General features: G+C 58.0%; 53 protein-coding genes and 1 pseudogene (2 of these 54 only partly in view). 20 read left to right on the plus strand and 34 right to left on the minus strand.

All coding sequences use genetic code 11. From position 1 onward, the window contains the following. The 6 genes in view from CFT65_RS15220 to CFT65_RS15245 are tightly spaced (at most 52 nt apart) and all read left to right on the plus strand, a layout consistent with a single transcriptional unit that may run on beyond the window. On the plus strand, positions 1-545 hold the 3' end of the coding sequence (locus tag CFT65_RS15220; protein ID WP_088828918.1) for a carboxyl transferase domain-containing protein. It extends 1063 nt beyond the left edge of the window; 545 of the gene's 1608 nt are visible here — the last part of the coding sequence; its start codon lies off the left edge, out of view; its stop codon occupies positions 543-545. 14 nt (positions 546-559) lie between these two features. After that, positions 560-1366 carry an enoyl-CoA hydratase-related protein gene (locus CFT65_RS15225; RefSeq protein WP_088828919.1) on the plus strand — a complete coding sequence of 269 codons (807 nt, stop codon included), beginning with the start codon at positions 560-562 and terminating at the stop codon, positions 1364-1366. A gap of 2 nt (positions 1367-1368) precedes the next feature. Further along, complete coding sequence (locus CFT65_RS15230) at positions 1369-3363, plus strand: acetyl/propionyl/methylcrotonyl-CoA carboxylase subunit alpha (RefSeq protein WP_088828920.1); 1995 nt, start codon at positions 1369-1371, stop codon at positions 3361-3363. Continuing rightward, positions 3363-4268, plus strand: a complete 906-nt coding sequence (locus CFT65_RS15235) for a hydroxymethylglutaryl-CoA lyase (protein WP_088828921.1) — start codon at positions 3363-3365, stop codon at positions 4266-4268. Before CFT65_RS15230 ends, CFT65_RS15235 begins: the two co-directional genes overlap by 1 nt. 14 nt (positions 4269-4282) lie before the next feature. After that, positions 4283-4858 (plus strand): peroxidase-related enzyme, encoded by a 576-nt coding sequence (locus CFT65_RS15240; protein ID WP_088828922.1) that lies wholly within the window; start codon positions 4283-4285, stop codon positions 4856-4858. Between the two features lie 52 nt (positions 4859-4910). Continuing rightward, positions 4911-6599 carry an AMP-binding protein gene (locus CFT65_RS15245; RefSeq protein WP_088828923.1) on the plus strand — a complete coding sequence of 563 codons (1689 nt, stop codon included), beginning with the start codon at positions 4911-4913 and terminating at the stop codon, positions 6597-6599. An 85-nt stretch (positions 6600-6684) separates the two neighbouring features. Here the strand turns inward: CFT65_RS15245 and CFT65_RS15250 are convergent, their stop codons facing one another. Then, complete coding sequence (locus CFT65_RS15250; RefSeq protein WP_088828924.1) at positions 6685-7926, minus strand: Glu/Leu/Phe/Val family dehydrogenase; 1242 nt, start codon at positions 7924-7926, stop codon at positions 6685-6687. Between the two features lie 339 nt (positions 7927-8265). Here CFT65_RS15250 and CFT65_RS15255 point away from each other — a divergent pair, with 339 nt between their 5' ends. Next, positions 8266-10260 (plus strand): hypothetical protein, encoded by a 1995-nt coding sequence (locus CFT65_RS15255; RefSeq protein WP_088828925.1) that lies wholly within the window; start codon positions 8266-8268, stop codon positions 10258-10260. 10 nt (positions 10261-10270) lie between these two features. Here CFT65_RS15255 and CFT65_RS15260 read toward each other — a convergent pair whose 3' ends face one another. The 5 genes from CFT65_RS15260 to CFT65_RS15280 all read right to left on the minus strand — a co-directional run bounded on the left by CFT65_RS15260 (position 10271) and on the right by CFT65_RS15280 (position 15398). Beyond that, positions 10271-11542, minus strand: coding sequence for an MFS transporter (locus tag CFT65_RS15260; RefSeq protein ID WP_088828926.1), 1272 nt, complete (start codon positions 11540-11542; stop codon positions 10271-10273). 87 nt (positions 11543-11629) lie between these two features. Then, positions 11630-12373 (minus strand): ABC transporter permease, encoded by a 744-nt coding sequence (locus CFT65_RS15265; RefSeq protein WP_088828927.1) that lies wholly within the window; start codon positions 12371-12373, stop codon positions 11630-11632. After that, positions 12373-13320 carry an ABC transporter ATP-binding protein gene (locus CFT65_RS15270; protein ID WP_088828928.1) on the minus strand — a complete coding sequence of 316 codons (948 nt, stop codon included), beginning with the start codon at positions 13318-13320 and terminating at the stop codon, positions 12373-12375. The genes CFT65_RS15265 and CFT65_RS15270 overlap by 1 nt, the downstream gene beginning before the upstream one ends. A 20-nt stretch (positions 13321-13340) precedes the next feature. After that, entirely contained in the window at positions 13341-14528 is a 1188-nt protein-coding gene (locus CFT65_RS15275) for an ABC transporter permease (protein WP_088828929.1), read from the minus strand. Positions 14529-14531: 3 nt separating this feature from the next. Continuing rightward, positions 14532-15398, minus strand: a complete 867-nt coding sequence (locus CFT65_RS15280; RefSeq protein ID WP_141103826.1) for an ABC transporter substrate-binding protein — start codon at positions 15396-15398, stop codon at positions 14532-14534. 247 nt (positions 15399-15645) lie between these two features. Between CFT65_RS15280 and CFT65_RS15285 the strand changes: the two genes are divergently transcribed. Then, positions 15646-16722 (plus strand): TauD/TfdA dioxygenase family protein, encoded by a 1077-nt coding sequence (locus CFT65_RS15285; protein ID WP_088828931.1) that lies wholly within the window; start codon positions 15646-15648, stop codon positions 16720-16722. 141 nt (positions 16723-16863) lie between these two features. Further along, entirely contained in the window at positions 16864-17673 is an 810-nt protein-coding gene (locus CFT65_RS15290) for a substrate-binding periplasmic protein (protein WP_088828932.1), read from the plus strand. On the opposite strand, the gene CFT65_RS15295 is transcribed toward CFT65_RS15290, so the two are convergent. The 3 genes from CFT65_RS15295 to CFT65_RS15305 all read right to left on the minus strand — a co-directional run bounded on the left by CFT65_RS15295 (position 17670) and on the right by CFT65_RS15305 (position 20280). After that, the gene (locus CFT65_RS15295) at positions 17670-18056 is read right to left on the minus strand and encodes a phosphate-starvation-inducible PsiE family protein (RefSeq protein ID WP_088828933.1); all 387 of its coding nucleotides are present in this window, start codon (positions 18054-18056) and stop codon (positions 17670-17672) included. The two genes, CFT65_RS15290 and CFT65_RS15295, sit on opposite strands and share 4 nt — an antisense overlap. Positions 18057-18133: 77 nt before the next feature. Continuing rightward, positions 18134-19069 (minus strand): M14 family metallopeptidase, encoded by a 936-nt coding sequence (locus CFT65_RS15300; protein WP_088828934.1) that lies wholly within the window; start codon positions 19067-19069, stop codon positions 18134-18136. Further along, entirely contained in the window at positions 19066-20280 is a 1215-nt protein-coding gene (locus tag CFT65_RS15305; RefSeq protein ID WP_088828935.1) for a serine hydrolase domain-containing protein, read from the minus strand. Before CFT65_RS15305 ends, CFT65_RS15300 begins: the two co-directional genes overlap by 4 nt. Positions 20281-20443: 163 nt before the next feature. Here CFT65_RS15305 and CFT65_RS15310 point away from each other — a divergent pair, with 163 nt between their 5' ends. Next, positions 20444-21649, plus strand: coding sequence for an MFS transporter (locus CFT65_RS15310; protein ID WP_088828936.1), 1206 nt, complete (start codon positions 20444-20446; stop codon positions 21647-21649). Here CFT65_RS15310 and CFT65_RS15315 read toward each other — a convergent pair. Next, on the minus strand, positions 21646-22515 hold the full coding sequence (locus CFT65_RS15315; RefSeq protein ID WP_088828937.1) for a LysR family transcriptional regulator: 870 nt from the start codon (positions 22513-22515) through the stop codon (positions 21646-21648). The two genes, CFT65_RS15310 and CFT65_RS15315, sit on opposite strands and share 4 nt — an antisense overlap. Positions 22516-22609: 94 nt before the next feature. Here CFT65_RS15315 and CFT65_RS19480 point away from each other — a divergent pair. Then, positions 22610-23113: pseudogene (locus tag CFT65_RS19480) on the plus strand (lactoylglutathione lyase family protein). 150 nt (positions 23114-23263) lie between these two features. Here CFT65_RS19480 and CFT65_RS15325 read toward each other — a convergent pair. From CFT65_RS15325 to CFT65_RS15340, 4 genes are all read right to left on the minus strand, one after another. After that, complete coding sequence (locus CFT65_RS15325) at positions 23264-24169, minus strand: homocysteine S-methyltransferase family protein (RefSeq protein WP_088828938.1); 906 nt, start codon at positions 24167-24169, stop codon at positions 23264-23266. A gap of 64 nt (positions 24170-24233) precedes the next feature. After that, positions 24234-24419: a hypothetical protein gene (locus CFT65_RS15330; protein ID WP_088828939.1), complete on the minus strand. Its 186-nt coding sequence runs from the start codon at positions 24417-24419 to the stop codon at positions 24234-24236. 251 nt (positions 24420-24670) lie between these two features. After that, positions 24671-25369 (minus strand): ZIP family metal transporter, encoded by a 699-nt coding sequence (locus CFT65_RS15335; RefSeq protein ID WP_228705866.1) that lies wholly within the window; start codon positions 25367-25369, stop codon positions 24671-24673. Between the two features lie 156 nt (positions 25370-25525). Then, the gene (locus CFT65_RS15340) at positions 25526-25804 is read right to left on the minus strand and encodes an Imm32 family immunity protein (RefSeq protein ID WP_088828941.1); all 279 of its coding nucleotides are present in this window, start codon (positions 25802-25804) and stop codon (positions 25526-25528) included. Between the two features lie 988 nt (positions 25805-26792). On the opposite strand from CFT65_RS15340, the gene CFT65_RS15350 reads away from it, so the two are divergent. The 3 genes from CFT65_RS15350 to CFT65_RS15360 all read left to right on the plus strand — a co-directional run bounded on the left by CFT65_RS15350 (position 26793) and on the right by CFT65_RS15360 (position 28998). Continuing rightward, positions 26793-27818, plus strand: a complete 1026-nt coding sequence (locus CFT65_RS15350) for a DUF2235 domain-containing protein (protein WP_088828943.1) — start codon at positions 26793-26795, stop codon at positions 27816-27818. A gap of 97 nt (positions 27819-27915) precedes the next feature. Next, positions 27916-28248: an SMR family transporter gene (locus CFT65_RS15355; protein ID WP_014576437.1), complete on the plus strand. Its 333-nt coding sequence runs from the start codon at positions 27916-27918 to the stop codon at positions 28246-28248. A gap of 24 nt (positions 28249-28272) precedes the next feature. Further along, complete coding sequence (locus tag CFT65_RS15360; protein WP_088828944.1) at positions 28273-28998, plus strand: SGNH/GDSL hydrolase family protein; 726 nt, start codon at positions 28273-28275, stop codon at positions 28996-28998. A gap of 15 nt (positions 28999-29013) precedes the next feature. Here the strand turns inward: CFT65_RS15360 and CFT65_RS15365 are convergent, their stop codons facing one another. After that, positions 29014-30672, minus strand: coding sequence for an acetolactate synthase large subunit (locus tag CFT65_RS15365; protein ID WP_088828945.1), 1659 nt, complete (start codon positions 30670-30672; stop codon positions 29014-29016). A 58-nt stretch (positions 30673-30730) separates the two neighbouring features. After that, positions 30731-32344: an FAD-dependent oxidoreductase gene (locus CFT65_RS15370; protein ID WP_088828946.1), complete on the minus strand. Its 1614-nt coding sequence runs from the start codon at positions 32342-32344 to the stop codon at positions 30731-30733. Between the two features lie 88 nt (positions 32345-32432). Here CFT65_RS15370 and CFT65_RS15375 point away from each other — a divergent pair, with 88 nt between their 5' ends. The 4 genes from CFT65_RS15375 (at position 32433) to CFT65_RS15390 (ending at position 35432) form a co-directional block, all read left to right on the plus strand. Continuing rightward, positions 32433-33449: an AraC family transcriptional regulator gene (locus tag CFT65_RS15375; protein ID WP_088828947.1), complete on the plus strand. Its 1017-nt coding sequence runs from the start codon at positions 32433-32435 to the stop codon at positions 33447-33449. Positions 33450-33550: 101 nt separating this feature from the next. Next, positions 33551-34159, plus strand: coding sequence for a sigma-70 family RNA polymerase sigma factor (locus CFT65_RS15380; protein ID WP_088828948.1), 609 nt, complete (start codon positions 33551-33553; stop codon positions 34157-34159). Continuing rightward, the gene (locus CFT65_RS15385) at positions 34156-34887 is read left to right on the plus strand and encodes an anti-sigma factor (protein ID WP_088828949.1); all 732 of its coding nucleotides are present in this window, start codon (positions 34156-34158) and stop codon (positions 34885-34887) included. Before CFT65_RS15380 ends, CFT65_RS15385 begins: the two co-directional genes overlap by 4 nt. Positions 34888-35003: 116 nt before the next feature. Beyond that, complete coding sequence (locus CFT65_RS15390; RefSeq protein WP_088828950.1) at positions 35004-35432, plus strand: DUF7282 domain-containing protein; 429 nt, start codon at positions 35004-35006, stop codon at positions 35430-35432. 9 nt (positions 35433-35441) lie between these two features. Here CFT65_RS15390 and CFT65_RS15395 read toward each other — a convergent pair whose 3' ends face one another. Both CFT65_RS15395 and CFT65_RS15400 read right to left on the minus strand, forming a co-directional pair. Further along, a complete protein-coding gene (locus CFT65_RS15395; protein ID WP_088828951.1) occupies positions 35442-35687 on the minus strand; it encodes a hypothetical protein in 246 nt (81 codons plus the stop codon). Between the two features lie 90 nt (positions 35688-35777). After that, positions 35778-37265 carry a fibronectin type III domain-containing protein gene (locus CFT65_RS15400; protein WP_228705867.1) on the minus strand — a complete coding sequence of 496 codons (1488 nt, stop codon included), beginning with the start codon at positions 37263-37265 and terminating at the stop codon, positions 35778-35780. Positions 37266-37633: 368 nt separating this feature from the next. Between CFT65_RS15400 and CFT65_RS15405 the strand changes: the two genes are divergently transcribed. Then, positions 37634-38137: a gamma-glutamylcyclotransferase family protein gene (locus CFT65_RS15405; RefSeq protein WP_088828953.1), complete on the plus strand. Its 504-nt coding sequence runs from the start codon at positions 37634-37636 to the stop codon at positions 38135-38137. Between the two features lie 3 nt (positions 38138-38140). On the opposite strand, the gene CFT65_RS19410 is transcribed toward CFT65_RS15405, so the two are convergent. Genes CFT65_RS19410 through CFT65_RS15415 form a run of 3 tightly spaced genes read right to left on the minus strand, consistent with a single transcriptional unit; the run spans position 38141 to position 42564 of the window. After that, positions 38141-38275, minus strand: a complete 135-nt coding sequence (locus tag CFT65_RS19410) for a hypothetical protein (RefSeq protein WP_267283782.1) — start codon at positions 38273-38275, stop codon at positions 38141-38143. 21 nt (positions 38276-38296) lie between these two features. Further along, the gene (locus CFT65_RS15410) at positions 38297-41398 is read right to left on the minus strand and encodes an efflux RND transporter permease subunit (RefSeq protein ID WP_088828954.1); all 3102 of its coding nucleotides are present in this window, start codon (positions 41396-41398) and stop codon (positions 38297-38299) included. Then, positions 41395-42564 carry an efflux RND transporter periplasmic adaptor subunit gene (locus CFT65_RS15415; RefSeq protein WP_088828955.1) on the minus strand — a complete coding sequence of 390 codons (1170 nt, stop codon included), beginning with the start codon at positions 42562-42564 and terminating at the stop codon, positions 41395-41397. The genes CFT65_RS15410 and CFT65_RS15415 overlap by 4 nt, the downstream gene beginning before the upstream one ends. 113 nt (positions 42565-42677) lie before the next feature. Here CFT65_RS15415 and CFT65_RS15420 point away from each other — a divergent pair, with 113 nt between their 5' ends. After that, positions 42678-43205, plus strand: a complete 528-nt coding sequence (locus tag CFT65_RS15420) for a hypothetical protein (RefSeq protein ID WP_088828956.1) — start codon at positions 42678-42680, stop codon at positions 43203-43205. Positions 43206-43285: 80 nt separating this feature from the next. Here CFT65_RS15420 and CFT65_RS15425 read toward each other — a convergent pair whose 3' ends face one another. From CFT65_RS15425 to CFT65_RS15485, 13 genes are all read right to left on the minus strand, one after another. After that, complete coding sequence (locus tag CFT65_RS15425; RefSeq protein ID WP_088828957.1) at positions 43286-44281, minus strand: branched-chain amino acid ABC transporter permease; 996 nt, start codon at positions 44279-44281, stop codon at positions 43286-43288. A 2-nt stretch (positions 44282-44283) separates the two neighbouring features. Then, entirely contained in the window at positions 44284-45171 is an 888-nt protein-coding gene (locus CFT65_RS15430) for a branched-chain amino acid ABC transporter permease (protein WP_041645051.1), read from the minus strand. 106 nt (positions 45172-45277) lie between these two features. Then, positions 45278-46489, minus strand: coding sequence for an ABC transporter substrate-binding protein (locus CFT65_RS15435; protein ID WP_088828958.1), 1212 nt, complete (start codon positions 46487-46489; stop codon positions 45278-45280). Positions 46490-46561: 72 nt separating this feature from the next. Further along, entirely contained in the window at positions 46562-47284 is a 723-nt protein-coding gene (locus tag CFT65_RS15440) for an ABC transporter ATP-binding protein (protein ID WP_008175916.1), read from the minus strand. After that, positions 47281-48084 (minus strand): ABC transporter ATP-binding protein, encoded by an 804-nt coding sequence (locus CFT65_RS15445; RefSeq protein ID WP_088828959.1) that lies wholly within the window; start codon positions 48082-48084, stop codon positions 47281-47283. Before CFT65_RS15445 ends, CFT65_RS15440 begins: the two co-directional genes overlap by 4 nt. Before the next feature lie 78 nt (positions 48085-48162). Beyond that, complete coding sequence (locus tag CFT65_RS15450; protein ID WP_088828960.1) at positions 48163-48966, minus strand: alpha/beta fold hydrolase; 804 nt, start codon at positions 48964-48966, stop codon at positions 48163-48165. Positions 48967-48970: 4 nt separating this feature from the next. After that, positions 48971-49387, minus strand: a complete 417-nt coding sequence (locus tag CFT65_RS15455) for a PaaI family thioesterase (protein ID WP_088828961.1) — start codon at positions 49385-49387, stop codon at positions 48971-48973. Further along, positions 49384-51033 (minus strand): AMP-binding protein, encoded by a 1650-nt coding sequence (locus CFT65_RS15460; RefSeq protein ID WP_088828962.1) that lies wholly within the window; start codon positions 51031-51033, stop codon positions 49384-49386. The genes CFT65_RS15455 and CFT65_RS15460 overlap by 4 nt, the downstream gene beginning before the upstream one ends. Positions 51034-51206: 173 nt before the next feature. Next, positions 51207-52268 (minus strand): proline racemase family protein, encoded by a 1062-nt coding sequence (locus tag CFT65_RS15465; protein WP_088828963.1) that lies wholly within the window; start codon positions 52266-52268, stop codon positions 51207-51209. Continuing rightward, positions 52268-53410: a zinc-binding dehydrogenase gene (locus tag CFT65_RS15470; protein WP_088828964.1), complete on the minus strand. Its 1143-nt coding sequence runs from the start codon at positions 53408-53410 to the stop codon at positions 52268-52270. Before CFT65_RS15470 ends, CFT65_RS15465 begins: the two co-directional genes overlap by 1 nt. A 100-nt stretch (positions 53411-53510) precedes the next feature. After that, the gene (locus tag CFT65_RS15475; protein WP_088828965.1) at positions 53511-54614 is read right to left on the minus strand and encodes an AI-2E family transporter; all 1104 of its coding nucleotides are present in this window, start codon (positions 54612-54614) and stop codon (positions 53511-53513) included. 128 nt (positions 54615-54742) lie between these two features. Next, positions 54743-55630 (minus strand): 3-hydroxyisobutyrate dehydrogenase, encoded by an 888-nt coding sequence (mmsB, locus tag CFT65_RS15480; RefSeq protein WP_088828966.1) that lies wholly within the window; start codon positions 55628-55630, stop codon positions 54743-54745. A gap of 126 nt (positions 55631-55756) precedes the next feature. Next, a protein-coding gene (locus tag CFT65_RS15485; RefSeq protein WP_088828967.1) for an enoyl-CoA hydratase/isomerase family protein crosses the window boundary here: on the minus strand, positions 55757-56793 show its 3' portion. It continues 34 nt past the right edge of the window; only the last 1037 of its 1071 coding nucleotides appear in the window; its start codon lies off the right edge, out of view — the gene reads right to left on this strand; the stop codon is at positions 55757-55759.

Consider the following 56793-nt stretch of genomic DNA (forward strand, 5'->3'; position numbering starts at 1 on the left):
AAGGCGCCCACTTCGTTGAATTGTGCTGCCAGCGCAACATCCCGTTGCTGTTCCTGCAGAATATCACCGGGTTCATGGTTGGCCAGAAATACGAATCCGAAGGCATCGCCAAGCACGGCGCCAAGATGGTCATGGCCGTGGCCTGTGCCAACGTGCCCAAGATCACCGTGCTGATTGGTGGCTCCTTCGGCGCGGGCAACTACGGCATGTGCGGCCGCGCCTACAGCCCGGATTTCCTCTGGATGTGGCCGAACGCCCGCATCTCGGTGATGGGTGGCGAGCAGGCCGCCGGCGTTATGGCCACCGTTCGCCGTGAAGGCATGGAGCGCAAGGGCCAGGAATGGAGCGCCGAAGAAGAGGCTGAATTCAAGAAGCCGATCATCGACACCTACGAACACCAGGGCCACCCGTACTACGCCAGTGCCCGCCTCTGGGACGACGGCGTCATCGACCCGGCCCAGACCCGGGAAGTGGTTGCCCTGAGCCTGTCTGCCACCCTTAACCGACCCGCCAAGCCAACACGCTTTGGCGTGTTCCGGATGTAATCGGGGAGACTGACATGACAGACAACGAATCCGCAGTTCTGCTCAAACGTCGCGACGAAGGCATTGCCGAGGTGGTTCTCAACCGCCCTGACAAACGCAACGCCTTTGACGACGTGATCATCCAGCAGCTGATCAGCACCCTCACCGAGGTGAATGCCGACAACAGCGTGAAGGTCGTCATCCTGCGCTCCGAAGGCAAGCACTTCTCCGCCGGGGCCGACCTTGGCTGGATGCGTCGTATGGCCGAGAACTCCCACCAGGAAAACCTGGACGATTCCCGGGAACTGGCGCGACTGATGAACGTGCTCAACCACCTGTCCAAGCCGGTGATCGGCCTGGTACAGGGCGCTGCCTTCGGTGGCGCGGTGGGCCTTGCCGCCTGCTGCGACATCGTCATCGCCACCGAGAAATCCAGCTTCTGCCTCAGCGAAGTGAAGCTGGGCCTGATTCCGGCCGTGATCAGTCCCTACGTGGTGCGCGCCATCGGCGAGCGCCAGGCCCGGCGGTACTTCATCTCCGCCGAAGTATTCACCGCCAAGCAGGCTCAGGAATACGGCCTCGTACACATCGTCTGTGACGATGTCGATGCCATGGAAGCCCGCTGCAACGAGATGCTCCAGCAACTGGCCATGAACGGGCCCGAGGCCATGAAAGCCGCCAAGGACCTGGTATTCGCCGTCAGCCACAAGCCCATCAACGACGACGTGATTGACGACACCGCACACCGCATCGCGGATATCCGGGTGGGTGAAGAAGGGCAGGAAGGGCTCAGCGCCTTCCTGAACAAGCGCAAGGCCAACTGGGTTCCGGAGGAAGAATAACAATGTTCAGCAAGATACTGATCGCCAACCGGGGCGAAATCGCCTGCCGGATCATACAAACCGCCCACCGCATGGGCATTCGCGTCGTCGCCGTCTATTCCGAGGCCGACGCCAATGCACGGCACGTGGCCATGGCTGACGAAGCCTTCCACATCGGCCCCGCACCCAGCTCCGAGAGCTACCTGCGGGCCGAAAAGATCATCGAGATTGCCAAAAAGAGCGGTGCCCAGGCCATCCACCCGGGTTACGGTTTCCTGTCGGAAAACACCGGGTTTGCCGAAGCCTGTGAAGCCAACAACATCGTATTTATTGGCCCGCCCTCCTCGGCCATCGCTGCCATGGGCTCCAAGTCCGCGGCCAAGGCCATCATGGAAAAGGCCGGCGTGCCGCTGGTGCCCGGTTACCACGGCGACGACCAGTCGGTAGAAACCCTGCGGGCCGAAGCCGAGAAATGCGGCTTCCCGCTGCTGCTCAAGGCTGTCGCCGGCGGCGGTGGCAAGGGCATGCGCGTCGTGAACAGCATGGACGAGTTTGACGACGCCCTGGCTGCCGCCAAGCGGGAGGCCCAGAACGCGTTCGGCAACCCGGACATGCTGATCGAACGTTACCTGACCCAGCCCCGGCACGTGGAGATTCAGGTCTTCTGCGACCAGGACGGCAAGGGCGTTTACCTGGCCGAGCGTGACTGTTCTGTGCAGCGCCGCCATCAGAAAGTCCTGGAAGAAGCCCCGGCCCCGGGCCTGAGCGAAGAAACCCGCAAGGCCATGGGTGAAGCGGCCGTGCGCGCCGCCCAGGCCATCAATTACGTGGGTGCCGGCACCGTTGAATTCCTGTACGACGTCGACGGTTCCTTCTTCTTCATGGAGATGAACACCCGCCTTCAGGTCGAGCATCCGGTTACCGAAATGGTCACCGGCCAGGATCTGGTGGAATGGCAGCTGAAAGTGGCCTGGGGTGATGCCCTGCCGCTGGAACAGTCCCAGGTGAAAACCCGGGGCCACGCTCTGGAAGCGCGGATCTACGCCGAAGACCCGGACCAGGACTTCCTGCCGGCCACCGGTAACCTGCGCTACCTGAGCACCCCGGATGAAAGCGCCCATGTGCGTGTCGACACCGGCGTGACCGAAGGCGACGACATCAGCATCCACTACGACCCCATGATCGCCAAACTGATCGTGTGGGACGAGACCCGCGACCAGGCCATCAACCGCATGGTTCAGGCCCTGGAGCACTACCGCATCGCAGGCGTGAAGACCAACATCCGGTTCCTGCACGCCCTGGCAGACGCCCAACCGTTCCGGGAAGCGGAACTGACCACCGGCTTTATCGACGATCACCGGGAACTGCTGTTCCCGAAATCCAGGCTGGATACCCACAAAGCCCTGGTACTTGCCGCCGGTTTTGTTCTGGAACAGCGCAAATCCCGGGAAGTGGTCAGCACCGACCCCTGGTCGCCGTTCGGCCGCCAGAACAGCTGGCGCATGAACTCGGAATTTGCCCAGCCGCTGCAACTGCAGGTGGGTGAAGAGATTCACGAACTCAAGGTGCTGGAGCGCGACGACCGCTATCAGGTGTATGTTGGCGACAGCGTCTACAACCTCACCGCCCGCCTGGACGACGATTACCTGCAGGCCGTCATCAACGGCCATCGCATCAGCATCCACGGCAACCTGCACAACGACCAGTTGGTGCTGTTCTACGAAGGCGACACCTTCAACTGCACGGTGTACAAGGAAAGCTACGGCTTCGAGGAAATGGCCGGCGAAGGCAGCCTTGCCGCGCCCATGAACGGCGCCATCGTCGCCGTGCAGGCCAAAGTCGGTGACAAGGTAACCGCTGGCCAGAGCCTGGTAATCATGGAAGCCATGAAAATGGAACACGCCATCAAGGCCCCGGCCGACGGCGTGGTCACCGAAATCTTCTTCGCCGAAGGCGACCAGGTTTCCGAAGGTGCCGAACTGATTGCCATTGAAGTAACTGAAGAGGAGGCAGGCTGATGGCCTTTCCCAAACAGGTTCGCCTGGTTGAGATGAGCCCCCGTGACGGACTCCAGAACGAGCCCGGCCCGGTGATCGCCACCGCCATCAAAACCGGGCTGATCGACCGCCTGGCAGACAGCGGCCTGAGCCACATCGAGGCCGCCAGCTTTGTGTCCCCGAAATGGGTGCCACAGATGGGCGACGCGGCCGAGGTGATGGCCGGCATCAACCGCAAGGCTGGCGTTCGCTACTCCGCCCTCACCCCGAACCTCAGAGGGTTTGAAGGAGCACTGGCGGCGAAGGCCGACGAAGTGGCGGTCTTTGGCGCGGCCTCTGAATCCTTCACCAAAAAGAACATTAACTGCACCATCGCCGAAAGCCTCGAGCGCTTCGCACCGGTAGTGGAAGAAGCCCGCAAACACGGCATTCCCGTGCGCGGCTACGTTTCCACGGTCATGGGCTGCCCGTACGAAGGTGACATCGCCCCGGAACAGGTGGCCACCGTGGCCAAGGCCCTGTATGACATGGGCTGCCACGAGATCTCCCTGGGTGACACCATCGGCGTGGGCACACCCATCAAAGCCAAGCGCATGCTTGAAGCCGTTGCCGCCCAAGTGCCCATGGAAAAACTGGCAGCACATTTCCATGACACCTACGGGCAGGCACTTGCCAATCTTTATGCAGTGCTGGAAGAAGGCGTCAGCGTCATCGACGCCTCAGTCGCCGGCCTCGGCGGCTGCCCCTACGCCAAGGGCGCCTCGGGCAACGTCGCTACCGAAGACGTGCTATATCTGCTTAACGGGCTGGGCATCAAAACCGGTGTCGATCTGGAAAAACTGGTCGTCACCGGCGACTGGATCTGCAATCAGCTGAACCGACACAACGGTTCCAAAGTCGGCCAGGCAATGGGCGGTAACTGTTAAAACCAGGAGTAATCATGAGCAATAAGAATGTGGTCGCACTGGATCTGCCAATTCCCGAGATCAGCGAGATACCAGAGGACACCCGGAAGTACTTCCAGATCTGCCAGGAAAAGCTCGGCATGATCCCGAACGTACTCACCGCCTACAGCCAGAACCTCAAACAGCTGGATGGTTTCACCCGCCTTTACAACGAGCTCATGCTCGGTGAGAGTGAACTCTCCAAACTGGAACGTGAAATGGTGGCCGTGGTGGTCTCCTCCGAGAACAAATGCTTCTATTGCCTCGTGGCCCACGGCGCCGCTGTGCGGGTCCTGAGCGGCGATCCCCAACTGGGTGAGCACATGGTGATGAACTACCGCAGCGCCAAACTCGACAAGCGCCAGCGGGCCATGCTGGATTTTGCGTCCCACCTTACCCGCTCACCGGCCACCGTCACCGAAGACGATATCCAGGCCCTGCGGGAGGCCGGCCTCAGCGACCGCGGCATCTGGGATCTCAGCAACCTGATCGGTTTTTACAACATGTCCAACCGCGTGGCGATTGCCAGCGATATGCAACCTAACCCCGAATATCACAGTCAGAGTCGCTAGCAGGCAAACCACCCTGCTCGCCCTCGAATACAAAAACAATGGAGGCAGAGATATGAGCAAGACTCTACCAAGCTATACCAGCGGAACCGCGGAAGTGCCGCTTCTGGGCATGACCATCGGCGATATGCTCGACCGCACCGCAGAGAAATTCCCGGACACAGAAGCCCTGGTGTGCCTGCACCAGGACATTCGCTGGACCTACAAGGAATTCGTTGAAAAGGTTGATGAAGCGGCTCGGGCATTCATGGCTATCGGCGTTAAACGCGGCGACCGGGTGGGCATCTGGTCTCCCAACCGCTACGAGTGGACCGTTACCCAGTTCGCAACCGCAAAAGTCGGCGCCATCCTGGTAAACATCAACCCGGCTTATGGTGTGCACGAACTGCAATACGCCCTTAACCTGGCCGGTATAACCACTCTGGTAACAGCCGACAGCTTCAAAGCCTCCAATTACCGCGAAATGATCTACGAGCTTGCCCCGGAACTCAAGCGCAGCGCCCCCGGCAAGCTCAAGGCCGACCACGTACCCGAGTTGCGTGCCGTAATCAACGTGCACGAAGACAAGCACGACGGCATGTGGACCTGGAAAGAGTTTGTGGGTTTCGCCAGCGAAGTGTCCGAAGCAGACCTGGAAAAGCGTCAGGGCGAGTTGCAGTTCGATGACCCTATCAACATCCAGTTCACCTCCGGCACCACCGGCAATCCGAAGGGCGCCACCCTGACTCACCACAACATCCTGAACAACGGCTATTTCGTGGCCGAGAGCCAGCTGTTCACCGAGAAGGATCGTCTTGTTATCCCGGTCCCGCTCTACCACTGCTTCGGTATGGTTATGGGCAACCTCGGCTGTATTACCCACGGCTCCACCATGATCTATCCGGATGAGGGCTTTGAGCCTAAATCCGTGCTGCAGGCCGTGCACCAGGAAAAGGCGACGGCCCTCTACGGTGTGCCGACCATGTTCATTGCCGAACTGGCCGATCCGGAGTTTGAAACCTACGACCTTTCCACCCTCCGTACTGGCATCATGGCGGGCTCCATCTGCCCCGCGGAGGTGATGAAGAAGGTCAACGGCAAGATGAACATGAAAGAGGTTCAGATTGCCTACGGCATGACCGAAACCAGTCCGGTGTCCACCCAGACCAGCTCCCTCGACCCGTTCGAGAAGCAGGTCACCACGGTGGGCCGCACCCAGCCACACCTGGAAACCAAGATTGTCGACCCCGGCACCGGCAACGTGGTTCCACGGGGCGAAATCGGCGAACTGTGCACCCGTGGCTATAGCGTGATGCTGAAGTACTGGAACAACGAGGAGAAAACCCGTGAAGCCATCGACAGCGCCGGCTGGATGCACACCGGCGACCTGGCCACCATGGACGAAGATGGCTACGTCCAGATTGTCGGCCGTATCAAGGATATGGTGATCCGCGGTGGCGAGAACATCTACCCGAAAGAAATCGAAGAGTTCCTCTACACCCACCCTGCCATCGAAGAAGTGCAGGTAACCGGCATTCCCGATGACAAATACGGTGAAGAACTGATTGCCTGGGTAAAGCTGGCTCCAGACGCGGCGCCAGTTACAGCCGAGGATCTGCAGGCCTTCTGCAAGGGCAAGATCGCCCACTTCAAGATCCCGAAGAACTACAAGTTCGTGGATGAATTCCCGATGACCGTCACCGGGAAGATCCAGAAGTTCAAAATGCGGGAGATTTCTATTGAGGAGATGGGACTGAAGAAGTAATCGCTTCCCTGCTTCTTCAAAACCCTCAAACCCCGGCTTTTGGCCGGGGTTTGTTTTTGTTGGGTGCTGACCCGGCGATGCCCGGCTAGCACCAGCCACGCAGGTGCATCGCCTCTTCAATCCGCTTGAGCCCATTAATCCACGCGCCCAGCCGGACCGATTTGAGCTGGTGTTCGGCTGCTGTGCTCGCGGCCTCCCGGTAGCCCCTCGCCAATCGCTCCTGTCGCAGGCGGTTGATGGTTTCGATATCCCAGTAATTATCGGAAAGACCCTGACTGCGCTCCATCTGGCATAGCTGCACGCTACCGGCATTGGCCAACACATCCGGAACAATTATCACGCCTTTATCCAGCAACATCGCATCGGCTTTTAACGTGATTGGTGCATTCGCGGCCTCCACCACCATTCGGGCCTGGATCCGGTCGGCGTTATCCGCGGTGATAACCCCCTGAACTGACGCCGGTACCAACACATCACAGTCACATTCCAGCATTGCTTCGCTGGTTATCGGTTCGCTGCCGGCAAAGTCCGAGACTTTTCCAGTGGATTTCTTGTGCGCCAACAGGGCCGGAATATCTAGCCCCTCGTTCAAATAGATGCCGCCCCGGCTATCGCACACCGCCACAACATCACAGCCGGCTTCGTAAAACATGGTCGCCGCCACCGACCCGACCTGGCCAAATCCCTGGATCGCCACACGGGCATTCCCGATGTCGAACTCCGCCTGTATGGCAGCTTCCCTGAACACATCGAAAACTCCGCTCCCGGTCGCCTCGAAGCCCCCGAGCGAACCACCGAGGATAGGCGGCTTGTCATTCACTGCCGCTGGTTCGTGGTAACCGGTAACAGACTCGTATTCGTCAAGCATCCAGCTCATGGTTTTGAGATCTGTGCCAATGTCCGCACCGGGTACGTCGTACGCCTGACCTCTCGGGCGCAGGTTTCGGATGTAGGCTCGGCAAAGCGACTCCAATTCCCGTTCACTTAACGTACGTGGGTCAGCGACGATTCCGCCCTTGCCGCCTCCGGCGGGAATTCGGCCAGCCGCGTGTTTGATCGACATGATCATCGCGAGGGATTTCACTTCATCCAGGTCGAGATCGGGGGAAATCCGGGTCCCATCCCGGCTCGGTCCGAGGGCATCGTTATAGCGGACACGGTGGGCATCAAATACCCGGAAACTGCCGTCGTCCATTTTCATCGGAATGCGGAAGCTCACCACGCGTCCCGGCGCGGCAAGAAATTCGATTACGTTAGGGTCAATCCTCCCGAGACGGCCTGCCTCGCGAAGAATCTGACCACTTTCATCCAGAAAATCATAATCCATGGCGCTCCCCTTCAAAGTTTGAGTCGGACATTGCTCACTGCCCGGCCACCAGGCCCGACAGAAAACCTTCTGACTATCAACATAGCAGGCGCGATGGAAGACGGTACCTGACTCAGAGCTTGCCAGCACCCCCTCACCATGCTTCACTTTCCAGATTCGTCCTCACGCATAACCGGAGTCCACTTTGTGCCCTATCCTGCGACTGTGAGTTCAATAGCACCCAAGGGCCGTCAGGATGTGGATTCCCTGATTCGCAATATGGAGCAATCAATCGCGGAGTCTGAAGCCTTTATCCAACGCTTCCGCTAAGGCGGGCAACATATCCAGGGAGCCAACGCTATGGAGCGCCAAGACACAGATCCTGCGCTCAAGCCGGCATTGATGCAGTTCGATATGGCGCTGGCAGAATTTGCCCGCGCCCGCAAAGCGGACCCAAAAGCCTCCAGCCTCAGTCTCCTGGAGCGTACAAGGATGCTGATGACGCTGCCGGGTGGCTTCGACGCCATATACCGGCGGGTGCGATCGCTAGAATCTGCCGGGATTTTCGGCACCAGCGACTGGGCCCGACCGGCCCTGCTACAACCGGCGCTTGCCAAGCACTCCCTGAGGGAGGCGGGCGCCGTTACCACCATTGTGGAAGCGATCAGCGAACTGCGCATGCTGGCCGTTACCCGTGGCAAATATTTCCATCCGGGGGTTTCAGCCGAGCAGGCACGCCACTTTCTCACCCAGGTGATGGCACTAAACCTGGATCTGCTGTCTGGCCAGCTTGCAGAAGCCGACCGGGAACGCCCGAAGCAGCTCGGCACCATCGTTCAGGAACTCTACCGGTATCTGATCTCCCACCTCGGCTATGAGAGCCTCCTGGACAGCCTGGTGGCGGAAGTCTGGCGATTGCTGGATCAGGGGCCGGTGCAGGTCGACAGTATGCGCGAAATGATCGGGCAGATCGCCAAGTGCCTCTACGATCCCGACATCAAAACCCGGCGCAACGCCGATGCGACCCGGCTGGTGAAGGCCCTATTCGCCCCCACACCCGCCAGCGCCGAGGACCCGGGCCTGGAGGTCTATGAGCAACGCCTGGAAACCATGGACGACGTAGCGCTCTCCTCCGAAGCCACCTACTTTGCCCGCAGCATGTTCGATACCGGCCTTGCCTCCCCCTACCACGCGGTGATGCTCCGGTACCTGCGCGCCAGCGGCCAGGACGATCTGATCCCCAACACACTGGGGCTGACCATGACCGGGCTGGACGATCTCTACTGCTACACCGAACTGGTGCATGCCCTTATAGACGAGGCCATCTACCCGGAAACCTGCCAGGCCGTGTATGGCCTGACAATGATGCTGGAGCGCGGATCGCTGTTTACCCCCTCGGTTGCCCAGGCCCTGTGGCGGCAAATCAAACTCAAGCCGTCTGCGGAAACCGATCAGGCCCTGAGAGAGGCGTTCGGCGATGCCCGGCCACCCCGGGTATTTTTGCTGGCCGGTGTTATCAACCTGCTGGGCCAGCCGCTGGGCGTTGGTCAGGGCAACAATCCCACCTGCCAGTCTGCCATTGGCCTTTCCATGTGGGCGTCGAACGAGGCCGATTATCTGCTTCAGGTGCTAACCTGGGCCGCAAGGGACAATGAAGTACTCAGCCGGTTCGAGGGCCAGGAGGTGTCTTCGAGGGATCTGGAGCCCGGCCTGGTGCAAGGCACACCGGTGGATGTGGACCCGGTGTCGCTGGTGCTCATCCCTCATCTGGACCGCATCTACGGCGAGATGTGGCGCCGCTGTGAAAACCGGGACGACGACGCCCATCGCTGGATCAACCCGGAATTCTACGGCTGGTGGGTCAGCCACGGCTTCTGCGTGGTCGCCGACGCAAAAACCGGTGAGGTGCAGGACTATGAGGGCTTCATCCGCCGCTTCTATGCCAGCTATCACCCCTTCTATAACGGCAACATCCCGGTGATTCACGCCCAGCCAGCGGGCATCGCCGTAACTGACAGCGCCGCCCGTTTCGTTGGCCGACACGCCATCAATATCCTGCGGGTCGCCTTGAGCCATAAAAACGAGATGCGGGTGTATTTCTTTAACCCCAACAACGACAGCGGCCAGAACTGGGGCCAGGGAATTACCTGCTCAACCCAAGGCAATGACGAACTTCGCGGCGAAGCCTCCCTGCCTGTAGCCGAGTTTGCCTCCAGATTGTACGCCTTCCATTACGACACCCTGGAGCTGGGCGACCTCTCTGCCATTCCCGATGAGGAAGTAGCCCGGGTAATGGATCTTGGCTACACCAGCTGGGCTGGGCCCCACCGCGGATGCACCGGAGCAACAACTTAAGCATCGAATCCTAGTAACTATCAGTCTTACCGGTGACCGGCGATAGCGGTTCACCTTCTTCATTCTGCAACTGATGGTCGTATGCCGCCTGCAGACCGGTATCCTCTTCCGCCTCTTCCTCAGGCTCGTACTCCAGATACCTTGGATAAAGCGGCGAGAGCATGGCCACTACAATTCCAATTGTGCAGAACATGGCAAACGCATCGGCATAACCAACCTCGCTCACCAGCACACCGACCACGGGGGAGCCCGCCGCCTGACCAAGAGACACCGCCATGAATGGCAGTACCGGCCCCATGGAGAGCCTCCCCGGAAGCAGGCGAATGCCGGTCATCAGGTACAGCCCGGTCAGACTCATATACGCCAGACCAAAAACCAGCGCCGAAAACGCCGAAATCAGCAGATTGTCCGGGCTGGCAGCCAGCAACGCCAGGCTGGCCGCGAGCATCATCAGCATCAGGGCCTGGGTGATCGGCGGATTGTTGCGATCGGCCAGATCGGCCACCACCGCGCCACCCAGACCGGCAACGCCAACCCCCAACCACAGCCAACCGGTGGCGTCGGATGGCATGGAACCCAGATTGACTACCAGGTCGGGCGCGAAGATCCAGTAGGCGGCCGAGACAAAACCCATCATGAAAGCGAACAGCGAGAGCCTGAGCAGGCGCCACCACTGATCGGCGCTGATTGGCTGCGCCGGTGCCGCATTGGCAGGCACAACACGGGAAACAGAGGGAATAAAGAACCAGGTGGCCATCACACCGATGACGGCCAGCACCGCAAAGGAAGCGTAGGCATAGCGCCAGGCCCCGGCCAGGAACAGAATTGTCGGCACAGCGATAACAACACCAATACTGGTGCCCGCATTCATCACAGAGCTGACCCGACCATGCAGGGACCGTCTCACCAATGCCTGCATCGCTGCCGTGAGTGCCGGCATCATCAGGCCCGTGCAGATACCACAGGCAACAACCCCAACCCCAAGCGAAACAGCACCGACCGCCTGACTGATCAACGCCAGGCCAACAGCACCAAAAACTCCCGAGGCCATAGCGGTGTTACGGGCACCCAGGCGATTCGCGGAGAGGGGCGCGACCATGGTCGCAAACACGAAGCTGATAAGCGGCAACGCACCAATGATACCGATCACATCAGCTCCCAAATCCAGATCGGCCCGGATCGGGGGCACAAACAAACCAAACGCAAAGCGCGCAAGCCCGTAACTGATCGCGATCAGTATTGCGCCGAGGAGTGCAAATGACGTGCTCGAAGGAAACTTCATTCCGTTTTGCTCATTGCGCTGTGCATCCTTACCAGCCTAGACATCAAAGCAAGGTATTTAAAGCACCGGGCAGCCGGGGCGTGGTTATCAGCCTGCAGCCTGGGGCAGAAACCGACGGTCCCACACCCGCTCAGTGGCTTCAAACAGGCTATCCACCGTGAGCGCCAAAAGGCCAATCAGAATCGCGCCCTGCAACACATAGGCCGTGTTGCCATTTACCAGCCCCGCAATCACCGGATCACCAAGGGTTCGGGCACCGATCGTTGAGCCGATGGCAGCGGTGGCAATATTGATCGTAACCGAGGTTCGAATGCCGGCCAGTATCACCCGGCCCGCCAGTGGCAGTTCCACCTGCAGCAGCACCTGGAAAGGCGACATGCCCATACCCAGCGCAGCCTGCCTGACGGTAACATCAACACCCTCAAGGCCCGCCAGGGTGTTGCGGAGAATGGGCAGCAAGCCATAAAGAATCAACGCCACAAGAATCGGAGCCTCACCGAATCCGAGAACCGGCACCGCCAGGGCCAGGACAGCAACCGGCGGAAAGGTCTGGCCAATGGACGCAATCTGACTCACCAGCGGCAGGAAGTCCCGGCCAGCAGGGCGGGTAGCGAAGATACCCCCGGCGACTGCAGCAACCGTTCCAACCAGGGCGGAAATCACCACCAGCATCAGATGGTTCTGTAACAGAAACAGGAAGCTCTCACGCTCATAGATGACATTCTGTTTATCCGGCTGGACCCACTGGAACAGCGGCTCCAGAGCCGGCATGCCGGCGCTCAGGGCGCACAGAAGCGCCGTCAGCAATACAGGCGGCAGCCAGCTCCGCATCAGGCACCTTCCTGGATAATGCGTTCGCGGGTGATGGTTCCGGTTTCCTGGCCATCGGCATTGAACACCGGCACCTGATTCCAGTTCTGCCAGAGCATGATAGAGAGCGCCACTCTCAGGCTGTCGTCTTCCTTCAGGCCGTCGGTTCCCGGTTCAGGCTGCCTTGGCTGCGGGTAACTCTGCATCAGGTCTCCCACGGTGCGCAGGCTCATCAGTTTCAGGCCCCGGTCCTGCTTGCCCACGAGATTCTCCACAAAATCGGAGGCCGGACGCCGGAGAATGTTCTCCGGCGTGTCATGCTGAATGATGCGGCCCCGGTCCATCACGGCAATGCGGGTCGCCAGCCTCAGGGCTTCATCAATATCGTGAGTCACAAACACGGTGGTTTTCCGCAGCTGACTCTGGATACGCAGCATCTCCAGCTGCAGGTTCTCCCGCGTGATGGCGTCCAGCGCGCCGAAGGGTTCGTCCATCAGAAGAATATTGGGGTTGGCCGCCAGCGCCCTGGCAACACCGACACGCTGGGCCTGACCGCCGGACAATTGTTGGGGATACTTGTTGGCGTGAATAGCCGGATCGAGATCCAGGAGCGTCAGCAGCTCATGAACGCGCTCGTCGATCTGCTCCTGCGGCCATTTCAGAAGCTGGGGCACCATGGCGATGTTGCGGGCCACCGTCCAGTGCGGAAACAGCCCGGTGCCCTGGATCACGTACCCCATATTCAGCCGCAACTGCTCCGGATTTATGGCGGTAACGTCCTCGCCATCCACCAGAATCTCGCCCTCGCTGTGGGGCAACAATTGATTGATCATCCTCAGGGTAGTCGATTTACCGCAGCCAGAGCTGCCCACCAGCACACACACTTCCCCGGTTTCGACCGTCAGGTTGATTCGGTCCACGGCCACGGCATCGCCAAAGCGACGGGTAACATTTTTCAGTTCAATCATCGGGACACGTCCTTTTCCTGTCAGGCCGTCGCCGGTGTCGGCCTGAGACTGGCCGCCAGCATGGTGAGCAGAGCATCCGCCAGCAGCGCGAGGGCAATCGTCGGCAAAGCGCCCAGCAATACCAGATCCATCGCCGCCTGACCCAGTCCCTGGAAGATAAAACTGCCGAAACCGCCAGCGCCGATCAGCGCGGCAACCGCGGTCAGGCCAATGGCCTGGATCGTGGTAATGCGCACGCCTTCCACAATCACGGGAAGTGCCATTGGCAACTTGAGTTTGAAAAACAGCTGTCGCTCGCTCATGCCCATGCCCCGCCCGGCATCCGCGAGGCTTTCGGGCACCTCGGTAAGCGCGACGAAAGAGTTGCGCACCATCGGCAGCAGGCTGTAAGCCACCAGCGCCAGCAAGGCCGGAGCCCAGCCAATGCCACGAATACCCATGGCCTGCAGCGCGGGAAAAGCAGCCGCCAACGCACTGAGCGGTGCGATCAGCAACCCGAACACCGCCAGGCTGGGAATGGTCTGAAGAAAACTGACGGCGCCGAGGATCGGCCGGCGCCAGGCCACACTGCGAATCATCTTCAGCGCCAGCAAAAAGGCCAGACAGGCGCTGATGCCAACCGCACCGAAAGCCAGCGCCATGTGAGTCCAGAATGCCTGCTCAAATTTATCCGGCCGGGCGTTGAACTCCCGAACCAGGGACAGACTTTCGAGGCCGTCACCCCGCAGGAACCATAGCCAGCTTCCACTGATAACCACCAGAATCAGCAACTGCAAACCTCGGCCACTTCCGAGGCGCCCGAGGATTTCGACCAGCATCAGGGACAGCAGGAATAACAGACACCAGAAACCGGCTCCGATAGATGATCGCGCATAGGGTGCATCTTCCGGCAGATGCCGGCCTGCAAAGACCTCAAGCAACAGAGGCAGCAGTGCCAGGGAGAGGCCCACCAGGGCCAGTAGAGGCAGGTATCGCCGACACGCTGGCAGAATAGACAACAAAACGCAGCCAACGAGAATCATTGAGACCAGACCAGCCCCTGCTCCACCAACTGCCGACAACAGGCCATGCCCGTTACCCGGCACGATTCGGTTGGGCTGTATAACGCCAAAATCCAGAAGCCAGACCAGCGCCAAGGCCAGCATCCCCAGCACAGGCAGGACTCGGTTTGGCGTGGAGTTCGGGGAAACGGAGTTGAAAATCGACAAACCTCAGTCCTGTGCCAGGGAATCCAGATAATTCCGGGCGACCGTGTCTGCCGGCACTCCGTTAACCGCCACCTGACCATTCAGGCGCTGCAGCGTTTCAAGATCCAGCGACTCGAAGATGGGCCGCAGCACCTGCCGGATCTCCGGGTAGCTCTCCAGCACCTCCTGACGTACGATGGGCGCAGGCTGATACACCGGCTGAACGCCTGCGGTATCTTCCATTACCTTCAGATCGAGCGCATCCAGCCCGCCATCGGTACCGTAGGTCATCGCACCGTTTACGTCGTTGTTATTCAGGGCCGCCGCGCGCAATGTCGCCGCCGTATTGCCACCGGAAAGGATCAACAACTGGTCGGATTCAAGCTTAAATCCATAGGCCTGCTGGAAAGCTGGTAAGGCACTGGCGGATTCCACAAACTCGGCACTGGCCGCAAACTTGAAGGCACCACCCTCATTAATGTAATCCGCGAGGTCTTCGAGTGTGGCCAGGTTATTTTCCTGCGCCAGATCGCCCCGCACGCTCATGGCCCAGGTGTTATTAGCTTCGGCGGGTTCCAGCCAGACAATGTTGTGTGCCTCTTTATCCAGGCGGGCAGCCTCCTGGTAGGCCTTATCCGCATCTTTCCAGATATCCCGATCCGCCTGATCGTGAAAGAACGCAGCATTGCCGGTGTACTCGGGGTAGATATCGATTTCGCCGGCCTTGATCGCATTGCGGACGATGCTGGTGCCACCCAACTGGAGCCTGTTTTCAACCGGTATACCGGCCCCCTCCAGGGACTGCAACACCATCTGCCCCAGTACCGAGCCTTCGGTGTCAATTTTGGAAGATACCACCACAGGATCAGCAGCCATTACCGATCCGGACATCACGAACGCTATCAATGCCGCTGTGCGGCGCAAAAGGGATTTGGGAGTCACGACCATTCCTCTCGGTTTTTAGTTACCACTATCAGTCTAGAGGCCGCATCTACGAAGGCAAACGCGAATTGGCCTTGCCCCTGCAGAGCCACCTCACGCCCAATTCAAAACATGTACATGGCGATATCAGGTTTGAATTCCCAAAACCCGCTGGGTTACGCTGGCTATAAAACGAGCAGCATGGTAGTGAACCGCTATGGCACAGCCCCTGGAAACACCCCGCGAACCAACCTCCACCGTAGCGCCCCTGAATCCGGAGAACGTGGCCCTGCTCGAACAGGAAGGCCTGTCGCTCAAGCCTCTGGAACCCATCGGCGTTGAAATATATGGCGCCGACGTACGCAATCAACTGCCAGAGCCGGCTATCAAGGCCCTGGAAGAGGAAATGGCCAACCGGGGTTTCATTGTGTTCAAGCACCAGGCCAGCCTCTCGCCCGACGAATTGATTGATGCCTGCAAATGGTGGGGCGGGCGCGAGATCCACTCCACCCACGGTGTTCATCCTGCAACGCCCGGTCGCAACCGGCACATCTTCCGCTGCTCCAACGATGGCCGCCAGGGCATTCTTGGCGTTGGTCCCCAATGGCACAACGACGGCAGTTTCGAGGCCGCCACCTTCTCCCACAGCGCCTACTACATGGCGCGGGCCCCCGAGCACGGCGGCGGTACCCACTTCGCGCACCAGGGTGCGGCCTTTGACGCACTCCCGCCGGAGAAACAGGACTTCTGGGAACGGCTGGTGTCGGTAAACTCCGCATCCAGCGTGACCCACCCCGTGGTTCACACCCATCCGATTTCCGGCCGGAAAAGCGTTTGGCTGCACTTGGGCATGACCGGCGCCATCATCGAACGCCTGGCGGAAGACGGGCTGACCCTCGACCAGCTGAAAACCCTGCCCGCCCCCGCCGACAGCTTCCGGTTGCTCGATGAAGCTGCCATGAAAGAGCTGTTCAACGATTACAATGACCTGTTGAACGACTCCTTCAAGGATGGCTACGGCATTCGTTACGAATACGATACCGGCGATCTGCTGTTTATCGACAACTGGGCCGTTGCGCACCGCGCTTCGCCAGAGGCTCACCTTCCAGCAGAGCAACAAGGCCTGCGCATCATGGACCGCGTAACCATCAAGGCACCGCGGAACCTCGCGCCCCATTTCGGCCTGCCCCAATACATCAACATGGCCGGCCCCCACCCGTTCAACAAAGACGGCGTATGGCAGGCCGGTGGCGTGGGCTTTCGCTGGAAAGACGACATCCGCATGCAGAACTGATTAACCCGTTTTGCATGTGGCCATGCGTCACTATACATTCCGTTCCGATGCCAGAACTGCTGGCCTTAATGGAAAGATGTATTGAAAATTCCTCGCCGCAAACTAAGCTAATCTTGTCTTTTCACTCTTTTGAGCAGGCCCATGAAAGCGTGTTGTCATGCATTTCTCGCCGTCGCGCTGTCAATCCTGCTTCTCTGGAGTCCTGCCCGAATTGGTCATGCGGAAACCGTGCTGCATGTCGCCTACGAAGATAAAACCCAATTCCCCTACTACATGGGCGACACTCAAAAGGTTCTGGACAGACCCGGCGCAGCGGTTGAACTGGTCAAACTGCTGGAAGAGCGGATACCCGGTTTACGGATCAAGTTCAGCCGCTACCCCTGGAAGCGGTGCTTGGCCATGCTCGAAACCGGCCAGGTGGATGGGATATTCAATGCCTCCTACAATGCTGCGCGTACCCGAATTGGCGAATACCCCTGGCGCGACGACCAGGTTGACCCCACCCGCCGACTAACCACCATCAGCTACAATCTTTATGCCCTGCCGGATACTGAGCTGGGTTGGAGTGGCAAGGCTTTCGAGGACACGGAACTCTCCGTGGGCGCCCCATTGGGTTACTCAATCGTCAACGATCTCGAAAACCTGGGCATCTCCGTAATAAAGGTTCGCAGTTCGAGGCAAAGCCTGCAGTTACTGACTGCCGGGCGAGTTCATGCCGTTGCGCTTCAATCAGTCACCGCAGACTTCCTGTTACGCCAGAACGCCAACCAGCTCCCGGGCATTGTCCGAATTGATCCCCCTCTGAAAACCAAGCCCTACTACCTGATGCTCTCGCGGGAATTCAAAGCTTCAAACCCAGAGCTTGCAGAACAAATATGGAATGCCATCGGCGAACTCAGAGAAGAAAAGCTTGAAGCCCTGGCGCAGCCCTATCTATCGGAGTCAGGTTAGTCATATTTACGAACCTGGTTGAGCCGGGTCATCACGAACGCCGCGATAGCGAGAATCAGAATGGCGATGGCCTCGAAAAGAATATTCTCGGGCGCCATATCCTTGCCCTGAAGAATAATCAGTCGGGCCAGAGCCGTGATGGCAATGAAAATCGGGAAGACAGAAGCGGATCGCCGATCCGAGTAGAACACCGCCACCATGCCGATAACCTCCAGATACAGGAACATCAACAGAATGTCTGCGAGATTGATGCTCTGGGCGACGTAAAGTGAGTGGAGCTCGAAGGCCACCCCGCCAAGCGTCATCAATACAACGAGGAACAGCAGAATGCGCTCGATTATCTGAAAGAGTCCGAGCGCCAACTTCTTTTCGGAAGTATCCATGGGGTTTACCTTGTTGTTTTAGGGCATGTCTCTTCGGAAAGTCTAGCCAAGTAATCAGCCGACGCCGATCACCTTGATTAAAGTGCGGTTCCGCGATGAGCCAACCCATAATCAATGGCGGCACACACCGCCGCAGCCTGCGCGGCATTGCATTGCTCGGGGGTTACACGGGGGCTGTCGGGATAAACCTCGGTGGTGGTCCGGTAAGGAGCGCGGGTCATACCAGCGCAAAGCCCCCAGTGCGAGAGCGGATACTCGATCACGCCCCGGGCCACCACTGGTGAGCCGAAAATCTCGCCTTTATCGTCGGCCGGTGCGATGTGCGTCACCTGCTCCACCGCCCTGATCAGTGCCTGCTGAAAATCCGGCTGCGGGTGTTCGCTATCGTCCACCACATAGAAGCCATCGGGAATGCCGGCAGGCTCAAATCGCTTGCCGTCGCGGGCAGCCAGTGCCGGGCGGAACTCCGATTCGTCGGTATCGGTAGTTTCGTGAAGGTCGATATGAATCAATACACGCTCGCGAACTGGCGCCACCAGCCGCATGAGCGCGGCCGCCTCCTCAGCCGGACTGCCCTCGTGGAATGAACGGTTGGGGTCGATCGCGTTCCGATTCCAGCGATGAATCCGCTCGTACGCCCAGGGACTGACGCACGGCGCAACCAGCAGATTCACTCGGCCCGCATAATCCGCTGCGTGCTTATCGAGGAACTGAAGCGCGCCATGAACACCGCTGGTCTCGTAACCGTGAACGCCGCCCGTGATCAGCACGACGGGCAGATCGTTATTCCAGTCGCGGCTGCGAATCGCCATCAGCGGATAATAGTCCGGACCGTAATCCAGCCCACCATATTCTTCCACATCAAAGCGCGAACGCAGGCCCTCGACAACACTCAACACCTCCGCTTCGTAACTGCGCTGACGGGTCTGCCGTGACAACCACTCGGCGCGCTCTGCCTGGCCCCAGGGAGTGCCGGAGGTGCCGATTGGATAGGGTGTTGCAGCTGTGTTCATAGCAGCGCTCCGTTAACGATCGCCCGCAGCTCCTGACGGATTGGGTAGGTGGACGACGGAATCAGTTGCGTCATGAAAATCATCACCAATTCCTCTACGGGATCGACAAAAAAGTTAGTGCTCGCAAGGCCACCCCAACCGTACTCACCAACCGATCCGTTGGTCTGGGATTTGGCGACGTCCGTTTTTACCGAAAAACCCAGACCAAAGCCAGTACCGGCAAAAGGTGTCTCGCTGAATGCACCGACAGACAGGCCCGGCAGGTCCTGATTGCCCGGCAGATGGTTACGACACATGAATTCCAGAGTTTTTCGACCAATAATCCGCCGCCCCCGGAACTCGCCACCCTGACACAGTGCCTGGGCGAAGTGGAAATAATCGTCGATGGTGGAAACCAGTCCGCCGCCCCCAGAAAAGAACTGAGGCTTGCGCCGGAAGGGAGACGTCTGGGGATCATCCTGTAGCGTGAACTGATCACCAGCCTGGTACTGATAGCAGGCAGCGAAGCGGTCAAGCTGATCATCCCGAACGTGGAAGCCAGTGTCAGGCATATCCAGAGGCTCAAAAATATGCTCTTGCAGATATTCATCAAACGGCTTACCAGACAGCAACTGCACCAGATACCCCAGCACATCCGTGCTGACCGAATAGTTCCAGGCTGTGCCCGGGGAAAACTCCAGCGGCAGCTCTGCAAGGTGATCGACGAGGGCTTCCAGCGTCATACTCCGGCTGCCATCCAGCTTAAGCTCGCGGTAGGCAGCGTCAACGTTGGTTCGTTGCATAAATCCGTACGTAAGGCCGGACATATGCGTTAACAGGTCGCGGATCGTCATGGTGCTGGATGCAGGCGTAGTCAGGAAGTTGGGATAAACCCCGCTTTTATAAATCCGCTGGGTTCTCCAGGCAGGAATATACTTGTGTACGGGATCATCCAGTAAAAACCGCCCCTGCTCATAAAGCTGCATCATGGCAATAGATGTGATCGGCTTGGTCATGGAATAGATGCGGAACACCGTATCCCGGCGGACCGGCTTGTTGCGTTCCACGTCCATCAGCCCCTGGGCTTTCAAATAGGCAACCTCCCCTCGCCGGGCGACCAGTGTCAGCGCGCCGGGTAACTTCCCGGGCTGGAGATAGCAACGGTCAAGGTGACGTTCAATGTTTGGAAGATGTTCCGTAGACAGGCCTGCAACCTGTGGGTGTTCCGTCATATGAGGGACGCCTATTTGCGTGTTTTCGGATTTATGCGACGTGCCGGAGCGCCAGCGTGTGTGCGTCCGCCAAACGCCCCATCCCAGTGAGGATGCTTCGATTCCGCCCAACGCATCTGATAGTGTAACCGACCTTTCAGTAACTGTTCATTGGAACTCCGGCATGGCCCCCTCCAAGCAGCACCCATGGCTTCCGCTACTCATATTCCTGGGCGCGGCCTTTACCTTCAGTGTGACAATGATCGGCACCACCATGCCGACGCCACTCTACCCCATCTACCAGGACAGGTTCGGCTTTTCCGATCTGATGATCACCATCATCTTTGCCGCCTATGCCGGGGGCGTGATTACCGCTCTGGTGCTTACAGGGCGCTGGTCCGATCAGGTAGGCCGCCGGCCAATGCTGTTCGCAGGCCTGGCTTGCTCCATCATCAGCGACCTGGTGTTCTGGCAGGCCAATGGGCTGGGAATGATACTCACCGGCCGGGTGCTGTCCGGACTGTCTGCGGGGATCTTTACCGGCACGGCCACGGTGGCCGTCCTGGAGCTGGCTCCGCCTCACTGGCGGGATAAAGCAACCTTCTTTGCCACGGCGGCGAACATGGGCGGGCTTGGGCTCGGGCCCATGCTTGCCGGTGCCCTCTCCGAGTATCTACCCTGGCCACTGCACCTGACTTTTCTGGTGCACTCCGCCATGGTCCTGCTGGCAATGTGCTGCATCTGGGCAGCGCCGGAGACCGTCTCAAAACCCGCTCGCCCAAAACTGACCATACAGCGCCTGAGCGTGCCACCGGAAGTTCGCGGTGTATTCATTCCCGCCGCCATTGCCGGTTTTGCAGGCTTCGCCATGTGCGGCTTCTTCACCTCCATCGCCCCGGCGATGATGGGCAAGGTCATGGGCTATGACAACCGGTTGCTGATCGGTGTTGTGGCCGGCAGCATTTTCATCGCCTCAACCCTGGGCCAGTTCCTGCAAGGCGCCCTGCCGCTCAGGCTGCGCCTTCCTCTGGGCTGTGTGTCTCTGACGCTCGGGGTGATTCCGATAGCACTGGGCATCTATTCCCAATCCCTCGCCCTGTTCGTAACCGGGGCCGTGATTGCCGGCATGGGCCAGGGTATTTCATTCCGGGCCGGGATGGGCGCGATCGCCTCGGCCAGCCCGGCTGCGGAAAAGGCCGCTGTAACATCCAGCTTCTTTGTTGTGGCCTATATCGCTATTTCAGTGCCGGTGATCGGCCTGGGCGTGATGGCAACCGTGACCAGCCTGACGACGACCGGAATCAGTTTCGCCGCTGTTATGGGGTCACTGGCGGCGCTGGCATTGGTACTGTTGATTCGGCGGGAACGGGCAGAGTCCAGGTCAGTTTAAAGCCACCGCTTGGCTTCAGCTATTACGGTCTCCATTCTCGCCTGAAGTGCCCGATGCCGAGGAACGCTGAGATAAAGCGTTTCGCTGACCGGGTTAGGGAGACGATGAGCTTTGATGTCCTCAGACTTCTCGAAGGCCTCAACGGCATGTGCTGGTAAAACGGTAAAGCCCAGCCCCAGGCTGACCGGCTCCAGGATCAAACCGATCTGGTTTGAGAACCCCTTTCTGGGGAACAGGATACTGTGTTGGAACTCGGGGTAATTGGCACCAAGAAGCAAGCCGGCATGATGACTTCCATCGGGGTGGTCGATAAACCCGAGGGTCATCAAAGTCTCCCAATCCGGTTCTTCGACGGTAGCAGGTGTTACCAACAGCAATGATTCCTGAGCGACGGGCGTACAACTCACTTCCGCCAGCGTCGATCTGGACGTCATGAAGCCGATATCAACAGTCGATTCGGCGATCGCCTTTTCCACATCCGGATTCGGCGCAAACCGGTAATCGATAATGAGCTTCGGATGCTTGCTCTGGAGCGCCAACAAATGCAGATACAGCTTCAGACCGACACTCCCCGGAGACATGAGCCGCACACTTCCTTCAAAGGGTGGATCCTCACCGACTTTCTGCTCAAGATTCGACAGCGCCAGGAGGATGCCCTGTGCCTCGGTATAAAGCTTTTCGCCGGCACCCGAAAGCGAGAATTGTTTTCCCTGCCTGACAAGCAATTCCGTACCGAGTTGCTCCTCAAGCTTACGCACATGCTGACTTACCCCCGACTGGGTCATGTGGAGACGTTCGGCCGTGCGGGTGAAATGACCCACCTCAACCAGCGTGCAAAACGAGCGTAACCAGGTGGTATTCATCATTACGATATGTAATCTTTTATAGAACAAATGATAATTTTAACTGATAGATAGCACCCTGTAACCTGTTCTCAGTCTTAAAAGAGGAGGACAGGCAATGAGCAACGTGTACCCAAGAAATTTTTCACACATTGGCATATCCGTGCCGGACCTTGAGCAAGCCGTGAAGTTCTACACAGAGGTTATGGGTTGGTATCTGATTATGGAACCAACCGAGATCGAAGAGGACGACAGCGCCATCGGGGATATGTGCACCGATGTTTTCGGCGCGGGCTGAGGAAGCTTCCGTATCGCTCACTTATCGACGGGCGACAGAATTGGTGTGGAGCTGTTTCAATTTAAAAACCAGACCAACCCGGAAGACAATTTCGAGTACTGGAAAACCGGCGTATTTCATTTTTGTGTGCAAGACCCAGACGTCGAGGAATTGGCTGACCGTATTGTGGCTGCTGGTGGGAAAAAGCGAATGGAGAAACCTCGCTACTATTATCCCGGCGAGAAGCCCTACCGGATGATCTATATGGAAGACCCGTTCGGGAACATTTTAGAGATCTACAGCCACAGCTACGAGTTGATATACAGTGAGGGCGCCTACTCATAAAGGCCAAACAGTTCGAGGGGGTTTTCTATGGCGGAGAGCCTCCTGAATTTAACGCCAAAGCGAAGTGACAGTGACGCATGGGGATCGGACGGGGCGAAAACTTACCACCACAGTTGGAGCATTCTCTCGCCCTTACATAACTATTATGCGTCAGGTGATATTCTCCGTCAGATACTCGAGATGCTTGCCATCGGTACCACAACAACCACCAAGAATTTTCAATCCGAAATCTCTGTTCAACTGCGTCATAAGCGCTCCCCACTCTTCAACAGATTCGGATCTTAGTTCTTCTGAACCTTCCAGCTCGTCATGGCTCAGGGAGGAGGCATTTGCCTGTATACCAATCAGCCGTTCAAATAATTTTTCAGAAAGCGTGTCTGGATCAAGAAATGACGGGTAGGAGCAGTTAACAAAATATCCAAGCGGTTTACTCGTGGTCTTGCCATCGACATAGTCAATTGCCTTCTGAAGCCCTGTTCCATCCAGGACGTTACCATCGGAACCGATCACAAAACTTATGATGTAAGGTAATCCCGTAGCTTCCATTGCAAGAGCAATTCCAGCGGCCTCCTCTACTGAAGGCAGAGTAACTGCAATGAGGAAATCCACACCCGAGTCTGCTAGTTGATCGACCTGCCATTTGTGGAACTCGCTCGCCTCATTCAGTGACAGGCCTTCCTCAGGCAGATAGCAATCGTTTTTACAGCCAATCAGACCACCAATTTTAACGGGCACTTTCCTGGATTCTTCGACAACTAATTCCTTCAGAAACTTTGTGGCGTCAACGTTAATGCTCTGTGGTTGATTTGAGGCTTGCACTCTCTCCCTGTTTGCCCGCCAAGTAGGCGTACAAAGCAATATTGGCCGGTTATTAACCTCAGCAATGCCCAGATATTCCCGGTACAGGCTCTTCAGCTCCGCTCTACCCTCATCGCTATAAATCAATGGGGCTTGAACCAAACTCTTGTCCAGTTCTACCTTTTCGCTACGACGGAGCCTTTCGATAATGGCAGCCTCGGCGAGGATAAAGTGATGGTTGTCTAGTAACTCTTTCATTTGAAATTCTCAGAGGACCTCGTTTATTAGCGTTTCCAACAGGGGCTTGAGGGGCCAATTATATTCACTGGGGTTGGCCATATCCCTCGAAGGACTGCTCAATGCCTAGATGAACTTTATATTCAACATACCGGGAAATCTGTAGTTCCTCATTTTCATATTTTTCCCGTTCCTTCACTGCCTCCATCGAGGGCCAGCTTTCTACACCGATATAATCCCATTCGTCATCGCTTTGGCTGCAATCGATCATAGAAATTGCCTTCATTCCCAAGGCATCAAGGTTAGCCCGATCCCTGACCATAAACTGTCTTCGTTCTTCCTCAGATAGCTAGAAAAACGCTGGTTTCATCTTGGCATAAAACATCCTGACGATAGGCGCTTCATTCTTCATTGCGGAAACGTCCGTTTAGTATGAATCTGGAACATAACGCTGCGCTCTGCGGCAAATTTGTAGCGCAGCGGAGAATTTGTCCGACAGCAGCGCCTTGTTAGCTGACTCGTTCATGTATTCCACATTGCGAGGAATAGCGTCAGTGCTATCCCGACTGAAAAGAAACCGAAATGCGTGGCTGCGGCGCGGAAGCTTTTATTTGCCTTGATCTCCGGTACCAAGTCGGAAGCGGCAATGTAAATGAAGTTGCCTGCGCCAAAAAGCACTAAACCGGACACTTCAAACTGTTGGGCTGCAAAATAAGCGACGAGGGCTCCAAGAGGAAAAGTCAGTGCCGAGAGGAAATTCCACAGCAAAGCATTTCGTCGAGGAAAGCCACCGCGCACCAGAATACCAAAGTCGCCCAACTCCTGTGGAACCTCGTGGGCTGCCGCCGCCACCCAAGCGGTAATGCCGGCAGCTGGATTGATCAGGAAGGTGCTAGCAATCCCCAGGCCGCCGAGAAAATTGTGAACAGCATCACCAACAAGGATCAGATAGGTTACTGGTTGGCGTCCTATACGTTGGGAACTGTGTGAGTGGTGCCAGTTAAGAAACAGCTCCAAACCCAGAAAGGTGACAAAACCAGCGGCGAGCCACATACTGGCGGCCAACGGGTCGAGGGCGGCAGAACCCTCCGGAATCATGTGAAACAAGGCACCACCAATCAGTGTTCCCGCTGCAAGGGAGACAAAGGGAAGAAGCAAACGATCAAGAGTAGCCGGCTTGAGCACTACCGTGACACTGCCCACCAAGGCGATGGCGCTCATGAGAAATCCACCGATGACAATCCAAGTCAAGTTATCGATATGCGCTTCCTACTTGGCAGCTAGCGCCAATATTCAGCGGCGGCTTTTACGTAGCGAAGCGGAGAAAAAGCCGTCCGGTGGAGACCCCAAAGGGCCGGAACGAACTGGAATGACTGGTTATGTTTTTGAATACGGTTTGCCACCTTTGACCGTGGGCCAGCCATACACCTTCACGTGATCTATAAGCCTGCCTTTTTCAGACTGCTGTTCAGATGACAACTCGCTGCCGCCCCATTCCTCGGTGAAGTAATGATCATGGGGAAACTCATCAGCTTTCGCTTTTGCAGCGATTTCGAGGAGCTGCTTTGCAAAATACTCTAGCCCCGCCGGATCGCAATGAACGAAAACCTGTTCACCTTCCTCGTCAGTTTCGAACGTTAGGAGATAATCTTCCATACTTCCTCAGAAAACATAACGCCAAGCGAAGCGCGGCTACGAAATGGAGGCGAAGCCGCAATGTAGTAGCCGTGGCTGGCCTTGCTAGGCACGCTTCCCTTAAGTTACGGATTCCCATAGTCCCAGAGATATAAATACTAGCCCAACTAAAAAGGCCCATATTGGCAACGACCTTATGAAAAAGATTTGGGCTCTGACCTTTCCAGGACTATTCGGCCTACCTAGCCCGAACGCTTGAACGTATAACCCTCTAAAATTCCAGAATTTCTTATCTAAGTCGCCTTCAACCACGGCGGTCAGCCTCCACATCACAAAAAAGTAGACGTGGGCAAGGCCGAGAAGCCACCACATGACATTTTCCGGGACCTTAATACCCAGGACTTCGGGATCTAGTGAAGATGAAAGCAGCAAAACAACGGAAATAGATGTGCTGAACAGCAAGTTCCGTCAGTACTCACTGCCTCCCTCATTAAAATCAGGAGGGCTCGGAACATATTGCTGCCGCTCTCTATTTTCTCTGCCTTCCATGAACTCTCCGAAATAATCCTGCCTAACAGCTAATTATACGAACGCGTTCGTATATCACCCGTTCGTAAAACTCCTTTCAAACGCGCTCAAGAAAAAACGAGTTTTTCAAATAAAAACAGCATCTTGAGCACCAATTGCCACGGCTACCGCCGGAGTTATACGCCCTCTTTTGAACAACTCCTGCTCCTACCGTGGGCGTATAACTCCACCCAGCCTTTTCAATCTTTCCAACCCTATCAGATAGTTACCGACATTTCCCATGTGGTTTCTGGAGTTTTGCGAACGCTTTCGCCTAGCTCCCTGCGCCTCGGCACTACCCTCCCACCCACATACCTGAGATACTCATCTATACTCACCAAACAGGATGTACCGGTCGTCTTCATGCGCCGGAGGGTGGGCAAGATTGCTCCCCACTCGACAGGCGGAGCACAGGGAAACAAAACGACAGGAGGTCACTCCCATGAAACGCATTGCTGTCTGCTTCGATGGCACCTGGAACCGCCCTGAAGAGATTCTGGGTGAGGACTTTCCCACCAACGTTCTGCAATTTGCCCGCGCCATCCGGCCTACCGACGGTAACGGGGTGGAGCAGGTGGTGTTCTACGACTGGGGCATTGGCTCCTACCACGATTCTCTTCGGGCCGGCGCCACCGGGTACGGGCTGGAGAAGAACGTGATGGACGGCTACCGGTTTCTGGTGCACAACTACGAGCCCGGCGACGAGATTTTCCTGTTCGGGTTCAGTCGCGGTGCCTACACGGCCCGCAGCCTGTGCGGGATGATCAATAACTGCAGCATTCTGCGAAAAGAACACGGCAGCCGGATCGAGGAGGCGTTCAAGCTCTACAAAACCAAGAAGCACAAAGCCAACGGCGACCACTCCATGGCCTGGAAGGCGAAATATTCGCTGGAGAAGCGCACGCCCATCCGGTTTGTCGGGGTGTGGGATACCGTGGGCGCCCTGGGCCTGCCGTTTACTTTTTTCGGCCTGATCAAGGATCGGGACCTATTCTACGATTGTAAGATCGGCAGCAACATTCGAGTCGCCCGCCACGCGCTTTCGCTGGACGAGCAGCGGGAGGATTTCGAACCCACGCTCTGGGAGCCGCGAGACGGCACCGATCTGGCTCAGGTCTGGTTTGCCGGGGTGCATTCGGACGTCGGCGGAGGTTACGAGCCAGACAAACAAGGTCGCACCCTGGCGGATATCCCCCTGCTGTGGTTAAAAGAGGAAGCGCAAAAAAACGCCCTGCTGTTCAACGATTCCCTGCCCGCCGAAACCCACGCCAACGCCGATCAGCACAATGAGTACAAGGGCAAGTACAAGTTGCTGGGCAAGCTGGTGCGGGAGATACCACCGCCCGAGATCAACCGCACCTGGGTGCATCCCAGCGTTAAAGAGCGTTATGCCGGCGGGTACCGCAGCGAACCGATCGAGCAGTACAACAAGCTCCACGGCCAATGGCCACCGCTCTGGCCGGGATGAGCCCGCGCGTTATCGGCCTGGTTTTTGATAGACTCCGCAGCCATAGAGTGCCGTTCGATCTTGCCGGGCGGCTGTTCAGCAATGGGGGCTGTAAGTTGTGAAGAGCTGGATTTTTCTGGGCGTTGCCATCGTAGCGGAAGTGATTGCCACCACCGGCCTGAAAGCCAGTGAAGGGTTTACCAGACTCTGGCCCAGCCTGCTGGTGATTGCCGGCTATACAATTGCCTTTTACTTCCTCTCGCTGACCCTGAAGGAAATTCCCGTGGGCGTGGCTTATGCCATCTGGGCGGGGATGGGCGTTGTGCTGGTGGCACTTATCGGCTGGCTGATTTACGGGCAGGCTCTGGATGCCGCCACTGTGATTGGTATGGCGCTGATCATCACCGGTGTTGCAGTGATCAATCTGTTTTCCAAGTCAGTCGCTCACTAACCTGACGGTAAATTCGGAGCCCCCATGCATCTCCCCTTCTGGCTGACCACTACCCTGCTCTTCCCAGTACTGCTCTACCAGGGCAAACAGGCGCGCCGCACAACGCCGAGGTTGCCGGAGGCCGGGGGCGCTCCGTGCGGTCAATATGGTGAAGGCACTCCCGCCAGGCGAGTCCTGGTGATTGGCGAATCCACGGCGGCAGGCGTGGGTGTTGAAACCCACGATCAGGGCCTGGCCAGCCAGTTGGCAAGGGAGATTCACGAGCGCACGGGCCAGACCATTGCCTGGCATACCTCCGGGGTCAACGGCATCCGGCTTGGGGCGTTGATTCACAAGCTGGAAACCGCCGAGTTGCCAGAGGCGGATGTGGTGCTCTTGAGCATGGGGGTAAACGACACCACGGGCTTCACGCCCCGCTTTCGTTTCCGCCGGCAGTTGCGGGCATTGCGTGAATTGCTGGCGCCACGATATTCAGGGCCCATTCTGCTTCTGAGCGTGCCACCGATGCATCTGTTCACGGCACTGCCCTCGCCGCTCCGGCACGTGATGGGGTGGCGGGCCCGGCAGCTGGATAACCTCTACATCCGTCTGGCACGCCAGTTTCCTGAAGACTTCCGTTACGTGAACTACCCGGTGGTCACCGATCCTGAGCTTCTGGCCAGGGATGGCTATCACCCCGGCCAGAAGGGTTACCGCTATATTGCCGAGGCACTGGCAGACAGGGTCAGCCCCACCAATCAGCCAGACTAACCCTTCCTTCCCGCCTCAGGGCGCCAGCTTGCGCTTCAACGCCTTGGAAACCGACAGCGGCAGACTGGGCAGTGAGCGCAGCATCCACGGCAGTATCCGGCGTTTTACCCCGCTCAGGGATTCCGGGATCACGGCTTCAATAAGGTGGGGCCCGGGCATTCTCTGAGCGTATTCCAGGGCTTTTGCCATTTCCTCAGCGGTGTGTACGCGCACGGCGTGAACGCCCATGCCGTTGGCCATTTCCGCGAAGTTGATCACCGGGCCGCGCAGGTCCAGCTGGGATTTGGCTTTCTCTCCTGCCTCTTCCGCGCCTACCCGCTCCAGTTCGATGTTGAGCACGGAGTAGGAGGAGTTGTTGCAGATGATGAAGGTAACGTTCAGCTGTTCCCGGGCCATGGTCCACAGGGCCTGGATGGTGTACATGGCGGTGCCATCGCCGATCAGGGCGATAACCGGCCGGTCCGGGCAGGCCACGGCGGCACCCACGGCATTGGGCAGGCCTTGGCCGATGGCGCCACCGGTGAGGGTGAGCATGTCGTGACGGGGCGCGCCGGCGGTCATGACCGAGAGCATCAGGCTGGAAGTGATGCCCTCGTCCACGATGATGGCGTTCTCGGGCATCAACTCACCTACCGCCTTGCAGACTTTCTCGGCGGTCAGCTTGCCCCGTGGCCGGCCCGGTCGTTTCGCCGGTTGCAGCTTCGGCTGCGCCTGGCTGGCGCCAACGGCGTCATTGAGTTTGTTGAGGCTGGCCAGAATATCCTGGTCCGGGGCGGCAAGGGTGTGTACCTGGCAGGTATCCGGCACCAGGTAGCTCTGCTTTCCGGGATAGGCGAAGAAGGAAACCGGCGCTTTCGAATCCACCAGGATCAGCTGTTCTATATCGGTAAGCTGCACCGTGGCGAGTTCCGCCAGGTAGGCGATTCGTTCGATGTAAGGCAGGCCTGCACCCCGTTCCATGCGGGTGGGGAAGGTTTCCGCCAATAGTGTAACGCCGCTGTGGGCGGCCAGTTTGGCGGCCGCCAGCATGCTGGGCTCTCGCAGGGAATGGCCGCCCATCAGCAGGGCGGTTTTCTTGCCGGAGCGGATCGCCTTGGCAATGGCTTCCACGGTGGCATCGTCTGCCGGCTCCGGTGTTGGCGGTGCCATGGGCGCGCTGGGCACACCGCCCTCCCCCCAGGACACATCGGCAGGCAATATCAATGTGGCTACCTGCCCGGGCGCTGTGCGGGCAGCCGCGATGGCTTCGGCGGCGTCCTGGCAGAGGGTTTCCGTGCTCTTGGCGGTGCGCACAAACCCCGGGGACACATTGCGGGCCACGGTCTCGATATCAGATTGCAGCTGGGCATCGTATTTCACGTGGTAGGTGGCGTGGTCGCCCACAATGTTCAGCACCGGCACCTTGCCCTTGCGGGCGTTGTGCAGGTTGGCCAGGCCATTGCCCAGTCCGCACCCCAGGTGCAACAGGGTGGCGGCGGGTTTGTCGGCCATGCGGGCGTAGCCGTCAGCGGCGCCGGTGGCGACCCCCTCGAACAGGGCAAGCACCGCCCGCATTTTGGGCTCGTCATCCAGGGCGGCCACAAAGTGCATCTCGCTGGTGCCGGGGTTGCTGAAGCAGACCTCAACGCCGGCATCCACCAGGGTTTTCATCAGGGCTTGAGCGCCGTTTGTCATTGTTGTTCTCCAAGCTTTCCGGGTTCGGGGTTTGGGTTATGTGTTTTGCCCACAGGATTCAGCCTCCGGCCACGATGGCGCGCACCGCTGCCCGGGCTGTCATGATGCAGCCAGGCAGGAAGGTGCCTTCCAGGGAACGTTTGCCGTTCGCACCGCCGCCACCAAAGCCTGCCGCCTCGCCGACACAATAGAGGCCTTCAACCGGCTGCCCGTGGGCGCCCAGGACTCGGCTCTGCAGATCGGTTTGCAGGCCACCCAGGCTCTTGCGAGTAATCAGCTGCATGCGGATGGCGATAAAGGGGCCGGCGCCGGATTTCTGCAGCGGCGCTGGTTTGCAGGTGCGCAGGCGGTCCGGCTTCCATTCCCGGGCATGCTGGATCATCCGGATCTGGGGGTCGTCATGGAGGCTGGTGCCTGCCGCGAAGTTGGCATCAAAGGCATCGGCGGTGGCCTTGAGTGTTGCCGGGTTGATGTCGTTGGAGCAGGTCAGCGCGTTCATCTTGCCGGCCAGATCCGTCAGGCTGTCCGCCACCAGGAAATCCCGGCTTTCATGCTGCATCTGCCGAATCAGGGCGTGGTTGCCCAGCAACAGCTCTTTCACAAACTGGGGGAACTGTTTATCCCGGATGCGGGCGTTGTGCTCGGCGCCCGAGATGGCAAACTCCTTGGCGGCGATGCGCCAGTTAAGCAGGTGCCAGGTCCAGGGCTTTTCCTGTTCGGCCACGCGCTGGCACAACCAGTGGGTATCGAAGCCGGTCACCAGCGGTTCCGGGCCAATCCGCTCGCCACGGTGGTTCAGCCACAGGGCCGATTTGCACGGGATGGTGGAAAGACCGTGGCCGGGAAAGTGGGGGTACGGATGCGGGAACCCGGCCGCGTAATTCCACATTTCGCCAGCGTGGGTAATCCGGCCTCCGAGGGTGTCGGCCACCCAGTGATGCATGCGGCCATCGGCATAAGGGTGGGCACCATTCAACATGCGGGTGGGCTGCTGGCGATCCACCGGCCAGTTCGCACGGCATTCCTTGTGGCTGCCGTTTATGCCGCCAGTGGCCAGAACCACGGCAGACGCGGCGAAGCGAACTTCCTCACCCGTGGCCTCGTTAATGGCCAGGGCGCCGCTGACTCTTCCCGCTTCGTGGTCCAGTTCGGTAATGCGATGCTGGTGCAGCAGCGTGAGCTTGCCGCTGGTGTTCTCCCGGTGCAGCGAGGTCATCAGGCAGCGGACCAGTTCCCGGGCGGTGCCCCACACTACATGGTACCGGGGCAAACGATTACCATCACCGAAACGGCCGCGCTCAACCCAGTTCACGGCGGGCAGGAACTTGATGCCTTCGTTGCTGAGCCAGTCGTAGACCTCGGAGCGTGAATGCTCAACGTAGTAACGGGCCCATTGCAGGGGCAATTCATCGTCGGGGGCCAGCTCGCCAAAGCTGAGCCAGTCTTCCAGGGCAATCTCCGGTGTGTCGGCAATCTTCATGCGCTTCTGCAGCGGCGTACCCACCAGCATCATGCCACCAAAGGCCCACAGCGCCAGGCCACCCATCCGCTCTTCGGTGTCCCGGTCTGCCAGGGTTACGGACTTGCCGGCGCGCAATCCTTCCAGAGCCGCGACAATACCGGCCAGCCCGCCGCCGACCACCAGAATGTCTGAGGAAATCACCTTGGCCATATCGCATCCGACCCGATTGCAATGAGTTGTCAGCTTTAAAGATATACCGGTACCATGGCTTAAAAATTGACTTTAAAGGCCAACAAAATTGACCTTAGAGGCCACGGTTTCCATTGGCTGGGTGAATACTGTTATCGCGGCGGCGCAAAGGCTGTCCGTAGATGAACGCACTTTGCTGGCGACGGCGGGTATCCCGGAGGCTGCCAGCGCTCAGGAACGCTGGGCCATTGATGATATTACACGGCTCTGGCATGCCGCCGAGCGTTGCACCGGAGACCCCGGTTTTGGCCTGAAGGTAGGCGCCGAGTTCACCCCCATGAGCATCAGTGGTGTGGGCTTTGCGCTGCAGTCTGCGGCAACCCTGCGTGAGGCCATTGTGATGGTGCAGCGGTTCCAGCGGCTGATCTCCGATGGTGGCCGCTTCCAGGTCCTGACAGGCCATGCCGCGACCTGGCTGGTCTACCATCCCCGGCAGGGAAAACTGGCCTTCAGCCCACACCAGATAGAAGCCGTTCTGGCAGCGGTAGTCGGGTTTGCCAGCTGGGTTACAGGCACCCGGATGCAACCCTCGCGGGTGCAGTTCAGCCAACCTCGCCTCGGTCCCTTGGCGGGATACCAGACGGTCTTCAATTGCCCGGTGGAATTCGAGCAGGCGTTCAGCGGCGTCCAGATCGACAATGCCGTTCTGGACCAGCCCCTGCCCCAGGCGGACCCCCACCTTGCCCAGGTGCACGAGCGCTACACCAATGCCCGCCTTGCCGCGCTCTCCATCAACAGTGCCTCCGTGCCGGAAATACGCAGATGGCTCATTGCCCGTTTGGGACCGGTGCTGCCCCGCCGGGCCGACGCGGCCGAAGCGCTCGGCATCAGCGAACGCAGCCTGGCCCGGCGGCTCCGTGAACAGGGCCAGACCTTCGATGGGCTTGTAGACGACGTACGCCGTGAAAAGGCTTTGCAGGGGGTTGCGGAATCCACCTCTTCCCTGCCGGAAATCGCCGAGGCGTTGGGGTTTGCCGAGGTAAGCACGTTTTACCGGGCATTCCGACGCTGGACGGGCATGCCGCCAGTGCGGTGGCGCAAGCAGCAGTATTTGGTGCAACGATAGTGCGAAACGCCGCAACAGTTGACTGACCGTGAGCAAATTCCTGTTGAGCAGCAACGGACCAACAAGTAACCTGCTGATCAGACACCATTGCCCGAGGCCCCATGAAGCCTGACTCCCATCAGCTCCCAGACAATGCCAGCGCAGGAATCGGCCCGCAGTCGCCCTCCGACAGCACTGAGCGTGTTGCCAAGCTGATTCAACGCGTCGCTCAAAAAGACCGCCAGGCCTTCGCCCTGCTCTACGAGGCTACTGCCCCGAAACTTCTGGGCACGGTGTTGCGTATCCTCAGAGACAGAGGATGGGCAGATGATGTTATTCAGGACAGTTACCTCAAGATCTGGCAGAAAGCCGAGCAGTTTAGTCCTGGCCAATCCTCGCCGATTACCTGGCTGGTTTCCATTGCCCGCAACAGTGCAATTGATGAGCTGCGCAAACACCCTGCCGGACGCACCACGAACAGCGATGAGCTGGACGAGATGCCGGGCAGACAGTCAACGGCTCAGGAGCAGCTGGAAGACCAGCGGGCGGCAAATCAACTGAATCACTGCATCGACCAATTGGAAAAAGACCGACAGGACATGGTACGCCTGGCCTACCTTAACGGATGGTCCCGGGAGGACCTGGCAAGCCAGTTTGAACAGCCGATCAATACTGTAAAGACCTGGCTGCACCGCGCCCTGAAACAGCTGAAAAGGTGCCTGGAATCATGACTGAACGCGACGACCTGGACATTCTGGTTGCAGAGTTCGTTCTGGGCACTCTGCCGGCCTCGGAGCGGGAGTATATTGAAACCCGGCGCCGCGAGGAACCGGAGGTGGATGACCTGATACTGCAATGGGAAGAGCGGTTAGGCAGGCTGGCTGAAGAAACCGAACCCGTGCAGCCCTCGCCCGCGCTGTTCGCAAAAATCGAAAAGGCTCTGGACCGCATCGAATCGGCGCCTCGCCAGGCGACCGAAACCTCCAACGTAGTGGCTCTGCGCAGTCAACTCAAGCGCTGGCGTTGGAGCACCGCGATTGCCTCGGCGGCCGCCCTGGTTCTCGTGGCCGTTCTGGCGTTCCAGCCACAGCCCGAGCCACAAGCCCAGTCGTTTGTTGCGGTTTTCCAGAACAACGATGAACAGCCAGCCTTCCTGCTTACCGTGGACCTGAAGGAACAGCGGCTCAATATCCGACCGGTGACCGCCGAGCCAAGGCCGGGAAAATCCTATCAGTTGTGGATCAAGGCAGACGAACTGGGACCAAACCCACAGTCCGTGGGCGTTCTGGGCAACGATTTCAACCTTGATGAGGGGGCCTTGAGGAATTATGACCCGGCGCTTCTCAAGGAAGCCACGTTTGGCATCAGTGTCGAGCCCGAAGGCGGCTCACCCACTGGCCAGCCGACCGGCCCGGCGATTCACGGCTACCTCTACCCCACCGACGGAAACAATCCATAGGCAGGGGCAAAAAAAATTTTCGTGCCTGAAACTTTGCGCATCCGCTCCCGTAGCTGCAGTTAACCCGCCCAATAACAACCCAGCGGGCGGGAAACACTGACACTCAGGAGAACGCAATGACCAAGCATGCAAAAACATCCGTACTTTTGGCCGCCCTGGTTTCGGGCGCTTTCGCAACCGGCTCGGCACTGGCCGCTGAGCACAAGGCCGGTATCTGGACCAACGACCAGTCCGTTGCCAACGGCGTTGTATCCGCCAGAAAGGTGGTTGCCGAACAGAATGGCTGGCTGGTGGTTCATCGCACCGACGAATCCATGAAGCCGGGACCTGTTGTTGCCCATGCGCCATTACGCAAAGGCATGAACATGGATGTCGCCGCCATCCTGATCGAGGAAGTGCAATCCGGTGACATGCTGATGTTGATGGTTCACAGCGAAGACGGCGGGATGAAAGCCGGTATTTTCGAATACACCCTGGGCGCCAGGGAAGACGGCCCGATCAAAAAAGAGGGCAAGCTGGTGATGTCGACCATCACAGCGAAATAACCGCTGTCGTTATGACCGGCTCCTGCCATCCCCCTTCACACCCAGCCTGTCGAGATACAGGTGGAGCTCCGCCTCGCTCATATCGACATATTCGAGCACCCTGCCGTAGAGCATGGCGGTCGGGACATTACGACCGTTCAGCTCGCGTTGGGTTTCATGCAGTACGTAAAGAATGATTCGTTCGGTGCGGGTAAGGCCGTCTCTGGCATCGGGGATAACCTCAAGAAGAGCGCGATCGTAGTCTGAACCGGCCATGATGTACCTGGAATGGAGCAATGGACCAGCACATAGTAGCAGGCAGGCAGCGAAGCCCACAGTGGGCAACGCTGCCTTTTTCACGTCAGATCAGATCTGCTTGTAGACGACCTCGGACAGGCTGCTGCGGTTGCCATCGGTATCCAGGGTACGAATAGCGAAGTACCAGGTGCCCTCGGTGAGCTCGTCGACCAGCAGCTGGTCGACAGAAGCGTCTCCAATTGCCAGGCTCTGGTCCAGAGTTTCGGCGCTGGTTCCATAGACTACCTCGAAGCCTGCGATTTCACCCATAGCAAGGCTCTCGCCATTTTCACGGGTCAGCGGCGCAGTCCAGCTCAGCAGTGCGGAGTTTGCCGGAAGGGTTTCCTCGGGCGTAGTTTCAGTGACTGGCTCGCTGGTTTCAGTGTCTGTTCCTGTGTCCGCTACGGTCTCGTCGGTAGTGGTATCACTTGATGTATCACCGCCTGAAGTAACATCACCTGAAGTGTCGGGCTCAGTCGTACCGGCAACCTGCTCGTCTGTTGAACCCGTAGAGGTATCAGTGCTGGTATCGGTTGAGGTGTCAGTGGTGCTGCCGGAATCAGTTCCGGCGGTTTCATCGCCGCCAGTCGTTCCGTCGGTGGTTTCACCGGAGTCGGTAACACTGGTATCACTCTCTTCGTTTACATCGGCAATGGTTTTGAAACGCTGCACGTTTCGGTACTCGACAACCACCAGTTTCTGGCTGATGACGCTCGAATCCACGACATTCTGCAGCTCGGAGGATTGCAGCGCAGCGGCGCTGACCAGATCCGCCAACGCTACGTTGGTGCCATCACCCGTAATGCTAATCTGTCCGGTGGCGCTGACCTGTGTGGTGACATCGGCCAGCACAGCTGAGATCGAATCCCACGGGGCGTTGTCATTTACCAGTGCCAGGAATGCCGCATTGGCAATCGCCACCTGAATGGCATCCGCGGTTACGCCGGTCATTCCATTCAGATTGGTCAGGTCCGGGGGAGTCAGGCGCAAAGCACCGGCCGGAAGACCGAACCAGTTTTCGACTGTGGTGTAAGCACTGGAAATCGCTGTCGGTGAAAGACCGTCCGCACTGCGCTCTGCCAGTGTGACGGCCAGGTGGGTCAGCGGCGTAAGGTTGACCGTTTCCTTGCGTAGATCGCCAGCACCCAACAGACTGAAGTTGCTGTCCAGGGGCATGACCTGACCAAACGGCACTGGCTCGGCACCGGCCTGATCGCACTGGGGAACAACATCGCAGATCATGCGGGTGCCGCCGTCAGCAGAAAGTTCAACCAGGGCCCAGCCTTCGGCCTTACCCCGTAGCTGCCACGTGTAGCTGCCGTCGTCTGCGGTTAATACCGGTTTTGCTGCCTGGCGCTGGGGCGCGTAATAGCCATCCTTATCGGCAATCAGGCGATTGGCAACAACCAGGCCTTGTTGAATGATTCCTTTGACTGCTGCGCCAGCGATCTGGACGGTAGGCTCAGGCGTCGCGGGAGCAGCCTGCGCCGCCGTGGTGCTTTCTTCACTTGAAATGTCCAGACCGCAGCCCGAAAGCAAAACGACCGCAGGTAACATCAGCAGTCCTTGCTTCGTTAATTTTGTGCCGCAATTTGACATCAATTCACACCATTTACTTGACGAATTTGAGCGAATCTTACAGCGGCGATTTTCGGTTATATGCGGCGCAGTTCCGGATTTATCGGGGCGATTCCGTCAGAAAATTGGCGTTTACGGAGAGATACACGTTGTGATGGGAGGTTACAGCCTGGAACACGGATTGCGGAGCATAAGACCCTGTTTTACTGTGTTTTTGAGCACAACGCTCAAATTCCGGCTTTACGACCGGGATGATAAGCGCGGTGCCTGATTACAAATTTAAACGTTGGTCAAATGGGAGCGGTTTCACAGTTTTCCGGAGGCCGCTCCCGGATAACGGAGATTCAATGGCCCCCATGCTTTGCTTCAGCTACGGCTCCAACATGTCACATCGACGCATCCAGGCCCGGGTGCCATCGGCCCGGTTTGTAGCTGTGGCAGAGTTACCCGCCCATCGGCTTAGCTTTCACAAATCCGCTGGCGACGGCTCTGCCAAATGCGATGCGGAAGAAACCGGCAATCCGGACGATCGGGTGATTGGTGTGGTTTACGAGATTGCCATTGCTGAAAAACCTGACCTTGATCAGCACGAGGCCCTGGGGTTTGGCTACGAAGAGAAGCAGGTAGAGTTGGCAGCAGGCGGCGACAGGCTTCGGGCCTGGATGTACTACGCAACGCGCATCAACAATGCGTTAAAGCCCTTCCATTGGTACAAAGACCACGTCCTTATCGGCGCCAGGGAGAACGGGCTGCCCGCCGAGTATATCGCTCAGATCGAAGCCGTTGAGTCCATTGACGACCCCAAACCCGAACGGCATGGGCGCGAGCTGTCTATCTATGGTAAGTCCTGAGCCTCACAGGGCATCGGGAAACACAGAGACAAGGTAATCAACCAGCGCACGGACTTTGGGCGTAACGAACTTGCGGATGGGATAGACGGCGGCATCGAGCATGGTGTTCTGGCCATGGATGCCTTTGTTCTTCAGCACCCGGCCTGAACCGGTAAGGAACTACGCCGACTGGCGGCGGTCCCGGACAGACTGGATCCACTTGTAGAACACCGGGACCAGCAACGTGCCAAGGACGGTTGCGGCAACCATGCCACTGAGAACCGTGATACCCAGGCTTACCCGGCTTGCCGCTCCTGCACCGCTGGCAAAGACGAGCGGTAAGACGCCAAGCACAAAAGACAGCGCAGTCATCAATACCGCCCGGAAGCGCAGAACAGCGGCTTTCTGGGCGGCCTCGGCCGCAGACATCCCGGACTGGCGCAACTGCATGGCGAACTCCACGATCAGGATGGCGGTTTTAGTGGAGAGCCCGATCAGCAGCACCAAACCCACCTGGGCGTAGATGTTGTTCGCCAGCCCCACCAGCCAGAGTCCCGCCATGGCGCCGGCAAGGGCCAACGGCACGGCACCGAGCACCGCCACCGGGAGAGTCCAGCTTTCGTATTGGGCCACCAGGAACAGGTAAACAAACACCAGGGCCAGCAGGAAGATCACCGCCGCCAGATTACCCGCCTGAATTTCCTGCAGGCTCTGACCGGCCCAACTGAATTCATACCCCTGCGGCAGGCTCTGTGAGAGCTCTTCCATGGTCGCGATCGCATCGCCACTGGCAAAGCCTGCTGCCGCCTCCCCGGAGATGGTTACCGAGCGCTTCAAATTGAAATGCTGGATGCTTGAGGGCCCGAGCACAGGCTGGAGCGAGGCCAGCGTGGTCAGCGGCACCATGTCGCCATCCCGGTTGCGGACAAAGTAATGGGACAGATCTTCGGGGCGCTGCCGGAAGTCGCCTTCGGCTTGCAGAAGCACACGGTAATTTTTCCCGAACCGGGTGAAGTCATTCACGTAAAGCGAGCCGAGCTGGGTCTGCAGGGTAGAGAAGATATCCGAGAGCTCAATGCCCAGGGCCTTCGCCTTGTTCCTTTCGACCTCCAGCAGATATTGCGGAATGTTCGCCCGGTAGGTGCTGTATACCCGGGATAGCTCCTCACGCTGGTTAGCCTCGTAAATAAGGCCATTCATCACCTGCGCCAGCTCCGAGACGTCCCTGCCCTGATTATCCTGCAGGCGGAAGTCGAAGCCGGATGAAGTGCCCAGCCCGGGGATCGGAGGAGGATTGAAGACCATCACCTGTGCCTCGGGGATTGTCCAGAGCCTGGAATACAGCCTTGGAATCACTGCGCCCAGACCAAGACTGGCGTCTTCCCGTGCCTCCCAGTCTTTGAGCATGACAATCCCTAGACCGTTGTTCGTGGAAGCCCCACCCAGTAGCGAGAAGCCGGATACCGTAATGAAATCAGTTACTGCCGGATCTTCCAGAACCATGTCCGTTACTTTGGTGAGCACTGCTTCCGTCCGCTCCAGGGAAGCAGCATCGGGCAACTGCACATCCACGAAAAGGAAGCCCTGATCTTCCGGCGGGACGAACGCCGAGGGCACTGACTTGAACAGGCCGGCACCGGCAACCAGGATCACCACCAGGGTAACGCCAACGAGAGCCCCTTTGCGCAGGAGCTGCACAATCAGCTTCGAGTAACCACTGGTTGTGCGCGTAATCAGTACCTCGAAAGGCCGGAGCCAGCCAATGGCCTTGTCCCCGCTCCTGCCAAGCAGCGCCACGCACAAGGCCGGGCTCAGGGTAAGCGCATTGATTGAGGAAATAATCACGGCCACTGAAATGGTGACCGAGAACTGTTGGTAGAGCTTGCCGGTTATCCCCGGCATGAAAGCCACGGGCACAAATACCGCGAGCAACACCAGCGTGGTGGCAATCACAGGGCCCGTAACTTCCGCCATCGCCTTGGTGACTGCCTCGCGGATCGGCACCCTCTCTTCAGCAAGAATGCGTTCCACGTTCTCAATAACCACAATGGCGTCGTCCACCACAATGCCGATCGCCAGAACCAGCCCAAACAGCGTGATGGTGTTGATGGAATAACCAAGCACCGACATGACGGCAAAGGTGCCGATCAGGGAAACCGGGATTGCAATACTCGGAATCAACGTGGCACGCCAGTTCTGCAGGAACAGGAACACCACCAGGATCACCAGGCCGACGGCCTGGAACAGCGTAACGATGACTTCACTGATGGAACGGCTTATAAATTCCGTGGTGTCGTAAAGTACGGTGTAATTCACACCTTCCGGAAAACTTGCTGAAGACTCCTCAACCAGTGCTTTGACCCGTTCAGCAACTTCCAGCGCATTGGCATCGGGAAGCTGGTAGATCACAAGGAATGCCGTGTCCTGATTGTTCAGCTTCGCGGTGGACGTATAGGAGCGCGAACCCAGCTCGATACGCCCGACGTCCCTCAGGCGCACAAAGCCGCCATCGGGCCTGGAGCGGAGAATGGTCTGGGCGAACTCGTCGGGATCTGACAGGCGTTCCCGGGTCTGGATACTGTAGACAAACTGCTGGCCCGCAGGCACGGGCGGCTGGCCGAGTTTGCCCGCCGCGACAATCTGGTTCTGCTCCCGGAGCGCGGCGGCAACCTCTGCAACGGTCACATCCAGTGAGGCCATCCGGCGAGGATCCAGCCAGACTCGCATGCTGTAGTCTTTCGCACCCATCACTTCTGCCGAACCCACCCCTGGCACCCGACCAAGGGCTTCGACCAGGTTGTTCGAGGCGTAGTTGCTGAGAAACACGCCATCCAGATCCGGTCTCTCGGACGTCAGGTTGATACCTATCAGCATATTGCCGGCCTGCTTGCTGACTACCACACCCTGCCGGCGGACCTCATCGGGCAGCAACGGTTCCGCCAGGGCAACACGGTTCTGGACGTTCACCTGGGCGATGTCGGTATCGGTGCCACTTTCGAAGGTAAGAGTGATCTTGGCCAAGCCATCGCTGGAGGCGGTGGACTCGATATAGATCATGCCCTCCACCCCGTTCAGCTGTTGCTCTACCGGCCGGATAACCGCCTCCTCCACCACCTGGGAGCTGGCCCCGGGAAGCGAGGCGGTTACCTGGATCTGGGGCGGGGCCATGTCCGGATACATGTTGACCGGCAGAATGCGTAACGCCAGGAGCCCGGCCAGGGTAATCAATATGGAAATAACAAACGCGAACTTCGGTCGATGGATAAAAACCCGGCTGATCATTGGCTCGCCTCACCCGTCTGGATGAGTGCCCCGGTTTGCGGGTCAATCTGTTTTCGAACAGCACTGACGGTAACTCCGGGCCGAACTTTCTGCAGGCCCTCGACGATCACCCGGTCACCGGCTTCGAGCCCTGAATTAACTACCAGCAGCGCACCTTCCCGGGAGCCGGTCTGGATAAAATGCTGGGTAACCTGGTCCTGGTCATCAACCACCAGCACAAACTTACCTTCAATGGTTTCCTGAACCGCCACTTGAGGAACGAGCACCTGCGGCTCTCCCGACTGCCCCTCAACCCGGAGCGTTACGTAGAGGCCCGGCACCAGCACCGCGTCGGGATTGGGAAAGACCGCTCGCATCGCAACGGTGCCAGTGCTGGCGTCCGTCTGCACGTCGGCGAAATCCAGCACACCAGCCTGCTCATAGCGTTCGCCGTCTGGCAGGGTAAGATAGAGCCCCAGGGATCTGGATAACTCTTGAGCAGATTCTGCTCCCCTGCGGCGGAAGTTGATGAAGTCAGCCTCGTTGATCTGGAATTCGACGTAGACAGGGTCGGTAACCTGGACAGACGTTATGGCCCCGGAAGAGGGACTGACCACTGCTCCCACGTCATAGTTCAGGCGGCCGATCCAGCCATCAAAGGGTGCTCGTATTTCAGCGTACTCGAGGTTACTTCCTGCCTTCTGAACGGCCGCCTGGGCAGCCTGCAGGCGGCTTTCAGCTGCGCTGAAGCGGTCTTTTAGCTTGTCCAGGTCCGCAGCGGACAGAAAGCCTTTCTCCGACACCTCTTCTCCTCGTTTGAGATTTCGGCTCGCAGAATCCACTTCGGCGCGGGCCGCAGCCAGTTCAGCATCAGCCTGCTGGAGATCAGCGCTTGCGCGAGTGTCCTCAAGCCGGATCAGGAGCTCTCCCTGGCTGACTTTCGCGCCCTCGGTAAAAAGAACTTCCTGGATTTCAGCTTCTATGCGCGGCGTGATATCCGCTTTGGCGGAAGCGGCCGTTCTGGCAACAAAATCCCGGGAAGGCCGGATTTCACTGGCCTCAAGCACCACTACAGAAACGGCAACAGGATTGGTTTGCTTTGGCTCCTGAGGCTCAGAACAGCCTGTCAACAACAAACCTGCAAACACTGAAAACACGGCAATGCGGAATTTCTTATAGCCTTCCATCGTCTGTCTTCCCTGAAATGGCAGTCTCTTGGCGGGGTTCAATCAAGTCGAAAATAAGATTAGTCGAATCTTTGCTATATTTCCCTGAATCTTTCGTTTCAGAGATCCACTAAATGACAATCCCCAAGACCGCAAAATTCGCTGCCGCCATACTCGGGCTTTCCCTGGCGGGATGCTCGATTCAGGACACCCTCTCGCTGGGCGTCGACGATCCATGTACGTCATTGAAAGGAATCGTTGCCGACTATCCCTCCGGCTTTGAACAGTACCGGGGCAGCTCCAATGGTTTCAGCTCGGTTACCGTCTACACAACGAAGGAACAGATTGTAAAAGGACACTGTGAAGTCTGGAGCTGGGCGAATGACGACAGCGCCTACGTCTGTTCCGGCAACACCCCCAACAACGAGGTGGCGACCACCAGGTACAACACGGCCGTAAACTGGATGGGACAATGCCTGGGTAATGGCTGGACAAGCACGGAAGGCGAAAGAACGCGGGATGGAGAAAACGCTGGAACGGTGACCCGGTTTCGCTCGAACGAGGCTGGACAACCGAATGTGTCGGTTCACCGGGTAGCGTTCCGCGGCGATTCCGCGGTTTATGTTTATGTGGGAACGCCCAGCCGTTTAGCGGAGTTCTAACCAGAGAAACCCTGCCATTCGAACAACAAAAAGGGCCACCATGAGAGGTGACCCTGTTATTTTCCTGGGTAAAGCAGGCTTTAGCCCAGGTTCTTTTTCACAAACTTCTGGATCTCTCCCACGATACCGCTACGGAATGCCAGTACGGTCAGGACGAAGATCCCGCCGAGGATTGGGTCCACCCAGTCACGCAGGGCACCCTGAGACAACTGGTACTCGATGTTCACCACGAAGGTGGCACCAACCACAGGTCCTAACAGTGTTCCCATACCCCCAACCAGAGTCATCAGGATGACCTCGCCCGACATATGCCAGTGGGCATCGTTCAGGGAGGCAAGCTGGAACACCACGGATTTCATAGAACCGGCCAGACCGGCCAGGGCAGCCGAGATTACGAACGCGAGCACCTTGTAGCGGTCCACGTTGTAACCCAGGGAGACGGCACGGGGTTCGTTCTGCTTGATCGCCTTCAGCACCTGGCCGAACGGACTACCGACGATACGCTGCACCAACAGGTAGCAGGCGATGAACACCACCAGAACGAAGTAATACATGTTCAGGTTGTCTTCGAGATTGATGAAGCCCAACAACTCGCCACGGGGAATGCCGTGCATGCCGTCTTCACCGCCCGTGAACTCGGACTGGACGAAGAAGAAGAACACAAGCTGGGCAAGCGCAAGGGTTACCATCGCGAAATAGATACCCTGGCGACGAATCGACAGCAAAGCAAAGCCAGTACCAAGCACTGTGGCCGCGAGCGTGCCGGCGATGATGCCCATCTCCGTGCTGAGCCCGCTGTAATTACTGAGCAGGTAACCGGTGGTGTAACCCCCTGTGGCCAGGAAGGCTGCGTGGCCAAATGACAACAGGCCGGTGAAGCCGAACAGAAGGTTGAACGCCACCGCAAACAGCGCGAAGCACAGGATCTTCATCAGGAAGACCGGATAGATCATGAACGGTGCCGCCAGCAGGATGAGCAGCAGCACACCGTTCAGCATCATCTTTTTGCGATCCTGAGCGGCCTGTTCCTGAACGATAGCCTTGTGAATGTCGGCGGAATTGACTGGCTGATTCATGGTTATGCCTCCTTACCGAACAAGCCACTGGGCCGGAACATAAGAACCAGAACCATGACCAGGAAGATGATCGCCGAGGATGCCGGCGGGTAGAAGGTTTTGGTGAGCCCTTCAATAACGCCCATCAGAATACCGGTGATGATGGCGCCGCCGATGGAGCCCATACCGCCGATAACCACCACGGCGAAGACCGTAATCAGCGTGGCCGACCCCATGACCGGCGTCACCGAGTAGATGGGCGCGGCCAGAACACCGGCAAAGGCTGCCAGCGCAACACCAAACCCGTAGGTGAGGCTGATCAGAAGCGGCACGTTAATGCCAAAACCCTGCATCAATTGAGAGTCTTCCGTACCGGCCCGGAGGTAGGCGCCCAGCTTGGTTTTCTCAATCACGAACCAGGTTGCAAAGCAAACGACCAGTGCCGCTACGATGACCCATGCCCGGTAGTACGGCATGAACATGAAGCCGAGGTTTACGCCACCCTTGAACATGTCCGGCATGGTATAGCGAAGCCCGGAAACCCCGAACCAGTTCACCAGTACACCCGAGATGATCAGCGCAACGCCGAACGTCAGCAGCAGACTGTAGATGTGATCCTGCCCCGCGATGCGACGCAGCAGAAAATATTCAATGGCGACACCGAAGGCACCAACCAGAAGTGGCGCCAGCAATAAGGCGACCCAGTAATTCACGCCCAGATAGTCGAACATCAGGACGGTGGTCATGGCGCCGAGCATATACATGGCGCCATGGGCAAAATTGATGATCTTCAGCAGACCGAAGATGACCGCGAGCCCAAGGCTCAGAAGGGCGTAAAAGGCGCCGTTGATTATTCCGATCAGGAGCTGGCCGGATAGCACAGCTAAAGGGACGCCGAAAATCATGGACATTGGGCTAACTCCAGAAGCAGCACAGGGATTGTTTTTTGGCTTTATTCTTTTCCGTTTTCATGGGTTCGCCCTGCCCTGTTGCAGGACGAACCCATAACGGTCGCTTTTAGTTATTGACCAGCTTGCACTTGCTCTCGGAGAGCGGACGGTAGGACTCTTCGGCCGGGATGGTCCGCAGAATGTTGTACAGATCCCACTCGTTCTTGGACTCGGCCGGGGTCTTCACTTCCGCCAGGTACATATCGTGCACCATGCGGCCATCAACGCGGATCTTGCCGTTCTTGGCAAACATGTCGTTGATCGGAGTGTCCATCATCTGCTTGCGCACAGTCTGGGCATCGTCAGAACCGGTGGCCTCTACGGCTTTCAGGTACTGCATGGCGCTGGAGTAGATGCCAGCGTGAACCATGGTCGGACGCACGCCTGTTTCTTCCATGAAGCGATCAGACCACTCACGGGTTTCATCGTTCATGTCCCAGTACCAACCCGTGGTGAGCTGGATGCCCTGGGCCGTCTGAGCGCCAAGCGCATGTACGTCAGTCAGGAACAGCAGCAGTGCCGCCAGAGTCTGGCCTGACTGGGTTACGCCGAACTCACTGGCGGTGGTGATGGCGTTGGTGGTGTCGGCGCCGGCGTTTGCCAGACCGATAACATCAGCACCGGATGCCTGGGCCTGCAGAATGAACGATGAGAAATCCTGAGTGGGGAACGGATGGCGCACTGAGCCAATAATTTCACCACCGTTGGCTTCGACCACGCGAGTCACATCACCTTCCAGGGCATGACCGAAAGCGTAATCGGCAGTCAGCATGTACCAGGTTTTGCCACCTTCTTTAACGACCGCACTGGCGGTGCCGTTGGCCAGCGGATAGGTGTCGTAAACGTAGTGGATGTGGTTCGGGGTACAGTGCTCGTTGGTGATGCTGGAAGCCGCTGAACCGGAGATAATACCCAGGCGATCGTGCTCTTCCAGAATCTTGCTCACGGCGATGGAAACAGAGGAAGCCACCATACCAGCTACGAGGTCTACATCCTCGTTCTCAACCCAGCGACGGACTGTGCTGGATGAGGTATCCGGGCTGTTACGGTCATCGGCGCTGACCACTTCAATCTTGGCACCGTTTACCTGGCCGCCAAAATCGGCAATCGCCATTTCCAGGGCCTTCAGCCCGTTCGGTCCTGCCAGGTCACGGTAGGTGCCGGACATGTCCGCCAGATAACCGATCTTGACCGTGTCATTGGAAATGGCCGCCTGGGCTCCGCCTACCATCATGGCTGATGCAACGGCTGATGTCAGAAGCTTTTTCATCATTGTCATTGTTGTATCTCCGCTACTGTCTTGCGTTGGTTCGGGTTGTTGTTACTTTTCTTGCTTTCGTCCTATCCGGGATCAGACTCCCAAATAGCCATCCAGCACCGACTGCTTTGCACTCAGTTCGTTGGCGCTGACTTCTTCCACAATCTGACCGTGCTCAACAACGTAATGACGGTCGGCTAACGGTGCTGCGAAGTGGAAATTCTGTTCAACCAGGACAATGGTCAGGCCCTTGTTCTTCAGGGCAATCAGGACCTCTCCCAGCTTTTCTACAATAACCGGTGCCAGGCCCTCGGTGATCTCGTCCAGCAACAGCATATTGGCGCCGGTGCGCAGAATACGCGCCATTGCCAGCATCTGCTGCTCGCCACCGGACAGCTTTGTGCCCTGGCTGAAGCGTCGTTCATAGAGGTTGGGGAACATGTTGTATATTTCTTCCAGACTCATGCCGCCGCTACGCACGACCGGCGGTAGTGTCAGGTTCTCCTGGACACTCAGTGAGGAAAAAATGCCCCGATGTTCGGGGCAATACCCGACACCCAACCTGGCAATATGATGAGGTGCACAGGACATTGTCTCCTCACCATTGATCATAATGGAGCCTGTACGCCGGCCGACCATATTCATGATGGCTTTGAGCGTTGTGCTACGGCCCGCGCCATTGCGCCCGAGCAAAGTCACCAGTTCCCCGCGGTTCACCACCATGTCGATGCCGTGGAGGATGTGAGATTCGCCGTAAAAGGCGTGCAATCCGGACAGTCGCAGCTGTTCGTACTCGCGGTCGGATTTTGTGGTCATTGCGCTGCCTCCGCCTGATCATTGTCGGCGGTGGTTCCGCGCTCTCCGCTACCAGCACTGCCCATATAGACCTCGCGAACCCGTGGATCGGCAGAGACTGCCGCGTAATCGCCCTCGGTGAGAACCGCCCCCTGGGCCAACACCGTAATGCGGTCACAAAGCTTGCTGACCACGCTGAGGTTGTGTTCAACCATCAGCACAGTCCGTCCCTCGGCGGCCTTGCGTACAAGCTCCACAACACGATCAACGTCTTCCGAACCCATACCCTGGGTCGGCTCATCGAGCAACAGGAGTTGGGGCTCCATGGCAAGCGTGGTTGCCAGTTCCAGCGCCCGTTTGCGCCCGTAAGCCAACTCAACGGTAGTGGTGTTGGCAAATTCGGCCAGGCCCACGGCATCGAGAAGCTCCATGCAACGCTGGTTGAGCTTGTGCAAGGAATTGCCGGATTTCCAGAAACTGAAGGAGGTGCCCTCGAAGGTCTGCAAGGCAACCCGGATGTTCTCCAGCGCGGTCATGTGCGGGAATACGGCTGAGATCTGAAACGAGCGAACAACCCCCTGGCGGGCAATGGCGGCTGACTTCATCGGGGTGATGTCTGCGCCCTTGAACAGGATCTGGCCCCGAGTCGGGATCAGGAATTTGGTGAGCAGATTGAAGACCGTGGTCTTGCCGGCACCATTGGGACCGATCAGGGCATGAATATGGCCTTTCTGAACCTTCAGGTTCACGTCGTCGACCGCAACAAAACCCTTGAATTCTTTGACAAGGTTACGGGTCTCCAGAACGAACTGTTCACTCATGAGCCAATCTACCTTTGTTATTTTTGTGCGTTTTATCTGACTACCAGATTAGATTGACGTATACGTAAACGTCAACACTTAATTGCAGTTTTTAAGCACACTCTCGCTACGCAAAAAGTCGTATAGAAGGTCTACTACCTGGTTCTGCTTTTCCAGGTGGGGCGAATGACCTGCATCCTCAAGAAGGACGCCGCGAGCATTTGGCCCGATGCCAGCAACGATGTCAGTGACCTGCTCTGGCACTCCATACTCGTCGTTCTCCCCCTGAATGATCATAGTCGGACATTCGATTGCCGCCAGCCAGCGACTGAAATCCATCGCCGACTGGAACCCTTCGTCACGCCATACTGTCTGCCAGGCGTTAAAAATATCGTCGGTCCGGTTGCCGTGATGGCGGGCCAAGCGATCCCGGATATCCGTCTCCCGATAGCGAACGGCCATCTCCTCTATACCAGCCAGGGTGAGGTGATCCGCATAGATGTGCGCAGCCATGGTCACCAGGGCCTTCACACGATCACCCATGGCACCTGCAGCCACAAGAGCAATGGAACCGCCGTCGCTGTGCCCTATCAGTACAGCATCCCTGATTTCGAGTCTGTCCAGCAACCTGGGCAATCCCTGATGACCGGCAACCTCGAGGTAATCGTAAGGGCGCGGAAGTTCTTCGTCGGAAGAGTGGCCGTAACCCTGTCGATTGTAGATCAGAGCATCGCAGCCGGTGGCTTTCGCCAGTTTTTCCGGGAACTTCCGCCACAGGGCGATGCTGCCAAGGGATTCGTGCAGAAAAACCAGCACCGGTCCTTTCGGTTCCGCGTGCTGGATCCGCCTGACTTCCAGCTCAACACCGTCACCTACCGGCACCATCATGTCACGAATCTGCATGGCGTTACCGATTTGGAGGAATGGAGTAGGTCATGGTTGAGTGAGCCACAGGCTCTTCCGCGCCTTCGGAATAAACGAACACTTCGCCCACGCCCATGGTGCGACCGACTTTCAGCATGGTAGCACGGGCCCAGATGGGCTGATGTGCCACCGGCTTGCGCAGAAAATTGATATTCAGGTTGGTGGTCACCGCCAGGGGCACCAGGCCAATCTTGCTCAACAGCGCCGCGTAGAGGGTGACGTCCGCCAACCCCATCATGGCCGGCCCGGAGACGGTGCCCCCGGGCCTGAGATGCGCCTCATCCACTTCCAGCCTCATTTCCGCCCAGCCATCCCCGAGCTTCTGCAGGGTGCCGTAGGCTTCCCCCTGCGGAAACTGCTCGTCAAGAAAGGCCTGCAGCTCTTCAAACGTGATGATCATGCGCCGGTTTCTTCCTTCGCCTGATTGCGCAGGACAAACCGCTGGATCTTCCCGCTGGGCGTCTTGGGCAGTTCGTCGACGAATTCGATTTCCCGCGGGAACGCGTGGGTAGACAGACGACGGCGCACCAGATCCTGAAGTTCGTCTTTCAGGGCCTGCTCATCTCCAAGAGCGTAATCGCCCTTGATCACCACATAGGCTTTGATGATGGAACCGCGCTTTTCATCCGGCTTGCCGACAACGCCGGACTCGGCCACAGCGGCATGCTCGAGCAGTGTGCTTTCAACGTCCGCAGGGCCCACGCGGTAACCGGCAGTGGTGATGATGTCGTCGTCCCGGCCGCTGAAGGAGAAACAGCCATCGCCATGGTTGATCACCATGTCGCCGGTGAGATAGTAGCCGTTCACGAACGGATCCTTTTCACCCCAGGTGTAGCCGTCGAAATGGAAGAGCGGGGAAGCTTTCACGTCGACAGCTAGCTGGCCGACCTCACCCTCACCCACTTCCTCATTCTTCTCGTTCAGGGCAACCACTTTATGGCCGGGGGAGGCATAGCCCATGGAGCCTTCGCGAACCGGATGCTGCAGGCCGTGGAAGTTGCAGCAGGTCATCCCGGTCTCGGTCTGACCGTAGTGATCTTTCACCGGGCAGAAATGACGGTTACGGATCCAGTTCACCACTTCCGGGTTGAGAGGCTCACCGGCACTGCTGGCAACCCGAAGACCCAGGTTCTCTCCTTCCGGCAACACGTGATCGTTCGCCTTTAGCAAGCGGTAGGCCGTGGGCGCTGCAGCCAGGTTGGTGATCTTGTACTTGCGGATCATGTCGTAGGTGGATTCCGGGGTAAAACCGCCCGGGTTGAAATGCGTGGCGTGGCCCATCAACAGAGGACCCACCACAGCGTAGTAAAGACCGTAGGCCCAACCGGGATCGGCCACGTTCCAGAACTTGTCGCCGTCTTGCAGATCGATGGCGTACTTCATGTAGACATAGAACGCCAGCAGCGCCTTGGCGGGAACAGCAACACCCTTGGACTTACCCACAGTGCCGGAAGTGAACATCTGCAGGAACGGATCATCGCCCGTGATCATCACAGGCTCAAAGTCGCTGGACTGGGCCGCCAGGGTTTCTTCGAAATCAGGAATATCTGCACCAATCTCACTGGCGTTGACACCAACAACCGGCGGGCAAACCTTGACGTCGTTCAGCTTGGGATGGTTCTCCGGGTTGGTCACCACCAGCTTGGTGCTGGCCCGCTCAAACCGGTATTCGATCGCCCCGGAACCAAAGGCCGTGAACAGTGGCTGGTACACAGCACCAGCACGGAGGGTACCGGCAATAACGATCAGCAGCTCCGGCGTGCGCGGCAGGAGTGCAGCCACCCGGTCGCCCTTTCCGATGCCCTGGGATTTCAGATAATTGGCAAAGCGCGCCGAGGCGTCTTTCAGCTCGGCGAAAGTCAGAGTGCCATCACCGCCATCTTCAGTTTCGTAGTACAGCGCAACCCGACTGGGGTCATCTGCCCATTTGTCGCAGATTTCGTGGCATACGTTGAGCCCGCTATCCAGACGTCCATCCAGGATGTCCGCTTCCAGAGCAGCAGGATCGAAGTTGTTGTAAACGTCGGTATATTCCGGAAGGCTCATTCTCAACTCCTGTTGTTTTTATCATTGAAAGCACGGGTCAAGGTTTAGCACAGGCTTCACTTTACGTAAAGGTAAACTTTAGACCAAAAAGAAAGAGATTTGCAGGGTTTTATGAGCGGGAAAACCGGGCGCAGCATGCCTGCCGCGCCCGTTGAAAGGATCAAGCGCGAAAATCAGGTTTTCGACATAACTTTCCCGTGATGGCGACTTGAAAGTATGTGATGCAGGGATCCGCACTCAACCATGGGATCATTACAGTTGACCACGATGTCTGAGCGGGCAATGACATAACCCTTGCCAGTGATACTGTTCTTGATCACCTGATACTCCCCCACTTCCTCAACAGACGTAAATTCACCGATAAAACCGGTTTCACGCAGGGAAATGGTCTCGAGCCTGTCGCCCGGTTTGATACTACCTTCATAGTTCATCAGCGCCAGGCGAGCCGATGTGCCGGTGCCCGTTGTACTCCGGCATATCACCCCGGGATGTACATAGGTTGCAGAGCGGGACCGGTAATAGCCTTCGGCCACATGCTCCACAGGCCCCATGAAGTGCAGAAACGGCATTGGCCCCACATCACCAAGGGAGTAATGGGAAAAGCCCCGTTCGGCCTGAATGGCCTCGACAATGGCGTGGGCGGTTTCCGCCAGTTTTCGCTCTTCGTCCAGGGTCAGGTCGAAGCCCATGCTGGCCGCATCAACCAGCGCGTAAAAGCCGCCACTGTAGGCAACACTGTAGGTAATCTCGCCCAATGAGGGCACGTCGATGCTGGCCTTGTAGGTGTGAATGTAACTGGGCAGACCTTCACAGGTGATGGCTTCCACCACGCCGTCGTGCACCGTCGCATCAACCTGTACCAGGCCTGCGGGAGACTCCAGGATAAAGCTCTGTTCACCCTCTTGTTTCGGAACAATGCCCAATTCGAGCACTGCGGTGGCCGTGCAGATGGTGTTTGAGCCTGAGTAGATCGGGTAGCCCATCACCTCCATGATAATGTAACCGGCGGCAGCCCGGGGATCGGTTGGCGGCACCAGCAAATCCACGGACATCTCCGGCACACCGTGTGGCTCTTCCAGCAGCAGTCTGCGCAGGCCATCGGCGTCATCCCGCAGGTACTCCATCTGCGCCCGAACGGTATCGCCCGGCAACGGATCAATGCCACCGGTCACGATCCGGCTGACATCACCGCCGACATGGGTATCCATCAACTGAATGGTCAGTTCGGGTTTCATCAAGCGCTCTCCAGTGACCAGGGTTGGCCGTGTTCTTCCCACTGCGAGTCGGGAACGATCACGATCTTGCCGAGATAATTGCTACCGCGGTTCACAAAGTATTCTTCTGCACGGTGCAGATCAGAGAGCCTGAAGGCACCGTGCAGAACCGGTTTCAACTGACTTCCCCGGATCCAGGCCATCAGTTGTTCCGCCTCTTCCCGGGTGCCATGGGATACCCCGAAAATCTGTACCTGGTACAGGTAGATCCGCGTCCACAGGATTTCGCTGATGTTGCCGCCACTGGCACCAGCAATACTGAGACGCGGGTAGGTACTGCGAGCGTTCATATCGAAGATCATGGTGTCGATGAACACATCGGTCATCTCACCACCCACCAGGTCCATCACCGCATCGATGGGTTTGCCACCGGTTTCCGCTTTCACGCGATCAACAAAGGTGCCCATATCGGAGCGATCCAGCACAGCCTCGGCGCCCAGCTCCAGCAGAGCCGCCGCCTTATCCTGTTTGCTCAGGGCATAGGGAATGGCACCCATGATCCGACATAGCTGGATCAGGGCGGTGCCAACGCCGCCGCTGGCACCGGTAACCAGCACCCGCTCGCCAGCCTTGATGTTGGCAGAGGTAAGCATGTGCATGGCGGTCTGGTAGGAACACATCCCCATGGACGCCAGTTCGGCATCCGCCAGCTCGGCGTTGGGTATGTGATGGAACTGGTCGGCCGGCAGCGCCACGTATTCGGCATAACCGCCATCGGCACCATGGCCGAAGTAATCGGGTGTGAGATTGATGTCGCGCCGGTCATTGGCGTAGATATTGAAATCCAGCAGGCCCCGTTCGCCGATGCGGGACTCATCCACACCGTCACCCACGGCCACGACACGGCCGGCGATATCCGCACCCTGAATCCTGGGAAACACCAGCGTAGGCTTACCGCCCATCTGGAAGGATGTCATTTCGCCTTTTTTGGTGGGGTAAAGCCCTTCCCGAGCTTTGCGGTCGGTGTTGTTCTTCGCAGTTGCAGTAACCTGCACAAGCACCCGTCCGGCTTCTGGGGCCGGAACAGCCACATCCTGGTACTCCAGTTTATCGACATCACCGTGACCGGTAAGAACCATGGCTTTCATGGTGTTCGGGATCATAGGCTGACGATCCTCCCTGTTTACTGGATTTCGGGTATTCAGAGAGGATAGGTGAGTTTAGCCGGCGTGTCAGTGCGTGTTGCGAGTATCCATTATCAGACTACCTGGCAATCACTTTATAGACCGGACGCAGCTTGGGAATCTGCTTTAGTACCACCTGGATGACAGTCATCAGGGGCACTGCCAGAAGCACGCCTACCGGCCCCCAGAGCCAGCCCCAAAAGAAGATCGAGACAAAGATGATCACTGGGTTGATCGCCATCCGAAAGCCGTGAATCCAGGGTTCGATAAATAACCCCACGAGCGTGGTTAAACCAAGGAACCCCAGAGGGGCAATGGCCATCATCCAGAGTTCGTCCAGGCTGACTGCCGACACTATGGTGAGCATGGATATCGAGAGGATGTTGCCCAGATAAGGAATAAAGCGGGCAAGACCTGCCACCAAGCCCCAGACCGCCGGATCGGGCAAACCGACACCCCAGCATATCAACCCCGTAGTGGTACCGACGGCGAGATTGCTCAGACCGAGAACGCCAAGGTACTGGGCGATCTGATGCTGGGAATCATGGGTAATCCGCAACACCGTTTTTCGCTGATCAATGGGGAGCTGACGCACAAAATTCTTGATCAGGCGATCACCGCTGACCAACAGGAAATAGGTCAACGCCAGTGCCAGCGCGAGGCCAGCGATGCCGTTCCGGGCCTTGGTCATCAATTGGTTGCGCCAGGAGTCCGTTTGCAGAACAACCGCCGTTGGCTGTTGCTGTTCTGACTCCGAGAGTTCCTCAACGGACTTTTCAACCTGCTCCGCGGACTCCGTGACTCTGGCGATCTGTCGACTGATTTCGCTCTCGCCCACCAGCAACCTAGATATCCCCTGGGGCACTTCCTCAACCCACTTCAGGGCGGGCGTCGCAACGGCCAGTGTGATGCCGACGATTCCAGCCAGCACCAGGAGCACGAAAACCAGCGAGCTGATCATCCGGGGAATCCGCCACTTAACGTATGCCTTCTTCACCAGTGGTGAGAGCAGCAGGCTTGTCATTAGCGCGAGAATGATGGGCAGGACAATCTGGTGAGCCACGTACAGGGTGTACAGGATGCCCAGACCGAACAAACCATATATCGGCGTGGCAAGATCCGATGAAATCAACAGACGCTTTTTCTCGTCCGCTGGTTCCTTATTTGTGGATTGGTCGTCCATGATGAACCCTGCATACCGTGGAAATAAACTGGCCCGGAAAATTCCAGGCCAGCGTTCACAACGGTCAGTCTACCTTCACCAGTGGACTGGCGCACCCGAGAGAGGGTTACGGGGGTTCACCAAACACTCTACTCGGGCTTGTAAAGCCGCTGGATGCTGGAGAAATCCAGGCTGCCATTGCCCTGCCCCGCGTGAAGCTGGAACAGGTTTCGGGCCAGAGAGCCCATGGGAATGGAGGCCTGGTTTTTCACTGCGTTGTCGAATGCCAGCCCCAGATCCTTGGTCATCAGGTTCACAAGGAAACCGCCCTCGTAATTTCTCGACGCTGGGACGCCTTCCATCACGCCCGGCCAAGGGTTGTAGACGTTCAACGCCCAGTTGCCACCGGAACTCTGCTTCATGATTTCCGAGAGCACCGCTGGATCGAGACCATTCTTTACGCCCAATGCCAGCGCTTCGCTGGTACCGGACATAAGGATGGCCAACAGCATGTTGTTGCAGATCTTGGCCACCTGGCCGGAGCCATGGTCACCGGCGTGGAAGATGTTCTTGCCAATGGCGTCGAGAATCGGCTTGGCTTTGTTGAAAGCCTCTTCGGAGCCGCCGCAAATGAACGTCAGCGTCCCGGCCTTGGCACCGCCCACACCGCCTGAAACTGGCGCATCGAGGAACGGAATGTCCTTCGCTCTCGCCAATTCGGCAACGCCCCGCGCTGTTTCCGGTGCGATGGTGGAGGAGTCGATAACGAGGGTACCAGCCGGCAGTTTCGCCAGCAGACCATCGTCACCCAGATAGACCGCTTCCACGTGCTGCCCGGCGGGCAGCATGGTGATGACACATTCAGCACCACTGGCTGCTTCGTGGGCAGTGTCTGCGGTTTTTGCGCCTTCGGACACCAGAGCCGCGACAGCGTCCTTGGACAGGTCGAATACGGTGACCTCGTGGCCCGCTTTTACCAGGTTACTGGCCATGGGGCCGCCCATGTTACCGAGGCCAATGAAGGTGATTTTTGCCATGTTCATTCTCCTTGTTCTTATATTTTGGGTGTTTGTCGGATTACGCTTTGCTAATCCGACCCACCCGAAGCGTAGCCAAACCGTAGGTCGGATTAGCAAAGCGTAATCCGACAACCAGGCCAGCTATCATTCAAAAAAATCATCAATCCAGATGCTATCCATTTCGGCAAGGGTCGCATACCGCCAGCGAGGCTGCTGGTCCTTGTCGATAAGGAGCGCACGGATTCCCTCGGCGAATTCTCCTTTGGTCAGGCACTTCGTGGAGAGCACCAGCTCCTTGTCGAGCACCTCTTTCAGGCTATCGTGTTTGCAGCCGTGCAGATGACGCCACACCAGAGCCAGGGAGGTGGGCGACGCAGCGGCGAGGGAGCGGGTCGCTTTCGCCACCCATCCGTCGCCACCGGACAGCTCTTTCAACTGGTTAACAGTCGCTTCCAGAGAGTCGGCATCGGTCACCCGGTTGATCTCATCGAAATGAGTGCGAACCGGTGATTCCGGCATGGCATCGGCGCTTTCACGCTCGTATTGGCGAAGCACACTGCCGACCACCGCGTGGGGTTCCTCGCCCTGCCAGTTGCGCTTACACAGCTCGGCAACGACATCGGCTTTCAGATCGTGCCGGATGAAGCGGTCCGCCAGGTCAGTGAAGATGGCATCGGCACCGTTGAGGCGGGCACCGGTCAGGCCCAGAAATAAACCTGTACGACCCGGGGTCCGGTTGAGAAACCAGCCGGCAGCCACATCGGGGTAAAGACCGATAGTTATTTCGGGCATGGCAAGTTTTGAGGCTTCAGTCACCACCCGGTGAGAAGCCCCCTGCATGATGCCCATGCCGCCACCCATTACGATGCCGTGGCCCCAGCAAATGAGCGGTTTCGGGAAGGTATGGATCAGGTAATCCAGCTCATACTCTTCGGTGAAGAATGCCTCGCCCTCACTGGCACCCTGGGGCTCGGTCATGCTGCGATACAGGGCAACGATGTCGCCCCCGGCACAGAACGCCTTGTCGCCCTCGGATTCCAGCCAGACGGCCTGGATTGCGGGGTCCTCCGCCCAACGCTTCAGTTGCGGAGTCAGCAACCGGATCATCTCCAGAGACAGCGAGTTCAGCGCCTTTGGCGTATTCAGCCGGGCCACGGCGATCAGCGCGCCATCGCCCGTCT

Origin of the sequence: Marinobacter sp. es.048 (assembly GCF_900188435.1) — a bacterium.
GTDB lineage: Bacteria > Pseudomonadota > Gammaproteobacteria > Pseudomonadales > Oleiphilaceae > Marinobacter.

Excerpts from the sequence above, each read along its gene's own strand:
- CFT65_RS15370 (WP_088828946.1), bottom strand. The coding sequence starts at position 32,344 with ATGGCCAAGGTGATTTCCTCAGACATTCTGGTGGTCGGCGGCGGGCTG.
- CFT65_RS15310 (WP_088828936.1), top strand. The coding sequence starts at position 20,444 with ATGGCCCCCTCCAAGCAGCACCCATGGCTTCCGCTACTCATATTCCTG.
- CFT65_RS15400 (WP_228705867.1), bottom strand. The coding sequence starts at position 37,265 with ATGTTACCTGCGGTCGTTTTGCTTTCGGGCTGCGGTCTGGACATTTCA.
- CFT65_RS15300 (WP_088828934.1), bottom strand. The coding sequence starts at position 19,069 with ATGAACACAGCTGCAACACCCTATCCAATCGGCACCTCCGGCACTCCC.
- CFT65_RS15335 (WP_228705866.1), bottom strand. The coding sequence starts at position 25,369 with ATGAGCGCCATCGCCTTGGTGGGCAGTGTCACGGTAGTGCTCAAGCCG.
- CFT65_RS15405 (WP_088828953.1), top strand. The coding sequence starts at position 37,634 with ATGGCCCCCATGCTTTGCTTCAGCTACGGCTCCAACATGTCACATCGA.
- CFT65_RS15365 (WP_088828945.1), bottom strand. The coding sequence starts at position 30,672 with ATGACAAACGGCGCTCAAGCCCTGATGAAAACCCTGGTGGATGCCGGC.
- CFT65_RS15360 (WP_088828944.1), top strand. The coding sequence starts at position 28,273 with ATGCATCTCCCCTTCTGGCTGACCACTACCCTGCTCTTCCCAGTACTG.
- CFT65_RS15285 (WP_088828931.1), top strand. The coding sequence starts at position 15,646 with ATGGCACAGCCCCTGGAAACACCCCGCGAACCAACCTCCACCGTAGCG.
- CFT65_RS15470 (WP_088828964.1), bottom strand. The coding sequence starts at position 53,410 with ATGATCCCGAACACCATGAAAGCCATGGTTCTTACCGGTCACGGTGAT.
- CFT65_RS15240 (WP_088828922.1), top strand. The coding sequence starts at position 4,283 with ATGAGCAATAAGAATGTGGTCGCACTGGATCTGCCAATTCCCGAGATC.
- CFT65_RS15430 (WP_041645051.1), bottom strand. The coding sequence starts at position 45,171 with ATGTCCATGATTTTCGGCGTCCCTTTAGCTGTGCTATCCGGCCAGCTC.
- CFT65_RS15330 (WP_088828939.1), bottom strand. The coding sequence starts at position 24,419 with ATGATCGATTGCAGCCAAAGCGATGACGAATGGGATTATATCGGTGTA.
- CFT65_RS15455 (WP_088828961.1), bottom strand. The coding sequence starts at position 49,387 with ATGATCATCACGTTTGAAGAGCTGCAGGCCTTTCTTGACGAGCAGTTT.
- CFT65_RS15410 (WP_088828954.1), bottom strand. The coding sequence starts at position 41,398 with ATGATCAGCCGGGTTTTTATCCATCGACCGAAGTTCGCGTTTGTTATT.
- CFT65_RS15280 (WP_141103826.1), bottom strand. The coding sequence starts at position 15,398 with ATGTCCGGATCGGTAATGGCTGCTGATCCTGTGGTGGTATCTTCCAAA.
- CFT65_RS15325 (WP_088828938.1), bottom strand. The coding sequence starts at position 24,169 with ATGAAAGAGTTACTAGACAACCATCACTTTATCCTCGCCGAGGCTGCC.
- CFT65_RS15390 (WP_088828950.1), top strand. The coding sequence starts at position 35,004 with ATGACCAAGCATGCAAAAACATCCGTACTTTTGGCCGCCCTGGTTTCG.
- CFT65_RS15235 (WP_088828921.1), top strand. The coding sequence starts at position 3,363 with ATGGCCTTTCCCAAACAGGTTCGCCTGGTTGAGATGAGCCCCCGTGAC.
- CFT65_RS15290 (WP_088828932.1), top strand. The coding sequence starts at position 16,864 with ATGAAAGCGTGTTGTCATGCATTTCTCGCCGTCGCGCTGTCAATCCTG.
- CFT65_RS15340 (WP_088828941.1), bottom strand. The coding sequence starts at position 25,804 with ATGGAAGATTATCTCCTAACGTTCGAAACTGACGAGGAAGGTGAACAG.
- CFT65_RS15225 (WP_088828919.1), top strand. The coding sequence starts at position 560 with ATGACAGACAACGAATCCGCAGTTCTGCTCAAACGTCGCGACGAAGGC.
- CFT65_RS15260 (WP_088828926.1), bottom strand. The coding sequence starts at position 11,542 with ATGAAGTTTCCTTCGAGCACGTCATTTGCACTCCTCGGCGCAATACTG.
- CFT65_RS15395 (WP_088828951.1), bottom strand. The coding sequence starts at position 35,687 with ATGGCCGGTTCAGACTACGATCGCGCTCTTCTTGAGGTTATCCCCGAT.
- CFT65_RS15255 (WP_088828925.1), top strand. The coding sequence starts at position 8,266 with ATGGAGCGCCAAGACACAGATCCTGCGCTCAAGCCGGCATTGATGCAG.
- CFT65_RS15305 (WP_088828935.1), bottom strand. The coding sequence starts at position 20,280 with ATGACGGAACACCCACAGGTTGCAGGCCTGTCTACGGAACATCTTCCA.
- CFT65_RS15460 (WP_088828962.1), bottom strand. The coding sequence starts at position 51,033 with ATGAGCCTTCCGGAATATACCGACGTTTACAACAACTTCGATCCTGCT.
- CFT65_RS15250 (WP_088828924.1), bottom strand. The coding sequence starts at position 7,926 with ATGGATTATGATTTTCTGGATGAAAGTGGTCAGATTCTTCGCGAGGCA.
- CFT65_RS15385 (WP_088828949.1), top strand. The coding sequence starts at position 34,156 with ATGACTGAACGCGACGACCTGGACATTCTGGTTGCAGAGTTCGTTCTG.
- CFT65_RS15450 (WP_088828960.1), bottom strand. The coding sequence starts at position 48,966 with ATGCAGATTCGTGACATGATGGTGCCGGTAGGTGACGGTGTTGAGCTG.
- CFT65_RS15425 (WP_088828957.1), bottom strand. The coding sequence starts at position 44,281 with ATGAATCAGCCAGTCAATTCCGCCGACATTCACAAGGCTATCGTTCAG.
- CFT65_RS15415 (WP_088828955.1), bottom strand. The coding sequence starts at position 42,564 with ATGGAAGGCTATAAGAAATTCCGCATTGCCGTGTTTTCAGTGTTTGCA.
- CFT65_RS15435 (WP_088828958.1), bottom strand. The coding sequence starts at position 46,489 with ATGACAATGATGAAAAAGCTTCTGACATCAGCCGTTGCATCAGCCATG.
- CFT65_RS15465 (WP_088828963.1), bottom strand. The coding sequence starts at position 52,268 with ATGAAACCCGAACTGACCATTCAGTTGATGGATACCCATGTCGGCGGT.
- CFT65_RS15270 (WP_088828928.1), bottom strand. The coding sequence starts at position 13,320 with ATGATTGAACTGAAAAATGTTACCCGTCGCTTTGGCGATGCCGTGGCC.
- CFT65_RS15265 (WP_088828927.1), bottom strand. The coding sequence starts at position 12,373 with ATGCGGAGCTGGCTGCCGCCTGTATTGCTGACGGCGCTTCTGTGCGCC.
- CFT65_RS15350 (WP_088828943.1), top strand. The coding sequence starts at position 26,793 with ATGAAACGCATTGCTGTCTGCTTCGATGGCACCTGGAACCGCCCTGAA.
- CFT65_RS15230 (WP_088828920.1), top strand. The coding sequence starts at position 1,369 with ATGTTCAGCAAGATACTGATCGCCAACCGGGGCGAAATCGCCTGCCGG.
- CFT65_RS15420 (WP_088828956.1), top strand. The coding sequence starts at position 42,678 with ATGACAATCCCCAAGACCGCAAAATTCGCTGCCGCCATACTCGGGCTT.
- mmsB (WP_088828966.1), bottom strand. The coding sequence starts at position 55,630 with ATGGCAAAAATCACCTTCATTGGCCTCGGTAACATGGGCGGCCCCATG.
- CFT65_RS15475 (WP_088828965.1), bottom strand. The coding sequence starts at position 54,614 with ATGGACGACCAATCCACAAATAAGGAACCAGCGGACGAGAAAAAGCGT.
- CFT65_RS15380 (WP_088828948.1), top strand. The coding sequence starts at position 33,551 with ATGAAGCCTGACTCCCATCAGCTCCCAGACAATGCCAGCGCAGGAATC.
- CFT65_RS15440 (WP_008175916.1), bottom strand. The coding sequence starts at position 47,284 with ATGACCACAAAATCCGACCGCGAGTACGAACAGCTGCGACTGTCCGGA.
- CFT65_RS15245 (WP_088828923.1), top strand. The coding sequence starts at position 4,911 with ATGAGCAAGACTCTACCAAGCTATACCAGCGGAACCGCGGAAGTGCCG.
- CFT65_RS15295 (WP_088828933.1), bottom strand. The coding sequence starts at position 18,056 with ATGGATACTTCCGAAAAGAAGTTGGCGCTCGGACTCTTTCAGATAATC.
- CFT65_RS15315 (WP_088828937.1), bottom strand. The coding sequence starts at position 22,515 with ATGATGAATACCACCTGGTTACGCTCGTTTTGCACGCTGGTTGAGGTG.
- CFT65_RS15445 (WP_088828959.1), bottom strand. The coding sequence starts at position 48,084 with ATGAGTGAACAGTTCGTTCTGGAGACCCGTAACCTTGTCAAAGAATTC.